We start from the raw sequence: 56,508 nt of genomic DNA, 5'->3' as shown, positions 1-56,508 counted from the left end.
GACGGTGGGTGCGGTCATGGAGCTCTATGACCTCGGCATCCTCACCAAGGAGCAAATCGGGATCGAGGCGCCCTTTGGCTCCGCTGCGGCGCTCGCATTTCTGGTCGAGGAAACGGCGCAGGGCCGTGGCTTTGGCAAAGAGGTTGGCCTGGGCTCGAAGCGCCTGACCGAAAAATACGGGCGGCCCGATCTGTCGATGAGCAGCAAAGGGCAGGAGTTCCCGGCCTACGACGGCCGCGGCATCCAGGGCATCGGCTTGGCTTACGCCACGAGCAACCGTGGCGGATGCCACCTCCGCGGTTACACCATCGCGTCCGAAGTGCTTGGCATTCCGGTCAAGACCGATCCGCTCAGCACCGAAGGTAAGCCCGAGCTGGTCAAAGCCTTCCAGGATGCAACGGCGGCCTTCGATTCCTCGGGGCTGTGCGTGTTCACCACCTTCGCCTGGGGGCTCACCGACCTCGCGCCCCAGTTGCAGGCGGCCATCGGTGAAGAGTTCACCACAGAGGAACTCGAAAAAATCGGCGAGCGCATCTGGAACCTTGAGCGCGAATTCAACAACGCCGCGGGCTTCACGGCCAAGGACGACAGCTTGCCGCCACGGTTGTTGACCGAGCCTTGCAAGACCGGGCCGACCCAGGGCAAGGTCAACGAGTTGGCCAAGATGCTGCCGCATTACTATGAGGTGCGTGGCTGGGACGCCGAGGGCCGTCCTACGGCGCAGACCCGCGCGCGCCTCGGCCTCTGACTCGCGCATCCGCACACGATGGCTTCACAGGGGGGGCGGGGCGCGAGTCTCGCCCCTTTTTTTCTTCCCTTCCAATCGAACCGGGACGGATTTCTCTATGACGCACCATCTCATCCTGGGTAGTGGTCCGGCCGGCGTGATTGCCGCCGAAACCCTGCGTCGCCACGCGCCGGCGCAGGATCGCATCACGCTCGTGGGCGACGAGCCCGAGCCGCCGTACTCGCGCATGGCGATTCCCTACCTCCTGATCGGTCAGATCGGCGAGGCGGGCACCTATCTGCGCAAGGACCCACGCCATTTCGAATCGCTGGGCATCGAGCTCCTGCGGGCACGTGCGGTGCGGGTCGACGCCGCAGCGCGAGCGGTGAACTTCGACAACGGGCAAGTCCTGAGCTTCGATACCTTGCTGATAGCCACCGGCTCCACGCCGGTGCAGCCGCCGGTACCTGGCATAGCCTCGGAAGGCGTGCTGCACTGCTGGACGCTGGCCGATGCGAGGGAGATCCTCAAGCGCGCGCAGCCGGGCGCGCGGGTACTGCAACTGGGGGCAGGCTTCATCGGTTGCATCATCATGGAGGCTCTGGCTGCGCGCGGCGTGGACCTGTCGGTCGTCGAGATGGGCGACCGCATGGTGCCGCGCATGATGGGGCCGACCGCAGGCGGCATGATCCGCGACTGGTGCGAATCCAAAGGCGTGCGTGTCTACACCAGCACCCGCATCGAGGCTGTGGAGCCCGGTGCGCCCTTGCGCGTGCGGCTCTCGAACGGGCAGACCCTGGAGGCGGATTTGCTCATCAGCGCCGCCGGCGTCAAGCCGACGATCGGTTTTTTGGCGGATTCGGGTATTACCTGTCTGCAAGGAGTGCTCACCGATGAGCACATGCAGACCAATGTGCCCGGCATCTATGCCGCAGGGGACTGCGCGGAGGCTTACGACAAGGTCAGCGGCCAGACCATCATCAGTGCGATCCAGCCCAATGCAGCCGAGCAGGCACGGGTGGCCGCTCTCAACATGGCCCGTCACCCGCAGCCGCCACAGGCCGAGCTCAAAGGCGTCACGCAGATCAACGTGCTCGATACCTTGGGCTTGATCTCAGCGAGTTTCGGCAATTGGCAGGGCGTCCCCGGGGGCGAGCATGTCGAGCTGACCGACGCGGCGGCGCACCGGCACCTCAGCTTGCAGTTCCAGGACGACGTGCTGGTCGGTTGCAACAGCGTCGGCTGGACCGAGCATGTGGGGGTGATGCGGGGTCTGGTCGAAGGGCAGGTGCCTCTGGGCGCGTGGAAGGACCAACTGTTGCGCAACCCCACCTTGCTTGCCGAGGCCTACCTGGCCGCTGCCCAGGGGCAAGGCCAATGGTCGGGCGCAGCCGACACCCGCCGGCGCTGAGCGGCCGCGCATGAACCGCCGACTGCCATGCGCATCACGCTCAAGCTGTTTGCCTCGCTGACCGACTACCTGCCCGCGCACGCCCGGCGGGACAACCAGGTGGAATTGGACGTGGCCCCGGACGCCACCATCGTCGATGTCATCGAGCCCCTGGGCCTGCCGCCGAAACTCGTGCACTTGGTTTTGGTCAACGGTGTGTACATTCCCCCGGAGGAGCGTGCGACGCGAACCCTCAGCGAAGGCGATGCGCTGGCGATCTGGCCGCCGATTGCGGGTGGATGACGACGCGGCCGCTGTTGCCACTCGAGCGTTTTTCGGATGGCCACGCCTGAGCGCTTTACCCGCGAAATGGCATGCACCGAAGCCGAGTGGCTGCGCTGGTTGCCCGCAGCCATCGGCGAGCATTCCTGGGTTTTGCACCCGGGCGCTGCCGACGTCAGCCTAGGCACAGGCCGGCTGTCCCTGCGCTGGCAGGAGGGGCCTGCGCGACGCATCGCCTTGCTGCATCTGCCGACTTTGCTGGTCGCGTTTGGCTTCGAGTCGGTCGATGAAGCCGAGCGCGCACGCTTCATGAAGCGCTTCGATCTCTACACCCACCGAGGGGGTGGCTAGTCTGGCCGAGCGAACGCGATGACATGGTCCACCGCCAGTCGGATGCCGATGCGTTCGCCGATGGCGTGGTTGTGGTGGGAGGGGACGAGGCACAGCACCTGTCGCCCGCTGTCGAGCCGGAGTGTGTAGAGGAATTCGGCGCCTCGGAAGGCGCGCCGCACGACTTCGGCTTGGATCGGGCTGGCGTCGTCGTGGGTGATGTCGTCGGGTCGCAGCAGCACGTCGACGGCGGCGCCTCGACCCAGCGCCAGGCAACTGCCGCCATCGCATTGGGCGACATCGACGCCGCGCAGCACGCCGAGTTCGATCTGCACGGCATCGGCGCTCAGCACCTCGCCCGGCAGGAACACGCCTTGGCCGATGAAGTCCGCGACAAAACGCGAGGCTGGGCGGTGGTACAGATCGTAGGCGCTGCCCCATTGCACCAAGCGGCCATCGTGCATCACGCCGATGCGGTCGGCCATGGCGAAGGCTTCATGCTGGTCGTGTGTCACCAGCAAGGCGGTGATGTTTTCATGCCGCAGCAGTTCCCGCACGTCGAGCGACAAGCGCTCGCGCAATTCCACGTCGAGGTTGGAGAAAGGCTCGTCGAGCAGCAGCAGCCTTGGGCGGGGCGCCAGCGCCCGCGCCAGCGCGACGCGCTGCTGTTGCCCGCCCGAGAGCTCCGTGGGCCGCTGACGCCGAACGGCATCGAGCCCGGTCAGCGCCAGCATTTCATCGACGCGCCGCTGGTGGTCCCCTTGAGCCCAGCGTCGCAGACCGAAGCCGACGTTGTCTTCGACGCTCAGGTGCGGAAAGAGAGCGTAGTCTTGAAACACGAGGCCGATGAATCGCTGTTCAGGCGGGACGAGGGTGGGCTCTTGCCCGGGTCGGGCATCGGCCACCGGGAGGCCGCCGATCCGTATGCGTCCGGCGCGCGGCGCCTCGAAGCCTGCAATCAGTCGCAAGGCCGTGGTTTTGCCGCAGCCCGAGGGGCCGAGCAGACAGCCGACCTCGCCCGCCGGGATGTGCAGGCTGAGGCCCCGCAGGACGGTGCTTGCGCCGTAGGCGTGTTCCAGGTTTTCAATGTCGAGCATCGGTCTGTCGGATCAGGAGGAAAACCGGGAGCAGGCCGACGAGGGCAATCGCGACGGCGGGCAGGGCCGCGCGCTCCCACTCCCCTTCGGAGGTCATTTCGAACACGCGCACCGCCAGTGTGTCCCAGCCAAATGGGCGTGTCATCAGCGTGATCGGCAGCTCTTTCATCAGGTCCACGAACGCCAGCGCCGCGGCCGTGGCCAGAGTTCCGCGCAGCAAAGGCAGATGCACACGCCGCAGGCGGCCGAGGGTGCCTTCGCCCAGGATGCGCGCGGCCTCGTCCATGCTGCGGGAAATGCCTTGCAGGCCGGCCTCGATCGGCCCGTAGCCGACCGCCAGGAAGCGCACCAGGTAGGCCAGCAGCAGCGCGGCGAGCGTGTTGCTCAACAGCAGACGGTTCAGGTCCAGCGCATCGGCGATCCGGTGGTCGAGCCAGGTCAGGCACCAGACCGTCCCGACCGCCAGCACGGCGCCCGGCAGCGCGTAGCCCATGGTGGCTAGTCTTTGCGCCACGATCAAAGCGGGGCTCGTCTGCAGGCGCGCTGCGTAGGCCAAGGCCAGCGCCGTGCCGACCACGAGCAGCGCCCCCGCGGCCGAGAGCGCGAGCGAGTGCAGCGCGAAGCCGACGTAGCGCGCATCCAGGTCTTGCGCCATGACCCGGATGGCCCAGATCAGCAATTGGGCCATCGGTGCGGCAAAGGCCAGCAACCACAGCAGGCCGCAGTAGATGCTTGCCATCGCGGCGCGCCAGCCGCGCAGCGCCACCAAGGCCCCCGGAGCCGTCATTCGCGTCGTACCCATGCGCGCCTGACGCCGAACCAGCGCAGCCTGGCCCAAGGCTGCGGCGAGCGCCAGAGCGATGAGGATGGCCGCCAGCTGAGCGGCGGCATTGATGGATTGCAGAGCAAACCAGGTTTTGTAAATCGCGGTGGTGAAGGTGTTGTAGTTGAAAGCGGCGACGGTGCCAAAGTCGGCGAGCGTCTCCATCCAAACCAGCAGCAAGCCCGCGGAGATGGCCGGCAGCGCCATGGGCAGGGCAACCCTTCCGAAACCTTGCAGTCGGCTGTGGCCCAGGGTTTGGGCGGCTTCCATCAGCCGTACGCCTTGTGCGCGCAGCGCCGCGTAGGCGCTGAGGTAGACATAGGGATAGAGCGCCAGGGTCAGCACCAGCACCGCACCGGCTGCGGAGCGGATCGGAGGGGCTGCGATGCCAAAGTGTGTGCGCAGCCAAGTGGGCAGTGGCGCCGAGAAATCGAGCCAGCCGATCCAGACGAAGGCGCCGACATAGGCTGGCAGGGACATGGGCAGCAGCAGCGCCCAAACGAAAAAGCGGCGCCCAGGGAACTGGCATAAGGCGGTGAGCGCCGCCGCAGGCACCCCGGCGGCGAGCACGCCCGCGCCGACGCCGAGGGCGAGCGCCGCCGTGTGCCCCCAGAGCTCGGGCAACACATGGCGCCCGAGGTGTGCCCAAATGTCGGGCGCCGGCCGGGCAAAAGCGCCCAGCAGGGCCAAGATGGGGGCGAGCGTCAGCAGGGTGATCGGAGTGACCCACACCCAGGTGGCCAGCCTGATGCGCTGGCCGGCGTGCCTGTCTCGGTGGAAGACGCTCACTTGTAGCCGGCTCGGTCCATCAGCATCACGGCGCGAGCCTGGAGCCGGCCGGCCTCAGCCACGTTGATGGTGTTTGGCTTGAACGTTCCCCACGCGGCGACGGCGGGGGCCGGGCGCACGGCGGGGTTGGCCGGGTATTCGAGGTTCTGGTCGGCGTAGAGGTTTTGTGCCTCAGGTGAAGCGAGCCACTCGATCAGCCGTTGGGCCTCTTGAGGATGGGGTGCGTGGCGGGTGACGCCGGCCCCAGAGACGTTGACATGCACGCCCTCGTAGGCGAGGCCGGGGGCTTGGTTGGGCCAGAAGATCGCGAGCGGCAGCTCGGGCTGCTTGGCCAAGAGCCGGCCGAAATAATAGGTATTGACGATGGTGACGTCACATTGCCCGGCCGCGACGGCTTCCATCGCCTTGGTGTCGTCGGCAAACGGCGGCGCGGCGAGGTTGGCGACCCAGCCGCGCACGATGGCCTCGGTCCGCTCCTCACCGTGCGCCTTGATCAGCGTGGCGACCAGCGACTGGTTGTAGACCTTTTTCGACGTGCGCAGGCACAGACGACCTTTCCACTTGGGGTCGGCGAGATCTTCATAGGTCGACAGGTCTTGGGGTTTGACGCGACGGGTGTTGTAGACGAGGGTTCGCGCGCGCACCGAAAGCCCGAACCATAGATCTTGCGGGTCGCGCAGATGGGCGGGGATCGCTGCGCGCAGCGCGGGGGAGGGTGTGGGACGCAGCACGCCTTCCGTGGCGGCCAGCCACAGATTGCCGGCGTCGACGGTCATCAGCACGTCGGCCGGGGTTTTATCGCCTTCGGCTTTGAGGCGGGCGAGCAGCGCCCCTTCGTTGTCGGTGATGAACTTCACCGTGGTGCCGCTCTTGCGGGTGTAGGCGTCGAACAGCGGCTTGATCAATTGCTCGTTTCGGGCGGAATAGACAACGACTTCGTTCGCCTGTGCCTGACCGGCGGCGGCTGCAAGCAGGAGGGCTGCGGTGGTGAACCATCGGCGCATGGGAAAGCTCCATTCAGTGGGAAGTTTCAATGGGCCCCACTTTAACAGAGATGCGAATGATTCGCAATAAAGACCCTTGAGTTCGACCCGTTTGCGCTGTGACAAGGCTGCGCGTGGGTCCCCAAGGGAGCAAGGCGCGGCTCAGAAAGGCGGATCGTCAGCCGTTGGAGCGGCGGTTCCGACGGCTGCCGCAGGGGCGTCGATGGGCGCTGGTGTTTGGCCAGGAGCCACCTCGCCGCCGAGTGCCTCGACCAAGCCCGCGATGGCGCGCTGCAACTCGGCGGTCGAGAGGGCGACGTCGGTGTCGAAGCGTTCGCTCGGGTCGATGTCGCCCGCGGCGTCAAAAACGCCCTCGAGAAATTGCACCCGACGCAGTTGCAGCGACTCGGTGAGCACGAAGGCCACGCGCCCATCCCACGAGAGGGCGAGCCGCGTCGGTCGCAGCCCCCGCGCGAGATGCTGGCGGACTTCGTCGTTGAGGAGGTCGAGGCGGACGAGCTTGACGACGGATTTCTGCTCGTCGTCGGAGCGCAATTCACACTCGCGCTCGACCGCCAGCGCGCCGGGCCAGTCGTCGGGTGAAGCCGCCGAGAGCCACTCGGTCATGCCGGCTTGCGGTGTGTGCGCGGTTTGCAGCAAGCGCGGCGCGAGGGCGGGCATGGCGTGCGAGAGGGCGGTGAGGACGTCGTCAAGCCGCGCTCCGCTGGTGCTGTCGATCGCAAGCAAGCCGGTCTCAGGGTCGATCCAGACCCAGACCGAGGACTGTTTCGTGAAGGCCATCGGCAGCAGTTCGAGCCGCACGTCATCGCGCAGGTCGCGCAATTCCTTGCGGCCAGGCTTGCGTCCGGTGGTCTGCTCGATGTGTTGGGCGCGCTCCTCGACGGTCCGCCGCAGCACGTCACCCGGGACGGCGCGGGTTTCGATCCGCAGCCGCAGCAGGCGCTGGCCCGCGACGGACTCGACCAGCGGCCCATGGGCCTGGCCGCGCGGCTCGATCCAGCCGACGGCCTTCTCCTGCGTGGGTGCGCAGGGCGCGAAGCGAGCCGGCTCGAGCGCGTCCTCGAGTGCGGCCAAAGGGGTGCGCGCGGCGTCGGCGTCGCAGCGGTAGAGGCTCAGGTTCTTGAACACGGGGGGTGAATGCAAAGAGATGTCGACGAGGCGTCACAGCCGCAGCACAGTGCGGCTGCGCGGAGCGAGCGGCGCATCATAGGCCAAGCCTGCGAGGAGCACCGGCCGGGGCGGCCTTCACCCCGCCATCATTTGCCGCGGCAGCCAGGTCACGAAGCCGGGAAACAGGTAGATGAGGGTCAGCCCGAGCGCCATGAGCGCGAACATCGGCAGGGTCACGCGCGCGATCCAGGTCAGCTCACGGCCGGTCATGCCCTGCAGCACGAAGAGATTGAAGCCGACCGGCGGCGTGATCTGCGCCATCTCGACGACCAACACCACGAAAATGCCGAACCAGATCGGGTCGATGCCAGCGGCCTGTACCGTCGGCATGAGCACGCCCATGGTGAGCACGACCATGGAGATGCCGTCGAGGAAGCAGCCCAGGACGATGTAGAACACAGCGAGCGCCGCGATCAACTGCGCCTGGCTCAGTCCAAGCGAGGCGATCCACGCGGCCAGATGCCGCGGAAGGCCGATATAGCCCATCGAAAGCGTCAGAAACGCGGCGCCCGCCAGAATGAGCGCGATCATGCAATAGAGGCGTGTCGCCCCCATCAGCGCATCGCGAAAGCTGCGCCAGTCGAGTGAACCCTGTAGCGCCGAGAGCAAGAGCGCCCCGACGACCCCGACCGCGGCGGCTTCGGTCGCGGTGGCGATGCCTACATAAATCGAGCCCAGCACGCCGGCGATCAGCAGCACCACGGGCAGCAGGCTGCGCGTCGCGGCGATTTTTTGCGCCAGGCTCAGGCGCTCGGTGCTGCGCGGAATTTGCTCCGGATGGCGCAGCGCCCAGACCATGATGTAGCCCGAAAACAGCACGGCGAGCAGCAGGCCCGGGAACACGCCCGCGATGAACAGGCGCGAGATCGACACCTCGGCCATGACGCCGTAGACGATCATGATGATGGACGGCGGAATCAAGAGGCCCAGCGTGCTGGCGCCAGCGAGGGTGCCCACCGTCATGGCCTCGGGATAGCCGCGGCGCTGCAGTTCCGGCAGCGTCATCTTGCCGATGGTGGCGCAAGTCGCGGCGCTCGAACCGGAGACGGCGGCAAAGATGGTGCAGCCAATCACGTTGGTGTGCAGCAGCCGCCCGGGTAGGCCCTGTACCCAGGGCGCGAGCCCCTTGAACATGTCCTGGCTCAGTCGGGTGCGAAAGAGAATTTCGCCCATCCAGATGAAGAGCGGGAGGGCGGTGAGCGTCCAACTCGAGGCCGCGCCCCAGATGGTCACCGCCATGGCGTCGCCCGCAGGACGGGCGCTGAAGAGCTGCATGCCTATCCACGCCACCCCCGACAGCGTGAGGCCGATCCAGACGCCACTGCCGAGGATCACGAACAGGGACAGCACCAGCAGTGCGGTGATGGCGAGGTCATTCATTGCGCAGCGCCTCCGCAGAAGCCTTTGGGCGCTGACGACCCAGGGCTTCCAGGCAAAGCTCGTCAAGCAAGGCGATGGCGAAGATCAGCGCGCCCACGGCCATACCGAGCTGCGGGATCCACAGCGGTGTGGCGTCGTTGCCGGTGGAGATGTCGTTGAACTGCCACGACTCCCAGGTCAGTTTCGCGGCATAGAACGCAAACAGCCAGGCCAGCAGCGTACTCACCGCCAGCGCCCAGAGTTCGAGCGCGCGCCGCCAGCGCCCCTGCAGCAAATTGAGGAGGAGCGTGACGCGGATGTGCTCGCCGCGTTTGAAGGTGTGCGCCAGCGCGAGAAAGCCGCTGGCGGCCATGAGGTAGCCAGCGTAGGCGTCGATGCCGGGCACCATGAAGTGCCATAGGCGGCTTACGATGGCGAGCAGCACCATCGTGAGCAGGCCGAGCAAAAACAGCGCCGCGAGCCCCGCAGCGCCGTCATAGAGCGTGTCGAGGACGCGCCGCATCGCAGCGTGATGGGCGTGCGCTTACTTCCGGTAGGCGTCGATCAGCGCCTTGCCCTCGGGGCCGGCTTTGTCGAGCCACTCCTTGAGCATGGTCTCGCCCACCTTGGCCAGGTCGGCCTTCAGCTGCGGGCTGGGCGGCAGGATCTGCATGCCGGCGGCCTTGAGCTTTTCGAGCGTCTCGGTGTTGGTCTTCTTGCTCATCGCCAGGCCGCGCGCCTCGGCCTCGGCCGCGGCCTTGAGCAGCGCATCCTGCGTGGGCTTGTCGAGCGCGTCGAACGCTTTTTTGTTCACGATCACGGCGTTTTTGGGTAACCAGGCCTGGGTGTCGTACCAATACTTCAGGTGCTCGTAGGTCTTGGTGTCGTAGCCGGTCGAGCCGCTCGACATGTAGGCTTCCACCACGCCGGTCGCCATGGCCTGCGAGAGCTCGGCGGCCTGTACCGTGACGGGCTGGGCACCGACGAGTTCGGCGATGCGCGCGGTGGCTGGGCTGTAGGCGCGCCACTTCACGCCTTTGAGGTCGGCGGCGCTGTTGATCGGCTTCTTCGAGTAGATGCCTTGCGGCGGCCACGGCACGGCGTAGAGCACCATCATGCCCTGCTCGGCCAGTTTCTTCTCGAGCATGGGGCGCTGGGCTTTCCAGAGTTTGACCGCCTCGTCGTAGCTGTCGGCGAGGAAGGGCAGGCCGTCTGCGCCATAAATCGGCCATTCGTTCTGGAAATTCACCAGCAGGATCTCGCCTGCCTGGGCTTGACCGCCTTGCACGGCGCGTTTGATTTCCGGCGCTTTGAACAGTGAGGCGTTGGGATGCACGGTGATCTTGAGCTTGCCGCCGCTGGCCTTGTCCACGTCGGCGGCGAATTGCGCCAGGTTTTCACTGTGGAAGTTGGTGGCCGGGTAGGCTGCGGGCAGGTCCCACTTGGTCTGGGCGCCGGCGTTGGCGGTGAAGCCGACCAGGGCGAGCGCGACGGCGCAGGCAAGGGTGCGACGGTTGAGCATCATGGCGTCTCCTCAGGGTTGGATGGTGAGACGGGAATGATCGCAGCGCGACTGCGTTTTCGGGACCTTCGCTCGAACACGCAGCCCCCGGATTTACCCTGATGCCCCACAGCGAGGCGCCGCTGCTGCGGAGCCGGTAATATGCCTCGAATGGTCCGGCGCCCGCGCGGGATGCACGATGTCTGGCGGTGACGGCCAGGCGGCCCTGGCGGCGAGCTCGCTCTAAGCATAGGGCGGCGACCAATCCTATTTTTGTAGCGGTCCCGCACCATTTCACGCCGGCAAGTGGCTCATTTCGTTTAAAAAATGCTGCAAAACGACGCTCTGCCCCCCGCCGCCGATTCCAACGTGCACCCGAACCCGCGTTGGCAGTTCTGGATCGACCGCGGAGGCACTTTTACCGACATCGTCGCCAAGCGGCCGGACGGCGCGCTGCTGACCCAAAAGCTGCTGTCCGAAAACCCCGAGCACTATCGCGACGCCGCGGTGGCCGGCATCCGGCAACTGCTCGGTGTGCGGCCTGATGAGCCGATCACGCCGCAGCAGGTGGCCTGCGTGAAGATGGGCACCACGGTGGCGACGAACGCGCTGCTCGAGCGCAAGGGCGAGCCGACGCTGTTGGTGACCACGCGCGGCTTTCGCGACGCGCTGCGCATTGGCTACCAGAACCGGCCGCGTTTGTTCGACCGCCGCATCGTGCTGCCCGAACTGCTGTATGCCGAGGTGGTGGAGGCGCAGGAGCGCATGGGCGCGCACGGCGAGGTGGTGCAGCCGCTCGACGAGGCGCAGCTGGCGCGTGATCTCGCCGACGCACACGCGCGGGGCCTGCGCAGCGTGGCCATCGTGTTCATGCACGCCTGGCGCTACCCCGCGCATGAGCAGGCGGCGGCGCGGCTGGCGCGCTTGGCCGGGTTCACCCAGGTCAGCACCAGCCATGAAGCGAGTCCGCTGATGAAATTCGTCAGCCGCGGCGACACCACCGTGGTCGACGCTTATCTCTCGCCCATCCTGCGGCGCTATGTGGAGCAGGTGGCTACCGAGATGCCCGGCGTGCGGCTGCTGTTCATGCAGTCCTCGGGCGGGCTGACCGACGCGCACGCCTTTGCCGGCAAGGACGCCATCCTCAGCGGCCCGGCCGGCGGCATCGTCGGCATGGCGCGCACGGCGGAGATCGCCGGGCTGGACCGGGTGATCGGCTTCGACATGGGCGGCACTTCGACCGACGTCTCGCACTACGCGGGTGCGTTCGAGCGCGAGTTCGAAACCCAGGTGGCTGGCGTGCGCATGCGCGCGCCAATGATGAGCATCCACACGGTGGCCGCCGGCGGCGGCTCCTTGCTGCAGTTCGACGGCGCGCGCTTTCGCGTCGGCCCCGAGAGCGCGGGCGCCAACCCCGGCCCGATGTGCTACCGCCGCGGTGGTCCGTTGGCGGTGACCGATGCCAACCTGATGCTCGGCAAGATCCAGCCGGCGTATTTCCCGCGGGTGTTCGGCCCGCGCGGCGACGAGCCGCTGGCGCTCGAGCCGGTGCAGCAGGCTTTTTCCGAGCTGGCCGCGCGCACCGGCCGTAGCCCGGAGGCGGTGGCCGAGGGTTTCATCGACATCGCCGTGCAGCAGATGGCCAACGCGATCAAGAAGATCTCGGTGGCGCGCGGCTATGACGTCACCCGTTACACGCTGCAGTGCTTTGGCGGCGCCGGCGGCCAACACGCCTGCCTGGTGGCCGACGCGCTGGGCATGACGCAGGTGCTGGTGCATCCGCTCGCGGGCGTGCTCTCGGCCTATGGCATGGGCCTGGCCGACCAGAACGTGATGCGCGAGCAGGCGCTCGAATGCGCTCTGCAGGCCGATCAACTGTCGCAACTGGCTGCCGCACTCGACGCCTTGGCTGCGCAGGCGCGCGCGGAGCTCGAGCGTCAGCAACGCGGCAGCGGCGCCGTGCGCGTGCACCGCCGCGTGCATGTGCGCTACGAAGGCAGCGACGCCGCGCTCGTCGTGCCCTGCGGGGAAGACCTCACCGCCGAGCCTGCCGCCGCGCTGGCCGCGATTCAAGCCGGCTTCGAGGCCGCCTACCGCCAGCGGTATGCCTTCCTGATGCAGGGCAAGCGGCTGATCGTCGAGGCGGTCTCTGTCGAGGCCGTGGCCGCGGGCGACGCGCCCGCCGAGCCGCAGCTGCCGCTGCACGCCGCGCGCGAGGTGCCTCGGCGCGAGACCGCGCGCATGTACTCCGGCGGCCAGTGGTGGGAGGCCGCGCTGGTGGTGCGCGAAGACCTGCGCGCCGGCGACGTGATCGCCGGCCCGGCCATCATCGCGGAGAAGAACGCCACCACCGTAGTCGAGCCCGGCTGGCAGGCCCAGCTCACCGCGCGCGACCACTTGCTGCTGCAGCGCGTGGCACCGCGGCCCGTGCGGGTGGCTGCCGGCACCACAGTGGACCCGGTTCTGCTCGAGGTGTTCAACAACCTGTTCATGAACATCGCCGAGCAGATGGGCCTGCAGCTGCAGAACACCGCCTACTCGGTCAACATCAAGGAGCGGCTGGATTTCTCCTGCGCACTCTTCGACGGCGAAGGTCATCTGATTGCCAACGCGCCGCACATGCCGGTGCATCTCGGCTCCATGGGCGAGAGCATTCAGACGGTGATCCGGGACAACGCGCAGACCATGCGGCCGGGCGACGTCTATGTGCTCAATGATCCCTACCACGGCGGCACCCATCTACCCGACGTAACCGTCATCACCCCGGTCTACGTCGACGGCCATGCGCGGCCGCTGTTCTACGTGGGCTCGCGTGGCCACCATGCCGACATTGGCGGCATCACGCCGGGTTCGATGCCACCGTTTTCCAAGACGATCGAAGAAGAGGGCGTGCGCATCGTCAATTTCAAGCTAGTCGAAGCCGGGCGGCTGCGCGAGGACGAGTTGCTCGCGCTGCTGCGCTCGGGCGCCTGGCCTTCGCGCAACCCGGCGCAAAACCTGGCCGATCTCCAGGCGCAAATCGCCGCCAACGAGAAAGGCGTGCAGGAATTGCGACGCATGGTCGAGCAGTTCGGGCTGGACGTGGTGCAAGCCTACATGCGTCACGTGCAGGACAATGCCGAGGAATCCGTGCGCCGCGCGATCGACCAGCTCGGGGCGCGGCTGCGCGACGGCAGCTTCACCCTGCCGCTGGACAACGGCGCGCAGATCCAGGTGGCGGTGCAGATCGACCGCGCGCGGCGCAGCGCCCGCGTCGACTTCAGCGGCACCAGCGCGCAGCAGTCCAACAATTTCAACGCCCCGAAGGCGGTCTGCATGGCTGCGGTGCTCTACGTGTTTCGTACCCTGGTCGAGGACGACATTCCGCTCAACGCGGGCTGTCTCAAGCCGCTGGAGGTCATCATCCCCGAGGGCTCGATGCTCAACCCGAGGCCGCCCGCGGCGGTGGTGGCCGGCAATGTCGAAACCTCGACCTGCATCACCAACGCCTTGTTCGGCGCGCTCGGGGTGATGGCGGGCAGCCAGCCGACGATGAACAACTTCACCTTTGGCGATGCCGAGCGCCAGTATTACGAAACCATCGCCGGCGGCAGCGGTGCGGGCGGCGTGTTCGACGATCAGGGAGCGCTCATCGGCGGGTTCGACGGCACGTCTGTGGTGCAGACCCACATGACGAACTCACGCCTCACCGACCCCGAGGTGCTGGAGTGGCGCTACCCGGTGCGGCTCGAGCGCTTCGAGATCCGCCGTGGCTCCGGCGGCCGGGGACGCTGGTCGGGCGGTGACGGCGCGGTGCGGGCCGTGCGCTTCCTCGCGCCCATGACGGCGAGCATCCTCAGCAACGGCCGCGTGTACCCGGCGTTCGGTCTCGCGGGTGGCGCCAGCGGCGCGCCCGGGCTCAACCGGGTGCTGCGCGCCGACGGCCGGGTCGAAGCCCTCGGCCACATCGCCAGCGTGCCGATGGCAAGCGGCGACGTGTTCGAGGTCCACACCCCAGGCGGCGGTGGATTTGCTCCTGAAACGTGAGCGTAGCTGCCCGATTTCACGCCGGCGTCCCAGCAGAAAAGGCAAAAAAACACCCGCCTGGGCGGGTGTTTCGGAGGCGAGCCGACGCGCGCGGGGCGCACAGGCTCTGGGGCGGTTGCATTATTTCTTGGTGGCGTTTGCCGCAGGGGCGGCGGCAGACGCCTTAGCTTGCTTGGCTTCGGCCTTGGCTTTCTTCTCTTCGGCCGCTGGGGCCTTGGCCTCTTCCTTGGCTTTCTTGTCGACTTTGGCTTTCTTGTCGTCGGCAGCGGCGGCCTTGGTATCGGTCTTCGCCGGCTTGGCCTCTGCCTTGGCCGGCGCGCCCGGGTAGGCCGCGCCGTTGACCGTCAGGCCGGCTTCGGAGAGCTTGGCGGCACTTGTCTCGCCGATGCCTTTGACACGAGAGACGAGGTCGTTCCAGTCCTTGAACGAGCCCTTCTTGCGCTCCTCGATGATCTTGGCCGACATCGCCGGCCCGATGCCTTTGACGCTATCGAGGTCGGCGGCACTGGCTTTGTTCACGTCCACGGCCGCGAAAGCCGACATCGCATACAACATGGCCAGGATGGCCAGGATTTTCTTCAACATGCTTGCTCCTTCGGGTTGGAACCCCGGCGACTCGCCGGGGCTCACGCAGCTTAACGGAACAGCGTGACCGCGCGTTGACCGCCTGCGCCCACGTGCGTTGTGTCAAAGTTCCTCAACCCGTCGCGGCGGATAGCTGTCCCAGGCCTGGCAGCCCGGGCAATGCCAGTGGTGCTCGCGGGCTTCGAAGCCGCATGCGGCGCAGCGGTAACGCTCCAGAGGTCGAACCGCCTGGTCGAGCGCGCGCTGCACCAGCGGGTGGCATTGCTCGTGCTCGAGCTTTTCCCCGGCGATCCAGCGGCTTGCCGCGATCAGCGAGGGCGTGCGTTCCAGGTGTTCGACGTAGGCTTGCCGCGCGCGTGCTTCGTCGCCCAGCACGTCCTGGTTCAGCGCCACGAGGGCCTCGAGCAAATCGATGGACGGATGCGCCTGATACAGCGCGCGCAAGCGCTCGGCGGCTTCCGGGACCTGGCCGCAGCCCCGGGCTGCGGCAACGGCTGCCTGAGCCGCCAGTGGGGCTGCGGAGGGGACACGCCGAAACAGATCGAGCAGCGCTTCCCAGGCTTCCGTGGGCCGCCCTTCGCGCAGCAGCAATTGGATTTGGTCGAGGCGGGGGCGCGCCGCCTGGGGCGCGATCCGTTGGGCTTCGCTCAGCAGGCGGTGGGCATCTGCAGTGCGGCCTTCGGCCAGCGCCTCGGCGGCCAATTCACACGTGTGGTGGGCCCGGCGCGTTTGAAAGCTCCCGAGCCCCGTGCCTTCGAGGGACTCGGCCATCGCCGCCGCGCGGGCCCATTCGCGCGTGCGCTCGTAAATCGCAAGCCGCCCGAGCCGCGCTTGCGCTTGCAAAGGGCTGCCGTCGAGTGCGGCAAAGGCTTCTTCGGCACGATCGAGCAGCCCGGCCTTCAGGAAGTCCAGTGCCAGCGCATGGCGCGCACGCTGGCGGTCGGCCTCGGACAGGTCGCCGCGTGCCAGCAGATGTTCGTGAACCCGAACCGCACGTTGGTATTCGCCGCGCCGCCGGAACAGGTTGCCCAAGGCGAAATGCAGCTCGGACGTGTCCGGGTCGTCACGGACCGCCTCGATGAAGGCATCGATGGCCTGGTCCTGCTGCTCGTTGAGCAGGTGGTTGAGTCCCTTGAAATAGGCTTTCGGTGCCCGCTGCCCCTCGAGCCGCAGCTGCTTGAGGTCCAGTCGCGACGCGAGCCAGCCCAGTGCGAAGACCAGCGGCGCCGCGATCAGCAGCAAGATGGGGTCAATGGTCATGAACGCGCTCGACGTCGGGCGGGGTGGGGGTCGGTGCAGAGGCCGGGGCCGACGCCGCACGGTGCCGCGCAGCCGCCCGTCGCTGGCGCCACCAACGCGGAACCATACCGACGGCACCGACGATCACGCCGACCGTGAAGGCGCTGAACACCACGAGCACCATCGGCGCCTGCCATTGATGACCAAAGAAGAAGTGGACGTTGACTTCCTGCGCATTGTTGAGCGCGAAGGCAAACAGCGTGAAGAACAGCGCCGCGTTGACCAGCCAGCGCAGGACTCGAAGCGCGGTTTTCATCGAGAAAGGCCGTCAGTCGGTGGTCGAGCCTGCACGCGCCGGAGAGGACTTGGCCAGCGTCGGATCCACCCCTTCGCGCAGCGCTTTACCGGGTCGGAAATGCGCCACGCGGCGCTCCGGAATCTGCACCTCGGCGCCCGAGCGCGGGTTGCGGCCGATGCGCGGCGCGCGGCGATGGACGCTAAAGCTGCCGAAACCGCGGACTTCGATGCGGTGTCCCCGCACCAGCGCATCCGTCATGGCATCGAGCAGGGTGCGCACGGCCGCTTCGGCGTCGCTTTGGGTCAAATGTTCGAAGCGGGCTGCGAGGTTTTCGACGAGATCGGAACGGGTCATGAGCAGCGCACCTGGAAGGATCGGTCCATAAAAAAAGAGACTTCCGCCGAGTTTAGGGCAACGCTGAACCAGTCCCTCGCGCGTCGCGCATCCCGGCTGCGGGCGGTCTGCGTCGTTGCAAATCCTCGCCATAGCTTCGGCTATGGCTGCGGTTTGCGCCTCGCATCTCATCCCGAAGCCGGGCGCGCGCCATCGCGGGAACTGATTCAGCGTCGCCCTAGGACAACATCTGTGTGCGTTGCCCGGGCGGAAGTCCGGTGAGTGCGCGGGATGGAGGGTGCTGCACCCGGCAGCAGGTCCATCCCGCGGTGGAGCCCGCGTTTAGGGCAACGCTGAACCAGTCCCTCGCGCGTCGCGCATCCCGGCTGGGGGCGGTCTGCTTCGAAAGCAAATCCTCGCCATAGCTGCGGCTATGGCTGCGGTTTGCGCCTCGCATCCCATCCCGCGGCCGCTCGCGCGCCATCGCGGGAACTGATTCAGCGTTGCCTTAGCGGGCGGCCCATCAGCTCTTGTCGCTGCCGGCGTTTTCCATCTTCGCGCGCAGCAAAGCGCCCAGGTTGGTCGTGCCGGCGCTCTCGCGCGACGACTGCTGACTGAGCGACTGCATGGCTTCTTGCTGCTCGGCCAAGTCCTTCGCCTTGATCGAGAGCTGGATGTTGCGCGTCTTGCGGTCGATGTTGGTGATGACGGCGGTGACTTCGTCGCCTTCCTTGAGCACGTTGCGCGCGTCCTCGACACGGTCGGCCGAGATTTCGCTGGCGCGCAGGTAGCCCACGACGTCCTGGCCCAGATCGATCTCGGCGCCGCGAGCGTCCACCGACTTCACCTTGCCCGTCACGACCGAGCCCTTGTCGTTGACCGACACGAAGGTCGTGAACGGATCGGAGTCGAGCTGTTTGATGCCCAGCGAAATGCGCTCACGCTCGACATCTACGCCGAGGACGATCGCTTCGACTTCCTGGCCCTTCTTGTAGTTGCGCACGGCCACTTCGCCCGGCTCGTTCCACGACAGGTCGGACAGATGCACCAGGCCGTCGATGCCAGCGGCCAGGCCGATGAAGATGCCGAAGTCGGTGATCGACTTGATCGGACCCTTGACACGGTCGCCGCGCTTGGTGTTTTGCGCGAATTCCTGCCACGGGTTGGCCTTGCACTGCTTCATGCCCAGGCTGATGCGGCGCTTGTCCTCGTCGATGTCGAGCACCATGACTTCGACCTCGTCGCCGAGCGACACCAGTTTGTTGGGCGCGACGTTCTTGTTGGTCCAGTCCATTTCCGAGACGTGCACCAGGCCTTCGATGCCGGGCTCGAGCTCGACGAACGCGCCGTAGTCGGCGATGTTCGTGACCTTGCCGAAGAGGCGGGTGCCGGCCGGATAGCGGCGGGCAACGCCATGCCAGGGGTCGTCGCCGAGCTGCTTGAGGCCCAGCGAGACCCGGTTCTTCTCGGTGTCGAACTTGAGGATCTTGGCCGTGATTTCCTGACCCGGCTGAACCACCTCGCTCGGGTGGCGCACGCGGCGCCAGGCCATGTCAGTGATGTGCAGCAGGCCGTCGATGCCGCCGAGATCCACGAAGGCACCGTATTCGGTGATGTTCTTGACCACGCCCTGAACGATGGCACCTTCCTTGAGGGTCTCCATCAGCTTGGCGCGCTCTTCGCCCATCGAAGCCTCGATCACCGCGCGACGCGACAGCACGACGTTGTTGCGCTTGCGGTCGAGCTTGATGACCTTGAACTCCATCGTTTTGTTCTCATACGGCGTGAGGTCCTTGACCGGACGCGTGTCGACGAGGGAGCCGGGCAGGAAGGCGCGGATGCCGTTGACCATCACGGTCAAGCCGCCCTTGACCTTGCTCGTGGTCGTGCCGGTGACGAATTCGCCGGTCTCGAGCGCTTTTTCGAGCGCCATCCACGAAGCGAGGCGCTTGGCGGTGTCACGGCTGAGGACGGTGTCGCCGTAGCCGTTTTCGGGGGCCACGATGGCCACCGAGACGAAGTCGCCGACCTGGACTTCGAGTTCGCCCTTGTCGTTCTTGAATTCCTCGATGGGCACATACGCCTCGGACTTCAGCCCGGCGTTGACGACGACGAAGTTGTGCTCGATGCGCACGACTTCGGCGGTGATGACTTCGCCCGGGCGCATTTCAGTGCGCTTGAGGGATTCTTCGAAAAGGGCGGCAAAAGATTCAGACATGGAGTTTCCTGATGCACGAGCAGGTTTTACGGAAGCAAAAGGCCCCGTTTGCAAGGCTGTTCGTGACTGTTGTTTGCGGAGGGTCCCGCGGTTGGGTTGAAGAAACCACGCCACCGGTGCGCATCGCGCGAGGAGAATGACGTGGACCGGAAAAAGAGCCAGCCCAGGAGGCCGGCTCAGGAAGCCGCGAGGCAATCGCCAAACGGCAACCGTTCTTGCCACCAGGCCAACACCCGTTCGACCGAAGCCTCGACCGTGAGGGTGGAGTTGTCCAGCAGCAATGCGTCGTCGGCGGGCTTCAAGGGCGCGGCGCTGCGAGACATGTCCCGCGCGTCCCGCGCCTGAAGGTCGGCCAAAACGGCATCTAGTGTAGTCGAAACGCCCTTGGAAATCAATTGTTTATAACGGCGCTCGGCCCTTTGTTCGGCGCTGGCCGTCAAAAAAACCTTCAGCGTTGCGTCGGGGAAAACGACCGTGCCCATGTCGCGTCCGTCGGCGACCAGACCGGGAAGGCGGCGAAAGTCGCGTTGCAGCTGCAGCAGCGCGGCGCGCACCGCCGGCCATGCGGCGACTTTGGACGCGTCCCGGCCGATGGCCTCGGTGCGCAGGTCTGCGCTCACATCCTCACCCCGAAGCAAGACACGCTCGCCTTGAAATTCGACGTCCAGTGCGCGTGCGAGCGCAGCGATCGCTTCCGTCTGGGCTTCTTCGACGGCCAGACCCGCACGCTGTGCGGCCAGAGCGGTGAGTCGGTACAGCGCGCCCGAGTCGAGCCAGTGGTAGCCCAGGCGCTCGGCCAGGGCGGCTGCGAGCGTGCCCTTGCCCGAGGCGGTCGGCCCGTCGATACACAGCACCGGGATGGCGCCGGGTTGGGCCTCGACGACTTGGAACAGCGTTTCGAAATAATCCGGAAAGGTCTTGGCGACGCACTTGGGATCGAGGATCCGCACGGGCTGGGCGGCCGGGTTGAACGCGGCGAGCGAAAAGCACATGGCCATGCGGTGGTCGTCGTAGGTCCGGATGCAGGCCGCGCGCCACGCCTCCTCAGCCAGGGGATGCACGCGCAGCAGGTCCGCGCCTTCTTCGACGCGCGCGCCCAGCCGGCGCAGTTCCTGAGCCATGGCCGCGATGCGGTCGGTCTCTTTCACGCGCCAGCTGCCGATGTTGCGCAACGTCGAGTGGCCGTCGGCAAAGAGCGCCAGCACGGCCAAAGTCATCGCGGCGTCGGGAATGGCGATGCAGTCGAGGTCGATCGAGCGCAGCGGCCACGCACCGCGCGACACCCGCAGATCATTGGGCCCGCTCTCGACCTGCGCGCCCATGAGGCGTGCCGCGTCGACGAAGCGGATGTCTCCCTGAATCGAGGCCGCACCGACGCCCTGGATATGGACCGGCCGCTCGGCCGTCGCAGCGATCGCGCCCAAGGCGATGAAGTACGAGGCCGACGACGCGTCGGCTTCGACGTGAATTTCGCCCGGCGTGCGGTAGGCGCTCGCCGCGGGCACGGTGAAGCGCGACCAGCCTTCGCGCCGTACCTGCACGCCGAAACGCTCGAGCAGGTTCAGAGTGATTTCGATGTAGGGGCGTGAAATCAGCGTGCCGGTGACCTCGAACACCACGTCGCCCTCGGTGCTCAGCAGGGGGGCTGCGAGGAGCAGCGCGGTCAGGAACTGGCTCGAGACGTCCCCGCGCACGCGGATGGGTTGCTGCACCTGGCGCGCGCGTGGCCGGCCGATCCGCAAGGGGGGGTAGCCCTCCTGGCCGAGATATTCGACGCTGCAGCCGATCTGGCGCAACGCGTCGACGAGGTCGGCGATCGGGCGCTCGTGCATGCGCGGCACACCGCTGAGTTCGAAGTCGCCCCCCAGGACAGCCAGCGCGGCGGTGAGCGGGCGCATCGCCGTTCCGGCGTTGCCGAGGAAGAGCTTGGCCGGGCTGCGGGGCGCCTGCCCGCCGAGGCCAGTCACCCGGACGGTGTGTGCGTCTTCGGCTTCGACGCCGCAGCCGAGCGTGCGCAGCGCGTCGAGCATGACCCGGGTGTCGTCCGAGTCGAGCAGGTCGCGGATGCGGGTGGTACCCGCGCTGAGTGCAGCCAGCAGCAAGACGCGGTTCGAGATGCTCTTCGAGCCGGGCAGTTGGACCGTGCCCCCGGCCGAGCGCAGGGGCGGAAGATCGAGAAATTCGGTGGTGTACATGCGCGTGGAATCCGGGTGGGGCCGGCGACGGTTCGCGGCCCGCTCCGTCAGAAATGCGGCTTGCCCGAGCTAATGCGCCAGTGGGCGCGGGCTTGGCTGGCCGTGCCGATGAGCTTTTCGAGGGTTTCTCCGTCACCGGCGGCGATGGCTTGCTCGAATGCTTCGAGGGCGCCGCGGAAGGCCTGCGCTTGGCGCAGCAACTCGCTCCGGTTGGTCAGCAGAATGTCGCGCCAGACTTTGGGGTCGCTGGCGGCAATGCGGGTGAAATCCCGAAACCCCGGCCCGCCGAGCGACAGCAATTGCGCGGCCTGGGCCTGGCCCAAGATGCCGTTCATCAAGGCAAAGGCCAGCACATGCGGCAGGTGGCTCACAGCGGCAAAAGCGGCATCGTGGGCGTCGGGTGACATCTCACTGACGTGCGAGCCTATGGCCTTCCAGACGGCATGGGCGCGCTGAAGCTGATGGGTACGGGTGCGTTCGATCGGCGTGAGGATGACCTGACGATCGCGGTAGAGGTCCGGGTCGGCGTTTTCGATGCCGCCGCGCTCGAGGCCGGCAATCGGATGCGCAGGCACGAAGCTGCCGACTTGCTCGCGCAGCACCTCGCGCGCGGCCTGCACGACACCGGCCTTGGTCGAGCCCACGTCCATGATCAGCATCTCGGGCGTGAGGATGTGCCGGATGGCCTTCAGGGTGGCCTCGGTGGCCGCCACGGGGACGGCAATCAGCACCAAATCTGCGCCCGAGACGGCCAGCAGCGCGGAGGGGGCTTCGACGTCGATGACGCCCAACTGGCGCGCGCGCTCGGTCGTCGAGGGCGACTTGCTGTAGCCGACCACACGCCGCACCAGCCCGGCGCGCTTGAGCGCCAGCGCAAAAGACCCGCCCATGAGGCCGCAGCCGATGAGGCCCAACTGTTCGAACATGGTGGTCTGGCTCATGGCGTTCAGGTTTCGCTGACAGGGTAAGCACCCAGCATTTTGTAGAAGGCGCAGAGGCTTTGGAGTTCCTCCAAGGCTCGGGCGACATGCGGCTCGCTCGGATGGCCGGCGAGGTCGATGTAGAAGTAATACTCCCACTGCCCGGACTTGGCCGGACGCGACTCGAAGCGCGTCATCGAGACGCCGTGCTTCTTGAGGGGCACGAGCAGGTCGTGCACCGCGCCGGGGCGGTTCGGGACCGAGACGATCAGGCTTGTGCAGTCCTTGCCGCTCGCGGGCGGCATGGCCATGGTTTGCGGCAGGCAGATGATGGCAAAGCGGGTGCGGTTGTAGGCCTCGTCCTGAATCGCGTGCGCGACGATGTGCAGCGCGAACTGGCCTGCGGCGCGTTCGCTGGCCAGGGCGGCGTAGGCCGGGTTTTCGGCTGCCAGTCGTGCGCCCTCGGCGTTGCTCGAGACGGCGCGGCGCTCGGCATGCGGCAGATGCTGGCTGAGCCAGTTCTGGCACTGAGCCAAGGCCTGTGGATGCGCCAGCACGACCTCGATGCCGTCGAGCGAATTGACTTGGCGCAGCAGGTTGTGCCGCACCAAGAGACTGATTTCCCCAACGATGTGTACGGGCGAGCGCAGGAACAGGTCGAGCGAGCGCGCCACCACGCCTTCGGTCGAGTTCTCCATGCCCACGACGCCGAACTGTGCGGTGCCCGCAGCGGTGGCGTGGAACACCTCGTCGAAGCTCGAGCAGTAAATCAGGTTGGCCGCGCTGCCGAAATACTCGATGGCGGCCTGTTCGGTGAAGGTGCCCTCGGGGCCCAGCACGGCGACGCGCTGCGGCGTCTCGAGCGCCAGGCAGGCCGACATGATTTCGCGCCAGATCGCAGCCACATGCTGATTGAGCAGCGGCCCGGGGTTGGCCGCCTGGACCTTGGCGATCACCTGGGCGACCCGGTCGGGCCGGAAGAACGGCGAGCCTTCGGCACGCTTGATTTCACCGACTTGTTCGGCGACCCGGGCGCGCTGGTTGAGCAGGTCGAGCAGCTGCTGGTCGATCGCGTCGATCTGCTGCCGCAGGGCCGCGAGCGCTTCGGACTGGATGGGGGTTTGAGCCATGGAGAGGGGTCTTGTGGCGACGTTCAGGCTTGAGTGCGCTCGAATTCGCGCATCCAGTCCACCAAGGCCTGCACACCGGCCAGCGGCATGGCGTTGTAAAGGCTGGCGCGCAGCCCGCCGACCGATTTGTGGCCCTTGAGCTGCAACAGCCCCCGGGCCTCGGCCCCGGCCAGGAAACGCGCGTAGGCGGCGCCATCGGGACCGGGCTCGCGCAAGAAGAAGGGCACGTTCATGCGCGAGCGATGCGCGCGATCGACGGGGTTGTAGAACACCTCGGAGCGGTCGATCGCGTCGTAGAGCAACTGCGAGCGGGCGATGGCGCGCTGCTCCATGGCGGCGACGCCACGCGCATCACCCTCGCGCTGGCGCTGGATCCACTGGAAGGTCAGGCCCGCGACGTAGATGGCGTAGGTCGGCGGCGTGTTGAACATCGAGCCATTGTCGGCTACGGTGCGATAGTCGAAGGCGCTCGGGCAGATCGCCAAAGCATGTCCCAGCAGGTCTTCGCGCACGATGACGAGCGTGAGCCCGGCCGGGCCGATGTTCTTCTGCGCGCCGCCAAAGGCCAATCCCACCCGCTGCCAGTCGATCGGCCGCGAGAGCACATGCGAGGAAAAGTCGATCACCAGCGGCGCGTCGCTGCCAAGGGCGCGCAGGTCAGGCAGCTCGTGGAATTCGACACCGTGGATGGTTTCGTTGCTGCACAGGTGTAGGTAGCTCGCGCCGCGGCTCAGGCGCCAGCTGGCGGGGTCGGGCAGGGTGGTGAAGCCGCTGTCGGCGCTGCTGGCCGCGAGCTGGGCGTGGCAGTATTTCTGCGCTTCCTGGTGCGACTTCTGGCTCCAGGCGCCGGTGACGACGAAATCGACCGTGCCGCCGCGCGAGAGGTTCATCGGCACGATGGCGTTTTCCGCCAAGCCACCGCCCTGCATGAACAGGATGCGAAAGTGCTCTGGCACCGCGAGCAGCTCGCGCAGGTCAGCTTCGGCCTGCGCGCAAATGCTCATGAACGCCTTGCCGCGATGGCTCATCTCCATCACGCTCATACCGCTGCCGTGCCAGTCGAGCATTTCGGCCGCGGCCTGCGCCAACACCTCCTCGGGCATGGTGGCGGGGCCGGCGGAGAAGTTGTAAGGGCGACTCATGAGCAATTTAGCTTCAATTCCGGGCTTTGCCGGCGTGAAATATACGTTCTTTGCTATAAAAAAAGGAGTCTCAGGCGCGGAGTGCCGCCTTTACCCATTTTCCGGTGCCGGCTCGTCGGCCGATGCGAGGGGCGCGGCATCGTTTTCCACGATGCGCTGCAGGCCGATCAGCTTCGCGCCCGGATCGAGCGCGATCAGGGTGACCCCCTGCGTGGCCCGACCCATCTCGCGGATTTCGGACACCCGCGTGCGCACGACCACGCCGCGGTCGGTCACGAGCATGATTTCGTCGTCAGAACGCACCAGCGTGGCCGCCACCACTTTGCCGTTGCGCTCGGATTGCTGGATGGCGATCATGCCCTTGGTGCCACGGCCGTGGCGGGTGTACTCGCTGATGGGCGTGCGCTTGCCGTAGCCGTTTTCGGTCGCAGTCAACACGCTTTGCGTCTCGTCTTCGGCCACCAGCATCGCGATGACGCTTTGGCCTTCTTCGAGCATCATGCCGCGCACACCGCGGGCGTTGCGGCCCATCGGGCGCACGTCGTTTTCGTCGAAGCGCACGGCCTTGCCGCCGTCGGAGAACAACATCACATCGTGATGTCCATCGGTGAGCGCGGCACCGATGAGGTAATCCCCCTCATCGAGGTCGATCGCAATGATGCCGGCCTTGCGCGGGTTCGAGAACTCGTCGAGCGGCGTCTTCTTCACCGTGCCCATGCGCGTGGCCATGAACACATAGTGGTCTGCCGGAAAGCTGCGGAACTCGCCGGTGAGCGGCAGCACCACGGTGATTTTTTCGCCTTCGGCCAGCGGGAACATGTTGACGATGGGCCGGCCGCGCGAGCCGCGTGAGCCCGAGGGCACCTCCCACACCTTGAGCCAGTACAGCCGCCCGCGGTTGGAGAAGCACAGGATGTAGTCGTGCGTGTTGGCGATGAAGAGCTGCTCGATCCAGTCGTCTTCCTTCGTCGCCGTGGCCAGCTTGCCGCGCCCACCGCGCTTCTGGGCGCGGTATTCCGATAGCGGCTGGCTCTTGATGTAGCCGGTGTGGCTGAGCGTGACCACCATGTCGGTCGGGGTGATCAGGTCCTCGGTGGAGAGGTCTTGCGCGCTGTGCTCGATCTCGCTGCGGCGCGCGCCGAGCTTGGTCTGGCCGAATTCCTGCTTGAGCGCGGTGAGTTCGTCGCCAATGATCGCGGAGACGCGCTCGGGCCGCGCCAGGATGTCGAGCAGGTCGTCGATCTGCGCCATCACCTCTTTGTATTCGGCGACGATCTTGTCCTGCTCCAGCCCGGTGAGGCGCTGCAGCCGCATCTGCAGGATTTCCTGCGCCTGCGTTTCCGAGAGGCGGTACAGGCCGTCGGCCTGCATGCCGTAGGCGCGATCCAGGCCGTCGGGGCGGTAGTCGTCGGCGTTGACCGTGCCGCCGTCGGCCTTGGCGCGGGTGAGCATCTCCCGCACCAGGGCGCTGTCCCAGGCGCGCTGCATCAGCTCGGCTTTGGCCACCGGCGGGGTGGGCGACTCGCGGATGATGCGGATGAACTCGTCGATGTTGGCCAGTGCCACCGCCAGGCCCTCGAGCACATGGCCGCGCTCGCGCGCCTTGCGCAGCTCGAACACTGTGCGCCGGGTGACGACCTCGCGCCGGTGCTCGAGGAACACGACGATCAGGTCCTTGAGGTTGCACAGCCGCGGCTGGCCGTCCACCAACGCCACCATATTGATGCCGAAGGTGTCCTGCAGTTGGGTGTGCTTGTAGAGGTTGTTGAGCACCACCTCGGGCACTTCGCCGCGCTTGAGCTCGATCACCAGCCGCATGCCGGACTTGTCGGACTCGTCCTGGATGTGGCTGATGCCTTCGATCTTCTTCTCGTGCACCAACTCGGCCATGCGCTCTTGCAGCGTCTTCTTGTTGACCTGGTAGGGCAGCTCATCGACGATGATGGCCTGGCGCTGGCCCTTATCGATGTCTTCGAAATGGCACTTCGCGCGCATCACCACCCGGCCGCGGCCGGTGCGGTAGCCGTCCTTGACGCCGTTGATGCCGTAGATGATGCCCGCGGTGGGAAAGTCCGGCGCTGGAATGATCTCCATCAACTCGTCGATGGTCGCCTCGGGGTGGCGCAGCAGGTGCAGGCAGGCGTCCACCACTTCGTTGAGGTTGTGCGGCGGAATGTTGGTCGCCATCCCCACCGCAATGCCCGCCGAGCCGTTGACCAGCAGATTGGGCAGCTTGCTCGGCAGCACCAGCGGCTCGCGCTCGCTGCCGTCGTAGTTGGGGCCGAAATCGACGGTTTCCTTGTCGATGTCGGCGAGCATCTCGTGCGCGATCTTCGAAAGCCGAATCTCCGTGTAGCGCATTGCCGCGGCGTTGTCGCCGTCGACCGAACCGAAGTTGCCCTGGCCGTCCACCAGCATGTGGCGCAGAGAAAAGTCCTGCGCCATGCGCACGATGGTGTCGTACACCGCGGAATCGCCGTGCGGGTGGTACTTACCGATGACGTCACCGACGATACGCGCTGATTTTTTATACGGCCGGTTCCAGTCGTTGTTGAGCTCGTGCATCGCGTAGAGCACACGCCGGTGCACGGGTTTGAGGCCATCGCGCGCATCGGGCAGGGCGCGACCCACGATCACGCTCATCGCGTAATCGAGGTAGCTGCGGCGCATCTCCTCTTCGAGGCTGACGGGCAGGGTTTCTTTGGCGAAGGAGGTCATGGGCGGGCAAGAGAGAGTTCGTTCCATTTTAGGGGACGGCCGGTGAGCGCCCGGCTGCTGGCACCGCGCTTGCACTCGGTGTCGCTCGGGATCGCAATGCGGACAGCCGCCCGCAAAGAAGGCGACTCGGCATACAGAGGTCGGTCGTCAGAGTCCGCCCGGCGTTGCTTTGTGGCAACGGATTTGTGCATTTCCACGGCGCCGCAAAGCCGCCTTGCTCTGCAATGGCTGGCATGCGATGAATGGGCTGTGGCAGAATCAGAGCAACGGTGGGCGTGGATCTGGTGCTTGCCGTCCGCCTCGAATTGCAGCGACGCTGCCCAACTTTTCTCTGAGGAGAACCATGAAAAATTTGAACAAAGTGGCAATGCTTTTTGCCTCCATCGCTGTGGCTTCTGCGGCTGGCGCACAGTCGATCGACAACTGGCGCAACGGCAGCTCTGAGCTGGTTTGGAAGAACGGAAGCAACGAACTCTGCTGGCGCAACAACTTCTGGACGCCCGCAACAGCGGCTGCCGACTGCGACGGCGCGATCAAGCCCGCTCCGGCGCCCGCTCCGGCACCGGCACCGGCGGCGGCTCCGGCGCCTGCTCCGGCTCCGGCCCCGGCCCCGGCCCCGGCGCCCGCTCCGGCTCCGGTCGTGGCTTCGAAGGTCACGTACGCTGCGGACGTATTCTTTGATTTCGACAAAGCCGTCCTGAAGCCGGAAGGCAAAGCCAAGCTCAACGACCTCGTCGACAAGATCAAAGGTATCAACCTGGAAGTCGTGATCGCCGTTGGTCACACCGACTCCATCGGTTCCGACGCGTACAACCAGAAGCTGTCGGTGCGCCGTGCGGAAGCCGTCAAGGCCTACCTCGTGTCCAAGGGCATCGAGAAGAACCGTATCTACACCGAAGGCAAGGGTGAAAAACAGCCCATCGCCAGCAACAAGACCAAGGAAGGTCGCGCGAAGAACCGTCGCGTCGAGATCGAAGTCGTGGGCACCCGCTCCGGCAAGTGATGAACAGCGTCTGCCCTCGGGCAGCGCTGCACCCAGCCCCGCAGGCCTTAAGCCGCGGGGCTTTTTTGCGTCTGATCAGCGGTCCTGCCGCTGGCTCATGGACAATTTGCTTATGACCACAACCGAAACCAACATCGACCCCGCGGAGCTGGCAAAGTTTGGGGATCTCGCCCACCAGTGGTGGGACCCGTTGGGGCCGTTCCGGACGCTGCACGAGATCAACCCGACACGTCTGGCCTGGATCGAACGCTACACGGGCCCGTTGTCCCAGCAGCGCGTGCTCGATGTCGGCTGTGGCGGGGGCCTGCTTGCGGAGGCTATGGCACGGAAGGGCGCGCAGGTACTGGGCATCGACATGGCCGAGCGTTCGCTGCGCGTCGCCCGGCTCCATGCCTTGGAAGCCGGCCTGGCCAATGTGGCCTACCGACAGGTGGCCGTCGAAGCGCTTGCGGCCGAGCAGCCGGGGCTGTATGACGCGGTCAGCTGCCTTGAAATGCTCGAGCACGTTCCGGACCCTGCGTCCGTCGTGCGTGCCTGTGCGGCTTTGACGCGTCCGGGCGGTTGGGTGTTTTTTTCGACGATCAACCGCAGCGCGAAGGCTTTCGCGCTGGCTATCGTCGCGGCGGAGTATGTGCTGGATCTGGTGCCGCGCGGCACGCACGAGTATGCGCGCTTGCTGCGGCCGGCCGAGCTTGCGGAGTGGGTGCGGCAGTCCGGGCTGGAACTGGTGTCCATCGACGGCCTGCAATACAACCCGTGGACCCGGCGCGCGAAATTGAGCTCGGACCCGAGCGTGAACTATTTGCTCGCGGCGCGTCGCCCCACGCAGGCGGAAACCCGCGCATGACGCCCGTCCTTTCTGCCAGCGGCTTTCGCGCCGTTTTATTCGATCTGGACGGCACACTGATCGACAGTGCGCCGGATCTCGCTGCCGCCGCTGATGCGCTGCGCACCGCGCGCGGCCTGCCCAGCTTGCCGTTCGATCGCTACCGTGCCGTGGCAGGCGCCGGTGCGCGGGGCTTGATCGGAGTCGCGCTGGGGGTTCAATCCGAGGACCCGGAGTTTCCCGCGTTGCGCGAGGCGTTCTTCCGTCTGTACGAAGACCGGATGACGCGGGCGACCCGAGCCTTCGACGGTGTGGCTGCCTTGCTCCAGGAACTCCGGCGGCGGGACATCCCTTGGGGCATCGTGACGAACAAGATCGCTCGCTTCAGCCAGCCACTGCTGGAGCGGATCCCCGAGCTTACGGGTGCGTCGGTGCTCGTCTCGGGCGATACCACGCCCTACACCAAGCCCCACCCGGAGCCATTGCTCGAGGCCGCCCGGCGCCTCCGACTCGAGCCCGGCGCCTGCGTTTACGTTGGCGACGACGAGCGCGACATCCTGGCGGGGCGTGCAGCGGGCATGAGGACCGTTGCCGCTTGCTATGGGTACCTGGGCGACGGTGGGGATCCAGCGGGCTGGGCGGCCGACGCCGTCATCGATTCTCCGACCCAGTTCTTGAAAATTTTGCAATTGGCGTAATATCGGGCGCTGGGGCTGCATTGGTTTCGACGCGGGTTGGAATCGTCGCGGTGCATGTCGAGCTCAGTTTGCTCGTAAAACCGACTGAAACAAAGTAACTGCAAACGACGAACGTTTCGCACTCGCCGCTTAAACACCGGTGAGCCTCGCAACAGTCTGCCGACGGGCTGGGCAAGGGCAGCGCAAGCTGTCCAGGCTGCGAGGGAATGCACATCGGCTGGCTTGACTCCGGGCACCTTGGAGGCAAGCGAGATTCAAGGGTGCTGGCGGTTCCGGTAGCGTGCGCCTGCGCGACCGGAACAGCGAGATCCAAATCAGAGCGCTAAACATGTAGATCTGCACGAGGAAGGTTCGCGGACGCGGGTTCAAATCCCGCCAGCTCCACCAAACACAAGGGCCCGGAAGAATCTCCGGGCCTTTTTTCTTGCTTGAAATCCGCGCCTGGCGCTAGGGCAACGCTGAACAAGTCCCTCGCGCGCCGCGCATCCCGGCTGCGGGCGGTCTGCTTCGTTGACCATCCTCGCCATAGCTGCGGCTATGGCTGCGGTTTGCGCCTCGCATTCCATCCCGCGGCCGGGCGTGCGCCATCACGGGAACCGATTCAGCGTGGCCAAAGGGCGAGGCTCCCGGTGCTGCGAGGGACGAACCGGGGCGACTGTGCGTCGGGTCAGGGGCTGGCGGCGGCAGACCGCATGCGCAAAGGGATGGTTCGATGTCGGTTTCCGGTCCCCATCTTGCAAGCTTGGCCGTGTCGCAGCAGATTCAAGGGTATGGCATGGGTTTGGGTCTGTTGCAGGCCGCTCGGCCGCTCGGACGCTCGGCCGCTCGGACGCTGATGGCCGTGGTGGCTTCGTTCCCGGGAAAACACTTGTTCCGGCCGAGGTGGGTTCGCCGATAATTCCGAGTCGACGCCCTGCCTCTCCAAGAGTCGCTCGGTGCATCGGCCGAGGCGCCGGCGCTGTGCCGCTGTTCGCTTGATGCCCTAGCCCTTTGGTTTGATAGACCACCCCTCGCATGCCGCATCTGTCCCCCGTTCGTCCAGCTCTGTCGTGGCGTGAGTTGCTCACCGTTGCGCGGGAGGACTACACCGTGGCCGTGCTGCTGCTCGGGACGCTGATTGCGGCCGTATGGCTCATGCCGTTTGCGATTTACCGTGCGCTGCAGGGGAATTGGTGGGCGATGTCGAACGATGTGGCCTTGTCGGCGCTGTTCGTTTGGGCCGGGCATCGGGCTTGGCGGACAGGCGATACGCGCCTGTCGGGCTGGGTGGTGGCTTGCGCGACGGTCGGTGGAATTTGGGCCATCGGCTGGGCGGCGCGATTTGCGGCGCTGTTTTGGGTTTATCCCGGTGTGCTGATGCTGTTTTTCCTCGTGCCCCCACGGGCCGCTTTTGTGCTGGCGGCTCTGGCCATCGGTGGATCGGCTTACCTGTCGCATGCCGACCTGGGTGGCGGTGAAGGCTTGCCGTTTTTCTTGTTTACGGCATTGCTCACGGCGCTTCTGGGGTACATGACCTCACAGCAGGCACAGCACCGCATCGCTCGCTGGCAATCCTTGAGTCTGATCGATGCCTTGACGGGGGTGGCGAACCGCCGCTTGATGGAGATCGAGCTGGACCGGGCAAGCTCGGGCGGCGGATCGATCGGGTTGTTGGCCGTACTCGATTTGGATCATTTCAAGTCGATCAATGACCGCTTTGGGCATGAGGCGGGTGACTTGGTGCTGCGGGACTTTGCGGCCACGGTGCAGTCGCGCTTGCGTCGAGGCGATCGGTTTTATCGCCTGGGGGGCGAAGAGTTTGTGCTCTGGCTGCCCGACATGGGTCGCGCACAGGCCGAGGCGGTGCTCGAGCGCTTGCGCGAGCAGATCCGCGAGCATGTGCGCGCCGGCGAGGGCGAAGCGGTGACCGTGTCCATGGGTGTGGCAGCGCATCACGCGGGAGAGCACTGGCGCGACTGTCTGGCGCGTGCCGATCAGGCACTCTACCGAGCCAAAAGCGCGGGGCGCAATCGTGTCGAATGGGCGGTGGACGATGCGATCGAGCGCAGCATCCCCCTGGTCGAGCGGCGGGCATAGAGAGAGGATCCATCGGGCGGTCCTGTCCCTGGCTGCGGCGAAGTAGGCGAGTCGTTGCGCATCGGCCGTGGCACCTGGGCGAGTGGATGGTGCCCGCGGGGGTCGGACGTGGCGAGGGCCTTTGCGCGGGCGCGGCGTCGATATACTGGCCCCGATGCTTGGCCGGGGGTGGTTCTCCGGCTTTCACTTTCGATTCCTCCAGCCCATATGCCCAGAAAGAAACCCGCAACGTTCGAAGTGTGGCGCGAGCAATGGTCCATGCTCGGTTTTTATGAGCGCTTCGAGCAGATCGTCGCGATCATTTTGTCGGCGGTGATCGCGGTCATCGTCGTGACCTCCCTCGTTCAGTTGATCCGCGTGGTGTTCACGCTGCTCGTGCTCGACGCGTTCAATCCGCTCGACCATGCCGTGTTCGAACAGGTGTTCGGCATGGTCATGACGCTGCTGATCGCGATGGAGTTCAAACACTCCATCATCCGCGTGGCGATGCGCGAGGACAGCATCATCCAAGTCAAGACGGTGGTGTTGATCGCGCTGATTGCGCTCTCGCGCAAGTTCGTGATCCTGGACCCGGACACGTCGCCGTCCAAGGTTGCGGCGCTGTCGGGGGCGGTGTTGGCCCTGGGCGCGGTGTATTGGATGATGCGCGAGCGTGACCAGAAGGCGCTCGACGCCGAGCGTGCGTTTGGTCTTGCAACGAAGAAAGATCATGGAGAGGAAGCATGAAAGCCAGCGATTTCGAACCCGTGCCGAGTCGGGACACTTTCTCGCGGCGTGTGGCGGTGTTGGCGTTTTGGGCCGCACTGCTGATGGTGCTGTGGCACTTTCTGCCGGTGGTCGAGGCGTGGCTTGCCCCGTCCGGCAGCGGCGAGCGCACGGTCACGGCGCGCGGCGACCTGGCCGAAGATGAAAAAGCGACGATCGAACTGTTTGAAAAATCGCGGGATTCCGTCGTCTACATCTCGACGGCGCAGCTGGTTCAAGATGTTTGGACACGCAACATCTTTGCGGTGCCACGCGGCACGGGCTCGGGCTTCATCTGGGACGACGCAGGCCATGTCGTCACGAACTTTCATGTCATCGAAGGGGCGTCCGAAGCCACGGTGAAGCTGGCCGACGGGCGCGACTACAAGGCCGCATTGGTCGGCGCGTCGCCCGCGCACGACATTGCCGTGCTGCGCATTGGTGTGGGCTTCAAGCGACCGCCGCCCGTGCCGATCGGCACCAGCCACGATTTGAAGGTGGGGCAGAAGGTGTTTGCGATCGGCAATCCGTTCGGGCTGGACTGGAGCTTGACGACGGGCATCGTCTCCGCCCTCGACCGTTCGCTGCCCAACGAGCGCGGCGGGCCACCGATCGAGCATCTCATCCAGACCGACGCCGCCATCAACCCCGGCAACTCCGGCGGGCCGCTGCTCGACTCGGCGGGGCGGCTCATCGGCATCAACACCGCCATCTACAGCCCGAGCGGCGCGTCGGCGGGTATCGGTTTCGCGGTGCCGGTGGATACGGTGCGCCGGGTCGTGCCCCAACTGATCAAAACCGGCAAATACATCCGCCCGGCGCTGGGCATCGAGGCCGACGAGCTGCTCAATCAGCGGCTGGCGGCGCTGACCGGCGTCAAAGGCGTTTATGTGCTGCGCGTGCAGCCTGGATCCGCCGCTGAAAAAGCCGGCATCGTGGGCGCGGCCCGCGGACCGGAGGGGCTCGTCCCCGGCGACGTCATCACGGCCTTGGACGGAACGCCCGTCGACGGGCTGCCGAAGCTTTTGTCACTGCTCGACGAGCACCAGGTCGGAGACGTGGTGCGCCTGACGCTGCGCCGCGGCGAAGCCACGCGCGAGGTCCAGGTGGCCCTGCAGCCCGGCACCTGAGGCGGCCGCTGGCTCAGGGGAGCATCGGCAGCCCAGTTTTGAAATAAAACGGGCGGATGCCAGCGTCATTCGGGCGTTTTTTGCTCTCAAAAAGAGACCGTTTTGTTGGCGCTGCGCAACCCTCAGCATGCACAGCCCGCTGCTCGATCGCGGCAAGGCAATGACGCTGCGCGGCGGCAAAGGGGGGAGTCCCCGGTGGGAGCGCGGGCCGACGCCGGGAAAGGGCCTGCCGTGGGCAAAGACGAGCGCGTTGACGCAGTGTCGGCTTTATGGCGACGCTGAACAAGTTCCTCGCGCGCCGCGCATCCCGGCGACGGGCGGTCTCGTCGAAAGCAAATCCTCGCCATAGCTGCGGCTATGGCTGCGGTTTGCGCCTCGCATCCCATCCCGCGGCCGGGCGCGCGCCATCGCAGGGACTTATTCAGCGCCGCCTTATTTCGCCCACGAATCCTTCAACCCCGTCACCCGGTTGAAGACCAGCTTCCCATCCACGCCATGATCCGCGCGGTCGGCCACGAAGTAGCCGTGGCGTTCAAACTGAAACTTCTCGTCCGGCTTGGCGGCGGCCAGTGACGGTTCCACGTAGGCGGTCACGACCTTCAGGCTGTCGGGGTTCAGCGCGTCGAGGAAGTTTTTGCCGCCCGCGTCGGGGTGCGGGTCGGTGAACAGGCGGTCGTAGAGGCGCACTTCGGCGCGCACCCCGTCGGCCACGCCCACCCAGGTAATGGCGGCCTTGGCCTTGACGCTGTCGGCGCCGGGGGTGCCGCTCTTGGTGCCGGGGATGACTTTGGCGTGCACTTCGGTGACTTGGCCCGTCGCATCCTTGACGCAGCCGGTGCATTCGATGACGTAGCCGCCTTTGAGGCGCACGACATTGCCGGGCTGCATTTGGCCATCCGCCCCTGGCCGGGGCGGATAGAGCCGCTTGTAGCCCTTGGGCGGCACTGCTTCGAAGTCTTCGCGTTCGATCCAGACTTCTCTGCCGATCTTGAACACGCGCTCGGGCGGGGGCGTCTGGCCTTCGGCGATGGCCGCGTGGGGCAGGGCGGGCTGGGTGCAGTCTTCGAGGTAGTCGTCGGAGCCGAACACCTCGGCCCAGTTGGTGAGCACGAGCTTGACCGGGTCGAGTACCGCCATGCCGCGGTGCGCCTTGTGTTCCAGGTCCTCGCGCAGGCAGGCTTCGAGGGTGGCGTAGTCGATCCAGCTGTCGGACTTGCTCACCCCGATCCGCTCGGCAAAGAGCTGGATGGCTTCGGGCGTGTAGCCGCGGCGGCGCAGGCCGACGATGGTGGGCATGCGCGGGTCGTCCCAGCCGCTCACGCGCGCCTCGTTGACGAGTTGCGCGAGCTTGCGCTTGCTGGTGACGACGTAGGTGAGGTTGAGCCGCGCGAACTCATGCTGGCGCGGCAGCAGGAAGGGGTTGGGTCGCTCGATGTCGAGCGCGTGCGCCAGCAGCGGGGTGAACTGCTCGGGTTGGGTCTTGAGCAGCGCGAAGAATTCCGGCAGGTCGCGCAGGACGGCTTCGCGGTCGTGTTCCCAGCGGGCGAACAGCGCGCGCATGCGGCCTTCGGCTTCGCTGGCCCACAGGCGGTCGGCGTGGTTGTGGCAGTGCAGCGCAAACTCCTTGCCCGCTTCGAGGCCTTGGGCTTCGATTTTCTCGATCCACGCCCGCGCGGCCTCGAACTGGGGCGCGCGCAGGATGGGCACGATGCGCTCGAGTGTCCATTCATAAAACGGCCGCTGGTCTTCGAATTCGAGCGTGCAGATGCTGTGGGTGATGTTTTCGAGCGCATCCTCGATCGGGTGCGCGAAGCTGTACATCGGGTAGACGCACCAGGCGTCACCGGTGCGGTGGTGGGTGGCGTGGCGGATGCGGTAGATGGCGGGGTCGCGTAGGTTGATGTTGGGGTGCGCCATGTCGATCTTGGCGCGCAGAACCATGGCGCCGTCCGGGTGCAGGCCCGCACGCATTTCGCGCAGGCGCGCGAGGTTCTCGGCCGGGCTGCGGTGGCGGTACGGGCTTTCGGTGCCGGGGGTGTTGAAGTCGCCGCGTGCGGCGCGCATTTGCTCGGGCGTTTGCTCGTCCACGTACGCATGGCCGGTTTCGACCAGGTACTCGGCCGCGCGGTACATGAAGTCGAAATAGTCGCTGGCGTGGTAGAGGTGGCTCACGGGTTTGCCGCCCAGCGTGCCTTCCCAGCTAAAACCCAGCCACTGCACCGCGTCCAGGATGGAGCGGACGTATTCCTCGTCTTCCTTCTCGGGGTTGGTGTCGTCGAAGCGCATGTGGCAGACGCCGCCATAGTCGCGCGCGAGGCCGAAGTTCAGGCAGATGCTCTTGGCATGGCCCACGTGCAGGTAGCCGTTGGGCTCGGGCGGGAAGCGGGTGCGGATGCGTGCGGGGTCGGGGCCGCCGGCGGCCTGCACGCTGCCCTCTCCGGGGTGGCCGACCCAGCGGCGCGCGGTGTCGGTGCCGCGGGCGAGGTCGTGCTCGATGATCTGGCGCAGGAAGTTGCTCGGCCGCGGTGCGTCAGTGGGGTTCGCGGCCATCGATGAGGTTTGGACGGTTTTGGCGTTCATGATCGTTTCATTGTAGGACGCGGCTTTACGGATGGGCGCGCCTTCGGGCACGCCCGTCAGCCGGGCGATTCGCGGCCCAGTTGTTACATGCAGCAACCGCTGTCACGGCTCGGCAGTGGTCTGTATCGCGGGTTCTCGCGTTGAATCAGGGCAGGGCATCGAGGGCGTCGCCCGAGGTGCCGATGTGCATCGATTCACAGGAGAATTTCCATGCAAACCAGCGTTTTGAAGCTCATGTCCCACAGCGCTCGGGTGCGTCTGATGGCCCTCGGGTTCATCGGCGCGGCGGGGCTTGCGGCCTCGGGCGGCGCCCATGCGCGCGACAACGTGTTCTGGTCGATCGGCATCGCCTCGCCTGGGGTGTCCATCGGTGTGGCGAATGCCGCCCCGGTCTATGTGCAGCCGGCACCGGTTTACGTACAACCCGCGCCGGTGGTGGTGCAGCGCCCCGTCGCCGTCTACGCGCCGCCGCCGGTCGTTTATCGGCCCGCTCCGGTGGTCGTCGAGCCCATCGGCTGGGTGCCGCCGGGCTACGTGGTGCGGGAGCGCAAGCACAAGCATCACCACCATCACGACCGGCCGGAGTGGTACGAAGGCCCGGGGTATCGCTACTGACTTCTACGCCTCAGGCGGTCGGGCGACGCTGAGTCGGCCGCAGTGAAGGCGTGCAGGCCGCATACGCCACAGTGGCGGGCCTGGGCGCAGCGATAATCCACGCTCGTTTCAAGGAGCGTGTGTGGACGTTGTGTTGCTGGCCAAGGCCGCGGTGATGGGGGTGGTCGAGGGGCTGACGGAGTTCTTGCCCATTTCATCGACGGGGCACCTGATACTGGCGGGTTCGCTGCTGGGTTTCGACGACGAGCGCGCCAAGGTGTTCGACATCGCCATCCAGACCGGTGCGATCTTCGCAGTCATCCTCGTCTACTGGCAGCGGCTGTGGTCCACCCTGCGGGCCTTGCCGACGCAGGCGCAGGCGCAGCGTTTTGCGGTCAATGTGCTGATTGCGTTCTTCCCGGCGGTGATCCTGGGCCTGCTGTTCGGCAAGGCGATCAAGGCGCATCTGTTCACGCCCACGGTGGTCGCCAGCACCTTCATCCTCGGTGGTCTGGTGATTCTTTGGGCCGAGCGGCGGCCGCGCTCGGCGGTGCGCATCGACCATGTCGAGTCCATGCAGCCGCTCGATGCGCTCAAGGTTGGCCTGGCGCAGTGCCTGGCCATGGTGCCAGGCACGAGCCGCAGCGGCGCGACCATCATCGGCGGCATGTTGTTCGGCCTGTCGCGCCAGGCGGCGACGGATTTCTCTTTCTTTCTTGCGATTCCGACACTCATCGGCGCTGGCGCTTACAGCCTCTACAAGGAGCGCGCGATGTTGTCCGTGGCCGACGCGCCGCTGTTTGCCGTGGGTCTGTTGTTCTCGTTCCTGAGCGCGTGGGTGTGCGTGCGCTGGCTGCTGCGTTACATCGCCACCCACAGTTTCGTGCCCTTCGCCTGGTACCGCATTGGCTTTGGCGTGCTGGTGTTTGCCACCGCCTGGAGCGGGCTGGTCACCTGGGCGCAGTGACCCCCATCACCGTTGGTGCAGCCCGTTTCGACGCCCTCTCAGGCCCCCATGTCGCGCAGCGCGGCCTCGATGGCCGCGGCGGTGGCCAGCGGCTTTTCCATCGGCACGAGGTGGCTGCCTTCGAGCATCAGGATGCGGCCTTGGGTGAGCTTTTCCGTCATGGCCATGCCCACTTGGCGCATCTCCTGCGAATGGGTGCCACCGATGAAACCCACCGGGCATTTGAGCGGATGGCGGTGCAGCAGGCGGTCGAGGTTGTCGGGCAGCGTGTTGTAGATGGCGGTTTCCACATCGCGGTCGAAGCGCAGCACGCGACGGCCGTGCGCGTCGGTTTCGGTGGCGCAGTCGATGTAGTCGGCCAGCACCTGCGGATCCCAGTGGGCAAACGCGCGCTTGTGGCGGAAGTGCTCGAGCGCGGCGTCGCGGCTCTCCCAACGGGTGCGGCGCTGGCGGCTCACTCGCCCGGGGGAGAGCGAGCCGATCAAGGGTGTGCGCTTGATCGCGCCGAGCGTGGTGGCGCGCCAGCCGCCGAGGATGGGCGAGTCGATCAGCAGCACGCCGCGCGCCAGCGCCGGCTGCCGGGCGGCTGCCATGACGCTCAAGAAACCGCCGAGCGAATGCCCCACGAGGAAGGCGGGTCGACCGGCGCGTGCGACCTGCGGCTGCGCGAAGTCCACCAGTTGCTGCACCAGATGCGGCCAGTTGTTGGTGACCGGATAGGCCGGGTCGTGGCCATAGCGATCCACCGCCTCCACCTCGAAGCCGCGCGCGCGCAGGCTTTCGAACAGCACCCGGTAGGTGCACGCCGGAAAGCTGTTGGCATGGGAGAAGATGATGAGAGGCTGGGTAGGCATAGTTCAAACGAGGCGTTTGAGCTGGTAGAGCAGGTCGAGCGCTTCGCGGGGCGTGAGGGCGTCGGGGTCGATCTCAGCCAGACGCAGCTCGACTTCACTCGGGATGGGGGCGGTGGGGACGCTCGGTTCGGCGGTCGCGAATAGGTCGGGCTGGGTGCGGTCGGCGGCGCCGGATTCGAGCGCGGCGAGCGTTTGCCGCGCGTGCTGCAGCACCGGGGCGGGCAGGCCCGCGAGCCGCGCGACCTGGATGCCGTAGCTCTTGCTCGCCGGGCCGGGCTCGAGCGCGTGGAGGAAGACGATGTCGTGCCCCGACTCGGCTGCGCTCACATGCATGTTCACCGCCGCGTGATGCTCGGCGGGGAAGGCGGTGAGTTCGAAATAGTGGGTGGCAAACAGCGTGTAGCACTGCGCGCGGTCGTGTAAGTGTTTGGCAATCGCTGCGGCCAGCGCCAGGCCGTCGTAGGTGCTGGTGCCGCGGCCGATTTCATCCATGAGCACCAGGCTTTGCGGCGTGGCCGCGCGCAGGATTTGCGCGGCCTCGGTCATCTCGACCATGAAGGTCGATTGCGCATTGGCCAGATCATCGGCCGCGCCGATGCGCGTGTGGATGGCGTCGATCGGCCCGAGCCGACAGGCCGTCGCGGGCACATAAGAGCCGATGCTGGCCAGCAGCACGATCAAGGCCACCTGCCGCATGTAGGTCGATTTACCGCCCATGTTCGGGCCGGTGATGATTTGCATGCGCGTCTTGGCGCCAAGCACCGTGTCATTGGCGATGAAGGCCGCGCCGCGCGTCTCGGCCAATCGCGCCTCGACGACCGGATGGCGGCCCGCGCGGATTTCGATGCAGGGCTCGCGCACGAACTGTGGGGCGCACCAGTTGAGGGTCAGCGATCGCTCGGCAAGCGCACACAAAGCGTCGAGCGTCGCAAGCGCGCGCGCGAGCCGCGTGAGGGCGGGCACGAAGGGCTGCAGTGCGTCGAGCAGCTGCTCGTAGAGCCATTTCTCGCGCGCCAGGCCGCGCTCCTGCGCGGAGAGCGCCTTGTCTTCGAAAGCCTTGAGTTCGGGCGTGATGAAGCGCTCGGCGTTCTTGAGCGTTTGGCGGCGGCGGTAGTCGGCGGGCACCTTGTCCAGCTGCCCTTGTGTGACCTCGATGTAGAAGCCGTGCACCTTGTTGAACTGCACGCGCAGATTGGCAATGCCAGTGCGCTCGCGCTCGCGCGCCTCGAGCGCGAGCAGAAAGTCGTCGCAGTTGTTTTGGATCGCGCGCAGCTCGTCGAGTTCAGCGTCGAAGCCGTCGCGGATCACGCCGCCGTCGCGCAGCAGCGCGGCGGGCTCATCGAGCAAGGCGCGGCCGAGCAGCGCCGCGCAGCCCTCGGGTGGGCTCAGTTGCGCTGAAATTTCAGCCAAAAGGCCGGAACCCCGGCGTGAAATGGACTGGATATGCTCTGAATTTTGTAGTGATTGCCGCAGCGCCACGAGCTCGCGCGGGCGCACCTGACGCAGCGCCACGCGCGCGGCGATGCGCTCGACGTCGGCCTGGCCCTTGAGTGCCGCGCGCAGCGCACCCAAGCTCGGCGCGTCGCTCGGGTCCTCACCCCGCAGCACCCCGATGGCGTCGATGCGGGCCTGCGCGGCGCTGCGATCGCGTGCCGGCTCGAGCAACCAACGGCGCAGCAGGCGGCTGCCCATGCCGGTTTGGCAGGTGTCGAGCAGAGAAAACAGCGTGGGCGCTTCTTCGCCGCGCAGCGTGCGCACGAGTTCGAGGTTGCGTCGCGTGGCCGGCGGCAGGTCGATGAGCGCATCGGCGCGCTGCACGCGCAGCTCGCGCACATGGCTCAGGCTGCGGCCCTGGGTGTGCTCGGCCCAGGCCAGCAGCGCTGAGGCGGCCGCGTGCGCCGCGCTCAGTTCGCTCGCACCCCAGGCATCGAGGCTCGCCGCCTGCAGCTGTTCGAGCAGCTTGCGCTGGCCCAGGCCCGCATCAAACTGCCAGGCCGGCCGCGCCGTGAGGCTGGCGCGCCGCTCGGCCGACGCCGCCCAGGCCGCGAGGCGTTGCTCCAGCGTGGTGGGTGCGCCCGCGCTGTAGAGCAGCTCGCTTGGGCCCACGCGTGCCAGCGTGGATTCGAGTGCAGCCGCCTCGCACTCGGCCAGTTGCAGTTCCCCTTGGGTGACGCTGAGCCAGGCGAGCCCATAGCGGCCGCGTTCGCCCGCGTGCAGCGCGAGCAGCACCGGGTCACGCTTGTCGGAAAGCAGCGCTGCGTCGGTCAGCGTCCCCGGTGTGACCACGCGCACCACCTTGCGCTCGACCGGTCCCTTGGCGGTGGCGACATCGCCCACCTGCTCGCAAATCGCCACCGATTCGCCCAGCTCCACCAGCCGCGCGAGATAGGTCTCGACAGAGTGCGCGGGCACGCCCGCCATCACCACCGGCTGCCCGGCCGACTGACCGCGGCGGGTGAGGGTGATGTCGAGCAGGCGCGCGGCTTTCTCGGCGTCGGCCCAGAACAGCTCGTAGAAGTCGCCCATGCGGTAGAACACCAGCGTGTCCGGGTACTCCGCCTTGACGGCGAGGTACTGCTGCATCACGGGCGTATGGGCCTGTGGCGCGGCGGCTTCGGATCCGGTCATGGGCAGCGGGCGCAAGAAATCGGGGCGGGGTGCGACGGGCACCCCAAGCGATCAGAAGGGTGCGTCGTCCGCGCGCGGCGGCTCGGTCGGCGCGGTGGCGGCTTCGGCCCCTTGCTCGGCGTTTTGCGCCAACTCGCCCGAGGCGGCTGGGGTGGCGGCAGCCCGTTCGGCTTCTCGCACGGCGGCCTTTTCGCCAGCGCTGGCGAACTTGCTGTATTTGCCGAGCAAAGTCACGAGTTGTCCGTAGACGCGCGGCGTTCCGGCCAGGCATTCTTGCTGGTGCAGGAAGTCCGCTTCACCCGTGAAATTGCCGATGAGACCGCCCGCTTCGGTCACGAGCAGCGAGCCCGCCGCGACGTCCCAGGGCTGCAGGCCGGTCTCGAAGAAGCCATCGGTGAAGCCGGCGGCGACATAGGCCAGATCGAGCGCGGCCGACCCAGGCCGGCGCAGGCCCGCCGTGCGCTGCATCACCTCGCCCATCATCTGCAGGTAGCGCTGGAAGTTGTCGCCCTTGCGGAAGGGAAAGCCGGTGGAGATCAGGCACTCCTGCAGCCGGGTGCGCTTGCTCACGCGAATGCGCCGGTCGTTGAGGAAGGCGCCGCGACCGCGGCTGGCGGTGAACAGGTCGTTGCGCGTGGGGTCGTAGACGACGGCTTGCTCGATGCGGCCCCGCACCGACAAAGCAATGCTCACGCAATAGACCGGAAAGCCGTGGATGAAGTTGGTCGTGCCATCGAGCGGGTCGATGATCCAAATGTGGTCGGAGTTTTTGTCGCCATGAAGCTGCCCCGACTCCTCGGCCAGAAAACCGTGGCTCGGGTAAGCGTCGAGCAGCGTCTCGATGATCGCTCGCTCGCTCGCATGGTCCACCTCGGTGACGAAATCGTTGACCTGCTTCTGCGACACCCGAACTGCCTCCACGTCGAGCGCGGCGCGGTTGATGATGGTGCCGGCGGCGCGGGCGGCCTTGACGGCCATATTGAGCATGGGGTGCAGATGCGGGGACGACATGGATGGTGGAAAGGTGCAGTGCGGGAGCCAAGACGGCGGGCCGCGCGGCGATGCGCTGCGGCGACAATCGGCAGATTTTACCCGTGAGGCCACCGCCCCATCCGCTTCCATGACGACGCGCTTCATCCTCATCGAGACCAGTCACCCCGGCAACGTCGGCGCCGCGGCGCGCGCCCTGAAGGTCATGGGTTTTGATGATCTGGTGCTGGTCGCGCCGCGTTGGCCCAACGTGCTGCGCCGCAAGGAGACCATCGAGCGTGCCAGTGGCGCCACCGATGTGCTCGAGCGCGCGCGCATCGTCGCCACGCTCGACGAGGCGCTCGACGGCGTGCAGCATCTCTGTGCCACCGTGATGGTCGGGCGCGATTTCGGGCCGCCCACGCAGGCACCGCGCCCGCATCTGGAGGCGCTGGCGGCCCAAGCGCGTGCGCGGGGCGAGCCGCCGCCGTCGGTCGCCTTTTTGTTCGGCTCCGAGCGCTACGGCATGAAAAACGAGGACGTCTACCGCTGCCATGTGGGCTTGAGCATTCCGACCAATCCCGGCTTCGGCTCGCTCAACCTCGCCGCAGCCGTGCAGCTCATCGCCTACGAATGGCGGCTCGCACTCGGCGGCTATGGCCCTTGGTTGCCGGCCGTGCCAACGCAAGCCTCGGAACATGCCGACGCACAGGCCGTCGCCGGCGTGTTGGCGCACTGGGAGCAAGCCCTCGCTGACATCGGGTTCCTCGACCCGTCCGCGCCCAAGAAGCTCATGCCGCGCCTCAACCAACTGTTCAACCGTGCGCGCCTGACCCCTGAGGAGGTGCACATCCTGCGGGGGATCGCCCGCAGCATGCAACGCACGGCCGCCGCCGCGTCGGCAGCGCCCAAAGCCACTGGCGCGGCAGCGGACTTGCCGCCGCAATAGACTCGGGATCATGTTCGCCCGACTCCGATCCGACATTCAGTGCATTCTCGAACGCGATCCTGCCGCGCGCAGTGCCTGGGAGGTGCTCACCTGTTATCCGGGCCTGCATGCGCTGGTGCTGCACCGGCTGGCGCACGCCTGCTGGACTCATGGGCTGTTGTGGCTGGGGCGCTTCATCTCGCATGTCTCGCGCTTTCTCACCGGCATCGAAATTCACCCCGGCGCCAAAATCGGCGAGCGCGTCTTCTTCGACCATGGCATGGGCATCGTCATCGGTGAAACCGCTGAAGTCGGCGACGGCTGCACGATCTACCACGGCGTCACGCTGGGCGGCACCTCGCTCTACAAGGGCACCAAGCGCCATCCCACGCTCGGCCGCGACGTGGTCGTGGGGGCGGGCGCCAAGGTGCTGGGAGGCTTCACGGTCGGTGACGGCGCCAAGATCGGATCCAACGCGGTCGTGACCAAGCCCGTGCCCGCCGGGGCCACCGCCGTAGGCAACCCGGCACGCATCATCGAGGCCGAGGCCGATGCCCGGCGTGAGGAAGCGGCATCGCGCATGGGCTTTTCGGCCTATGGCGTCACGCAGAGCGACGACCCGCTCTCACAAGCCCTGCGCGGGCTCATCGACCATGCGGCCGCACAGGAGCATCAGATTGCCCTGCTTTGGCAGACCATCGAGAAACTCTCGGCGGCGCAGGGCTTGCCGGTCGATGCGGCCGTGCAAGAGCACTTCGACGCCGCCGGAATCAGCCGCTTGCTGGGCAAATGAGCGTGCCGCCCGGAGGCATGGGGTGACTGCCAGCAGGGGTGGCTTGGGCAACGCTGAACAAGTCCCCCGCGCGTCGCGCATCCCGGCTGCGGGCGGTCTCGTCGAAAGCAAATCCTCGCCATAGCTACGGCTATGGCTGCGGTTTGCGCCTCGCATCCCATCCCGCGGCCGGGCGCGCGCCAACGCAGGAACTGATTCAGCGTTGCCCTTGCGCTGCCCTCGAGTCGCTGATCTTCAGCGGATTGGTCGGATGGCGTTTTTGGGCCGGAAGGCCTTGCAGACCTCATCGTTGGTCTCGAGGTAGGGGCCGCCGATCAGGTCGATGCAGTAAGGCACGGCGGCGAAGATGCCCGGCACGATGGGGGTGCCGTCTGCGGCCTTGAGGCCTTCGAGCGTTTCCTGGATGGACTTGGGCTGCCCGGGCAGGTTGATGATGAGGCTTTGGCCCCGGATCACCGCCACCTGGCGCGACAAGATGGCCGTGGGGACGAAGCGCAGGCTGATCTGCCGCATCTGCTCGCCAAAGCCCGGCATCTCTTTGTCGGCCACGTCCAGTGTGGCTTCAGGCGTCACATCGCGCGGGGCCGGGCCGGTGCCGCCGGTGGTCAGCACCAATGCGCAGCCAGCATCGACGAGTTCCATCAGGGTTTCACTGATGCGCGCGCGCTCGTCGGGGATCAAGCGCTCTTCGAATTGCAGCGGGTTTTTGAGCGCGCGCGTGAGCCACTCCCGCAAGGCGGGCAGGCCCTTGTCTTCATAGACACCCGAGGAAGCGCGGTCGCTGATGGAGACGATGCCGATGCGGACCGGATCGTGCGGCGTCGTGGGGGTCGAGGTTTCAGACATCGATGGGCTCCGGATCGTTGGGGTGTGGGGTCATTCGGCGCCGTCCGGCGGGCCTTCGCGCGTGTCGCGTACCCAGCGGAACAGTTCGCGGTAGGCCCGGCCGTGGCGCGGCGCGAGGCCCTGTGAGACGGCGGCACGGCTTTCGGGCGGCGCGTCTTTGCGCGCCTGGCGCACGAGGGCGCGCAACTGCTGCGTGTCGCAGCCGGGGTGCGCGGCAATCCAGTCGGCGACCGCCTCGTCGCTTTCGATCAGGCGGTCGCGCCAGCGCTCGGCTTCGTGCAGAGCCTGCGTGCGTGCCGCAGACCCCTGATGCTGTTCGGCCAGCGCCGCGCGGGCCGCGGCTATGGTTTCGGCGTCGAGTCCGCGCATGAGCTTGCCGACGAACTGCATCTGCCGCCGCTTGCCCTCGAAATCGGTGATGCGGCGGGCTTCGGCCAGGGCTTCGAGCAGTTTTTCGGGGAGCTGGAGGGCTTCGAGCAGGTCCGCTCGCAGCGTCAGCAACTCGGTGCCGAGTGCCTGCAGCGCTTCGCTCTCTCGTTTGAGCTCGGTTCGGCTGGCGCCGTCGGTGCCTTTGAGTTCACGCTTGAGCTCGAGATCTTCCGGGCTGCCCTCGGCGATGAACTGGCCACGGACGAAGTAACCTCGTTTCGGTTTGCGGGACATGGATGGGGCACTCGGGCGTTGGGAAAGCGGGCCGGTATCATAGCCGCCACGATGAAAAACAACCCCGTCTCAGACGTCAGCGCGGGCACCGCTGCCGCGCACGACCCCGAGTCCGGCTTCAGTTACAGCCGGGCCTTTTTTGAAGAACTGGTGGATGCCGCCATCCAGCACGCGCGCAAGCTCGGCGCGTCGGACGCGGCGGCCGAGGCTTCCGAAGCCTTTGGTCTGAGCGTCGGCGTGCGCTGCGGCGCCCTCGAGAGCGTGGAGCGCAACCGGGACAAGGGCCTGGGGGTAACGGTCTATGTCGGACAGCGCAGCGGCCACGCGAGCACCTCGGATTTCTCGCCGCGAGCGATCCACGAAACCGTGCAGGCGGCCTATGACATCGCGCGCTTCACCGCCGAAGATCCGGCCGCTGGCCTGCCCGATCCGGACGAGGTCGAGCACGCCCCGCGCGAGCTCGACCTGTTCCATCACTGGGACATCGGCAGCGAGGCGGCCGCTGAGCTTGCCTTGCGCTGCGAGGCAGCCGCGTTTGCCACCAGCCGGCGCATCACCAACAGCGAAGGCGCGGGCGTCTCGGCGCAGCACAGCCATTTCTTCTCGGCGCACACCCACGGGTTTCGAGGCGGCTACGCGAGTTCACGGCACTCGATTTCGGTGGCGCCGATCGCCGGCCGCGGCCGCTCGATGCAGCGCGACTATTGGTACAGCTCGATGCGGCACCCGGAGGATTTGGCGCAGCCCGAGGCCGTGGGCCGTTACGCGGCCGAACGGGCTTTGAGCCGGCTGGGCGCGCGCAAGATCGCCACCCGCGAGTGCCCGGTGCTGTTCGAGGCGCCGCTGGCCGCGGGCCTGCTCGGGGCATTCGTGCAGGCGACCAGTGGCGGGGCGCTCTATCGAAAGAGCAGTTTCTTGCTCGACTCGCTCGGCAAAAAAGTCTTCCCCGAGCATGTCGAGATTTTGGAAGACCCGTTCATTCCGCGCGGCAAGGGCAGTTCACCGTTCGACCGCGAAGGCGTCCAGGTGCGGGCGCGCCGCGTGGTCGACGCCGGTCGGGTCGAGGGTTATTTCCTGAGCACCTATTCGGCTCGCAAGCTCGGGATGCGCACGACCGGCCATGCCGGCGGCTCGCACAACCTCATCATGCGTTCGCGCTTGGCGCGGCCCGAGGACGACCTGGATGCCATGCTCGAGCGGCTGGGCACCGGGCTGTTCGTGATCGAGCTGCTCGGCCAGGGAGTGAATTACGTCACGGGCGACTACTCGCGCGGCGCCAGCGGTTTCTGGGTGGAGAACGGCCGCATCGCGTACCCAGTTCATGAGGTCACCATTGCGGGCAACCTCAAGACCATGTTCGCGGGCATCCGTGCCATCGGAGCCGACGCGTACACGCAGGGCGCCAAGACGGTCGGCTCGGTCCTCATCGACCGCATGACCGTCGCCGGAGCCTGAGGCACGGCCGCACAGCCCCGCTGAAGGCGCGCCGCGTATTCCATCCCGCGGCCGGGATGCGTGGCGCGCGAGGGACTGGTTCAGCGTTGCTCTAAGGCGGCCTTGACGGCGGCCGAGACGGCGGCCATGTCGGCTTTGCCTGCCAGGCGGGCTTTTGCCGCGGCCATGATTTTTCCCATGTCGCTGGCCGCGGGCTTGCGGCCGAGCTCGGCGCTCGCCTCGGCGACGATCGCGGCCACTTCTTGGGCCACGGCTTCGGGCGTCAGGCGCTCGGGCAGGTAGACCTGCAAAACCTGCAGCTCGGCTTGTTCCGCGTCCGCGAGATCCTGGCGGCCGGCCTGGGTGTAGGCGGCGATGCTGTCCTTGCGCTGTTTGATGAGCTTGTCGATGACGGCGATGATGGCTGCATCGTCGAGCGTGACGCGCTCGTCCACCTCTTTTTGTTTGATGGCGGCAAGCAGCAGGCGGATGGCGCCCAGCCGGGCGCTGTCCTTGGCCCGCATTGCGGTTTTCATGTCTTCGGTGATTCGGTCTTTGAGGCTCATGGTGAACTCCTGAAAAAACAAACCCGCGGCAGGCGTCCCTGGCGCGGGTTGCGAACGAACGGTGGCACAGACCGGTTCCCCACTGGGGCCACGGGTGCGCCGCGGCGGCGTTCAGTACAGCTTCTTGGGCAGCTGCATCGAGCGGATGCGCTTGTAGTTGCGCTTGATGGCCGCAGCCTTCTTGCGCTTGCGCTCTTCGGTCGGCTTTTCGTAGAACTCGCGGGCGCGCAGTTCTGTCAGCAGGCCGAGCTTTTCGATCGTGCGCTTGAAACGGCGCAGGGCAACCTCGAAGGGTTCGTTGTCTTTTACGCGTATCGTCGTCATTACGTTTGGATTTCCATGGGTGCAGACAGAGGGTGGCCGGGAAGATCGGGCCCGGTCGCCGTAACTGCGTTTTTGCCCCGCCTTTAACTAGTATCGGCCGGCGGGGCGATGCCGGCAAAACACGGAATTATATCGGCTCGAGCGCGCTTGCACAGGCATGCGCGCTGGCCCAGGCCCATTGCAAGTTGTAACCCCCGAGCCAGCCGGCGATGTCCACTGCCTCGCCGATGAAATACAGCCCCGGCTGGCGGGATTCGAGGGTTTGCTGCGAGAGGTCGCGGGTGTCCACGCCGCCCAGTGTGACTTCGGCTTTGCGCCAGCCCTCGGTGCCCGTGGGGGTGAGCTCCCAATGCTTGAGCGCCTCGCCGAGCGAGCGCAGCGCACGATCGCTGGCTTCGGCGATCGGCCGCTGCCAGGCGGGGTCGCGCGCGACCCAGGTGTCGGCCAGGCGCGCGGGTACAGAGGCGGCGAGTTCGTTGGCGATGCGCTTTTTCGAGCGGGTCTTGGCCTCGAGCAGCAGGCGCGGCAGGTCGACGCCGGGCGCGAGGTCGATCGAAATGGGCGTGCCGGGCTGCCAATAGCTCGAGATCTGCAGCACGGCCGGTCCCGAGAGGCCCCGGTGGGTGAACAGCAGGTCTTCCTCGAAGCGCTGGCGGGCGCGTCCCTGACCCGTGGAAATTTCGACCGGCAAGGACAAGCCCGCCAGTTCGGCCCAAGGCGCCCAGGCCTCGGGGTCGAAGCTCAGCGGCACGAGGCCGGGCCGGGGCTCGACGGTACGCAGGCCAAACTGCTGGGCCACGCGCCAGCCGAAGTCGCTCGCGCCGATCTTGGGCACCGACAAGCCACCGGTCGCGACGACGACCGAGTGGGTTTGAATCGACCCCCGGGTGCTCTGTAATTGATAGCGATACTCGCCCATTTCACGCCGGCGTTCGGCCAAAAACTCGATATTTTTGACGCTGCAGGGCTGCCATCGGGCAACGCCCCCGGCGGCGCATTCCGCGAGCAGCATGGCGATGATGTCCTCGGCCGAGCGGTCGCAGAAGAGCTGCCCTTTGTGCTTCTCGTGGTAGGCGATTCCATGGCGCTCGACGAGCGCGATGAAGTGCTGTGGCGTGTAGCGCGCCAGGGCCGAGCGCGCAAAAGCCGGGTTGGCACCCACGAAATGCTGCTGGGGAGAGCGCGGGTCGAGCAAGCGGTTGGTGAAGTTGCAGCGTCCGCCGCCGGAGATGCGGATCTTCTCGGCGACCCGCTCGCTGTGGTCGAGCAGCAGCACGCGCAGCCCGCGCTGCCCGGCCACTGCGGCGCAGAACAGACCCGCTGCACCCGCGCCGATGACGACGGCGTCGAAGGCTGCCACAGACTCACGCGCTGGCGTCATGGCGCGCGCGTTCCAAGCACCGCTTCGCCACCAAGCGCCTTGTAGAGGGCCACGTGGCTTTGCCGCCAGGCGCCGCGGGTCTGCTCGAGCTGCTGTTGCGCCGCGAGCAGCGCGCGCTGCGCGTCGAGCGCCTCGAGCTGGCTGGCCACGCCGGCCTGGAAGCGCGCCTGCACCAGGCGGGCGAGCGCGGTTTGCGCCTGCAACTGGGCCTCGGCCGCGCGCAACTGGTCGGCGAGTGTTTGGCGCGCGGTCAGGGCGTCGGCAACCTCGCGAAACGCGGTCTGAATGGCTTTTTCATACTGCGCGAGAGCAACGCCGCGCGCGGCCTCGGCGGCTTCGAGGTTGGCCTCGTTGCGTCCCGCATCGAAGATCGGCAACAAGGCCTGAGGTGCGAGGCTCCAGCCCCAGCTGCCCGCCTGAAACAGATTGGCCAGCGCGTTGCTGACCGTGCCCGCGCTGGCGGTGAGGGTGATGCGCGGAAAAAAAGCGGCTCGGGCGGCGTCGAGGTTCGCGTGCGCGGCGCGCAGCTGCTGCTCCGCGGCCAGGATGTCGGGCCGGCGCAGCAGCAGGTCCGACGACAGATGCGCGGGCAGCGGCAGCGCGGCATCGCCCGCGTCGCTGCGTTCGCTCAAGCCCAGCGGCGCGTCCCCGAGCGGCTCGCCGATCAGCAGCTCGAGCGCGTGGCGGTCGAGCGCGAGCGCGCGCTCTTGCTGCGCGAGGTTGACCCGCGCCGCTTCGACCAATGTCTGGGCGCTGCGCCAGTCGATTTCGGAGGCGGCGCCGTGCTCGAAGCGCAGTCGCACCAGTTCGAGCGTCGAGAGCCGCGCCCCGAGCGTCTCGCGGGCGACGGCCAGCAAGGCGTCATCGGTCTGCAGCGCAAGCCAGCTGCTCGTCACCGCAGCCACCAGGCTCAGCTGGGCCGCACGTTGCGCCTCGACGCTGGCTTGGTACTGGGCATAGGCGGCGTCCGACAGCGCGGCAACGCGGCCGAAGAAGTCGAGTTCCCAGCTGGCAAGCGCCAACCCTGCGGTGTAGACGCTGTTGATCGCCCCGCTGCCGTTGCTCGAGGGTTGTCGCTGGCCGGTCGCCGCCAGGTTGATCGTGGGCAAGCGGTCCGCGCGGCGCAGGCCGTAGGCGGCCCGAACCTGCTCGACGTTGAGCGCCGCCACGCGCAGGTCGCGGTTGTGCGCCAGCGCGCGCGTGATCAAGTGCTGCAGCGCCGGCTCGTGCGCGTAAGGGCGCCCCACTTCGAGCGTGGGCACGTGCGGGCGGTTGCCCTCGGCGGTCTGAGCCTCAGGCGCAGCACCGGCGGCCCACGACGCGGCAACTGGCGCGGGCGGGCGCGTGTATGGGGTGGTCGGCGCACAAGCACCCAGCGTGAGCGTGAGCGCGAGCGCGAGCAGTGGGTAGGCGGCGGGAGCGCAGCGCAGCTTCATGCCATCCCTCCAGGGCGGGCGGTTTCGTCCGCGACAGGCACGCCGACGGCGGCGGCTTGGGCGGCATGGATGGCCTGCTGCCGGGCACTGTCCTGGAAGCGTCGTCGGACGACGACGAAGAAGATCGGCACGAAAAACACCGCGAGCACCGTGCCCGTCACGATGCCGCCGAGAACGCCGGTTCCGATGGCGCGCTGGCTCGCCGAGCCCGCCCCGGAAGCCACGGCCAGCGGCAGCACGCCCAGCGTGAAGGCCAGCGAGGTCATCAAAATTGGCCGAAAGCGCAGGTGGGCAGCTGCCAGCGCGGCGCTGGCCACATCGCGGCCTTGCGCCTGCAGGTCTTTGGCGAATTCGATGATCAAAATCGCGTTCTTTGCCGCCAGGCCGATGATGGTCACGAGGCCGATCTGGAAATACACATCGTTGGCGTAGCCGCGGGCCAGCGTCGCGGCCAGCACCCCGAGCACGCCGAGGGGCACGACGAGGATGACCGCCAGCGGAATGCTCCAACTCTCGTAGAGCGCCGCCAGACAGAGAAACACCGCCAGGATCGAGAACGCGTAGAGCACGAGCGCCTGGGAACCGGCCAGCTTTTCCTCCCGCGAGGTTCCGGTCCATTCCAGGCCGATGCCGGGCGGCAGCTGAGCCACGAGCCGCTCGACTTCGGCCAGGGCATCGCCGCTGCTGTAGCCCGCTGCGGCGCTGCCGCTGATGCCCATGGCCGGGTAGCCGTTGTAGCGCGTGGTTTGCACCGGGCCTTGGATCCAGCGGGTGCTCGCAAAGCTCGAAAACGGCACGCTCTGGCCACGGGCGTTGGTCACGGTCAGCCGCAGGATGTCCTCAGCCTGCATCCGCGCGGGCGCGTCGGCTTGCACCACGACCCGCTGCACCCGGCCTGCGTTGGGGAAATCGTTCACGTAGGCCGAGCCGAGCGCCGCCGAGATCGCGGTGTTGATCGCGTCGAACCCGATCCCCATCGCCGCCGCCCGCTCGCGGTCGATCTCCACCTGCAGCTGCGGCGCATCCTCGAGACCATCGGGGCGGACCTGGGCCAGCAAGGGGCTGCGGGCGGCGAGGCCCAGAAACTGGTTGCGCGCCGCCAGCAGCGCCTCGTGGCCGAGCCCCGCTCGGTCCTGCAGCCGCAGGCTAAAGCCCGAGGAGTTGCCCAGTTCCCGGATGGGCGGTGGACTCAGCGCAAAGATGCTGGCGTCGCGAATGGGCGCCAAACCGCCGAATGCCCGTTGCGCCACCGCCTGGGCGGAGTGCTCCGCGCCCTTGCGCTCGGCCCAGTCTTTGAGCGTCACGAAGGCCAGTGCCGCGTTCTGGCCCGAGCCCGAAAAGCTAAACCCCAGCACCCCGACCATGCCCGCCACCTCGGGCTGCTGCAGCATGTAGCGTTCGACCTGCTCCAGCACCCCCTGGGTGCGCTCGCGGGTCGCCCCCGGCGGCAGTTGGATGTTGACGATCAGGTTGCCCTGGTCTTCGGCGGGCAGGAAGGACTTGGGCAGCCGCTGGTAGAGCAGGGCGGCCGCGATGCCGATGGCCAGATAGACCCACAGGAACCGTCCGGCTCGCGGCAGGATGCGCGCCACGGTCGCTTCGTAGCGTTGGGCCGTCTGGGCAAAGCCGCGATTGAACCGGCCAAACAGGCCGCCGCGTGCCAGGTGGTGGCCCCGTTCGACGGGTTTGAGCAGGCTTGCGCACAAGGCGGGCGTGAGCGAGAGCGCAAAAAACGCCGAAAAGCCGATGGCCACGCCCATGACGACTGCGAACTGCCGGTAAATGTTGCCGATCGAGCCACTGAAAAACGCGAGCGGCACGAACACCGAGATCAGCACCACCGTCACACCCACGATCGCGCCCGAAATCTGTCCCATTGCCTTGCGCGTGGCTTCGAGCGGCGCGAGACCTTCCTCGCTCATGATGCGCTCGACGTTCTCGACCACCACGATCGCATCGTCGACCACGATGCCGATCACCAACACCATGCCGAACATGGTCAGCACATTGATTGAATAGCCCATCGCCAGCAGCACCGCAAACGTGCCGAGCAGGGCAGCGGGAACGACGATGGTCGGGATCAGGGTGTAGCGCCAGTTTTGCAGGAACAGATACATCACGAAAAAGACCAACACCACCGCCTCGACCAGTGTTTCGGCCACCTGCAGGATGGAGGTGCGCACGAACACCGAGGTGTCGTAGGGAATCGCCCAGCGCATGCCGCGCGGAAAGTAAGGCTCGAGCTCGGTCAGCCGGGTGCGGATCGCTTGGGCGGTGGCCAGCGCGTTACCCGTGGGCGAGAGCTGAACCCCGATGCCGGTCGAAGGCTTGCCATTGAGCCGTGCCGCCGTGCCGTAGTTTTGCGCGCCCAGTTCGATGCGGGCCACGTCGCGCAGCCGCACCGTCGAGCCGTCGGTGTTGGCGCGCAGCACGATCGCGCCGAATTCCTCGACGGTCTTGAGTTGGCCGTCGACGATGACGGTGGCGGTCAAGCCCTGGCCCGCCAAATGGGGCAGACCGCCCACTTCGCCGCCCGAAACCTGCGCGTTCTGGGCGCGGATGGCGGCCACCACGTCGGACGCGGACAGGTTGTAGCCCTGCAGCTTCGCCGGGTCGAACCAGATGCGCATGGCGCGCTCGGTCCCAAACAAACGGGCCTGTCCGACTCCCGGCACCCGCTGGATCTCGGGCAGCACCGAGCGCGAGGCATAGTCGCCCAAGGCAATCGGATCCCACGCGGGGTCATCCGAGGTCAGAATGGTGAACAGCAAAAAGTTGCTGCGGGCCTTGTCCACGCGCACGCCTTGCTGGGTCACGGCGGCGGGCAGCCGCGGCGTGGCGCGCGCGAGCCGGTTCTGCACATCCACCTGGGCGAGGTCGGCGTTGGTGCCGGGTTCGAAGCTCAGCGTGATGCTGCCCGAGCCGTCGGCCTGCGCGTTGGATTCCATGTAGATCAGCCCGGGCGAGCCATTCATTTCGCGCTCGATCGCCGAGAGCACGCTGTCTTCCAGCGTCTGCGCGGACGCGCCCGGATAGCTGACCGCCACGATGATCGAGGGCGGCGCCACCGGCGGGTACTGCGCAATCGGCAGCCGCAGCAACGCGAGCACACCAAAGCCCATCACGAAGAGGGCGATCACCCAGGCAAAAATCGGCCGGTCGATGAAAAAACGCGCCATCGCTGTCCCCTGCCGTCAGTGGGTCTTGCCCACGGCAGCGGATGCAGCGGGCGAAGCTGCGCTCGCGCCAGATGCTGCTGCCGCAGCCGCTCCCGGCGCTTGCGGCGCCCAGGGCACGGCTTTGACGGGCGTGCCCGGCGGCAGCATGGCGAGTTTTTGCAGCCCTTCGACCACGACGCGGTCCCCGGCTGCCAGCCCATCGACCACGATCCATCGCCCCTCCCGCTGGCCGTCGATCCGCAGCCGCCGCGGTTGCGGCACCCCCTGGGCATCCAGCACGACCGCGGTGTCTCCCTGCGCGGAGCGCGTGACGGCCTGCTGGGGCACGAGGACCGCATTCGGCGCCAAGGCCTGCTCGATGCGCACCCGCACATAGAGGCCGGGCGGAAGTTCGCCCTTGGGGTTGGGAACTTCGGCGCGCAAGCCGATCTGCCCGGTTGCGGGGTCCACGGTGAGGTCGGAAAACAGCAAGCGCCCAGGCTTCGCGTAAACGCTGCCGTCTTCGAGCACCAGCGCCACGCGCGCGGCCCCACCGGGCGCCGGCTGGAGCTGCCCGGCGTCGAAGGCCCGGCGCAGCTTCATCACCTCGGCGGCCGATTGCGTGAAGTTCACATAAATCGGGTCGGTTTGCTGGATGGTCACCAGCGGCGTCGCGTCGCCCTGGCCGACCAGCGCGCCTTCGGTCACCTGCGCGCGACCGGTGCGCCCAGCGATCGGCGCCGTCACCCGCGTGTAGCCGAGGTTGATGCGCGCGCTCTGCACCGCGGCCCGTGCAGCGGCGATGTCCGCCGCCGCTTGCTTTTGCGCGGCTTGTGCGGCTGTCCATTCTTGCTGACTGATGGCCTGGGCTGCTGCCAGCGGCCGGTAGCGCTCCACCAGCGCGTCGGCTTGCATGGCGTTGGCCGCGGCGCGCGCGAGCGTCGCTTCGGCACTGGCGAGCGCCGCCGTGTAGGGTGCGGGGTCGATTTCGAACAAGACTTGCCCCGCTTGAACCAACGAGCCCTCGGCGAAACGCCGCTTGAGCACGATGCCGGCGACCCGCGCACGTACCTGCGCCACACGCGTGGCCTCGAGCCGCCCGGGCAGTTCATTCACGAGCGTGACGGGACCAGGCTGAACCGTCAGCACGCCCACCGTGGGCGGGGGCTTGCCGCCCGGACCTTGGGCTGCAGGCCCATGGCCCGGTTTTTCGGCACCGCCACACCCGGACAAGAGCGCCGCAGCGCCGAGCGTCAGCAGGGCACCCAGCCGGGCCAAGCGCGAGGGGAGGGAAGGGCTCGAAAACATGGAGAACACGGGTGGATTTGGGGCGGCGCAGCCGCCGATACCGGGCGCGGCTTCGTGCGGTGCAGAAGGCCGAAAGTATGCCCGTAACGGGGGCGACGCGTTAGGGCAACGCTGAACAAGTCCCTCGCGCGTCGCGCATCCCAGCGGCGGGCGGTCTGCGTCGAAAGCAAATCCTCGCCATAGCTGCGGCTATTGCCTCGGTTTGCGCCTCGCATCCCATCCCGCGGCCGCTCGCGCGCCATCACGGGAACTTGTTCAGCGTTGCTTTACAGTGCAGCTTGCGGCCGCGCTTCCCTCGGCCGAGTTGTCACGCCGAGAAGATTCCATGGGTTCTTTATCTGAGGTCGGCCACGCCGCATGGCGCGGTGCGGCGGAGATTCTGCAGCAGCGCTTGGGCTGCGGTGGCCCGGGTGAGCCCGCGCTGCTGGCCTGCTTCTGCGCCGCCTGGTGTTATGTCTGTGCGGACTGGCGGCCGGTGTTCGAGACGCAGGCCTCGGCGCATCCCGAACTGCGCTTCGTTTGGGTCGACATCGAAGATGAAGCCGACTGGTGCGACGCGCTCGACATCGAGAATTTCCCGACGCTGTTGCTGATGCGCGAGGGAGCCGTCGTCCACGCCGGCCCCGTGCTCGCCCGCGCGGCGACGCTCGAGGCTTTGCTGGCCCGCGTCGGCTGATCCCGCCGCTCAGGCGCTCAGCAGGTCCCGCAGTCCGGCGGCCGGGGGCTGCTGTGCGGCGGCTGCGATGCCGCGCAGCACGTCGCCGACGACGATCACCGCCGGGCTGGCGAGGCGTTCCCGCGCGAGCGTCTCGGTCAGCGCTTGCAAGGTGCAGATGGCATGGCGTTGAGTGGGCAGGCTTGCGTCTTGGATGATGGCCACGGGCGTTCGAGCGGGAAGGCCGCTGAGCAGATCGGCCTGAATGCGCTCGGCACTCGCCACGCCCATGTAGATGACCAGGGTGAGCCGGGCGTCGCGGGCGGTCGCGGCGAGCTGTCGCCAGTCGGGGCCTGTGTCGCCCGGCTTGGCGTGGCCGGTGATCAGGACGACGCCATGGGCATGGTCGCGGTGCGTGAGCGGGGCACCGAGCGAACTGAGGCCGGCGAGGCCCGAGGTGATGCCATTGACCACATGCACCTCGATGCCCGCGGCGCGCAGGTGTTCGAGCTCTTCGCCGCCCCGACCGAAGATGAACGGGTCGCCACCTTTGAGGCGCACGACGGTTTCGCCCTCTCGCGCGGCCATGATCATCAGGCGTTCGATGAAGGCTTGCGGCGTGCTGCGGCAGCCGCCGCGCTTGCCCACGTACACGATGCGCGCGGCGGGCG

General features: G+C 66.9%; 47 protein-coding genes and 1 other RNA gene (2 of these 48 only partly in view). 18 read left to right on the top strand and 30 right to left on the bottom strand.

Annotated features, from left to right (window positions below):
- The 4 genes from EDC62_RS03155 to EDC62_RS03140 all read left to right on the top strand — a co-directional run.
- A protein-coding gene (locus EDC62_RS03155) for an aldehyde ferredoxin oxidoreductase family protein (protein WP_124220352.1) crosses the window boundary here: on the top strand, nt 1–748 show its final stretch. Its footprint begins 1,100 nt before the window's first position; 748 of the gene's 1,848 nt are visible here — the last part of the coding sequence; its start codon lies off the left edge, out of view; its stop codon occupies nt 746–748.
- 97 nt (nt 749–845) lie between these two features.
- Nucleotides 846–2,138 carry an NAD(P)/FAD-dependent oxidoreductase gene (locus EDC62_RS03150; protein ID WP_124220350.1) on the top strand — a complete coding sequence of 431 codons (1,293 nt, stop codon included), beginning with the start codon at nt 846–848 and terminating at the stop codon, nt 2,136–2,138.
- 27 nt (nt 2,139–2,165) lie between these two features.
- Nucleotides 2,166–2,420, top strand: a complete 255-nt coding sequence (thiS, locus tag EDC62_RS03145) for a sulfur carrier protein ThiS (protein ID WP_124220348.1) — start codon at nt 2,166–2,168, stop codon at nt 2,418–2,420.
- A 36-nt stretch (nt 2,421–2,456) separates the two neighbouring features.
- Entirely contained in the window at nt 2,457–2,750 is a 294-nt protein-coding gene (locus EDC62_RS03140) for a hypothetical protein (RefSeq protein ID WP_124220346.1), read from the top strand.
- Here EDC62_RS03140 and EDC62_RS03135 read toward each other — a convergent pair.
- The 7 genes from EDC62_RS03135 to EDC62_RS03105 form a co-directional block, all read right to left on the bottom strand.
- Nucleotides 2,747–3,826, bottom strand: a complete 1,080-nt coding sequence (locus EDC62_RS03135) for an ABC transporter ATP-binding protein (RefSeq protein ID WP_124220344.1) — start codon at nt 3,824–3,826, stop codon at nt 2,747–2,749. The genes EDC62_RS03140 and EDC62_RS03135 overlap by 4 nt on opposite strands.
- Entirely contained in the window at nt 3,813–5,438 is a 1,626-nt protein-coding gene (locus tag EDC62_RS03130) for an ABC transporter permease (protein WP_211330902.1), read from the bottom strand. The genes EDC62_RS03135 and EDC62_RS03130 overlap by 14 nt, the downstream gene beginning before the upstream one ends.
- Nucleotides 5,435–6,442, bottom strand: a complete 1,008-nt coding sequence (locus EDC62_RS03125) for an extracellular solute-binding protein (protein ID WP_124220342.1) — start codon at nt 6,440–6,442, stop codon at nt 5,435–5,437. The genes EDC62_RS03130 and EDC62_RS03125 overlap by 4 nt, the downstream gene beginning before the upstream one ends.
- 141 nt (nt 6,443–6,583) lie before the next feature.
- Entirely contained in the window at nt 6,584–7,585 is a 1,002-nt protein-coding gene (locus EDC62_RS03120; RefSeq protein ID WP_245968725.1) for a recombination-associated protein RdgC, read from the bottom strand.
- A gap of 102 nt (nt 7,586–7,687) precedes the next feature.
- A complete protein-coding gene (locus tag EDC62_RS03115) occupies nt 7,688–8,992 on the bottom strand; it encodes a TRAP transporter large permease (protein ID WP_124220340.1) in 1,305 nt (434 codons plus the stop codon).
- Entirely contained in the window at nt 8,985–9,494 is a 510-nt protein-coding gene (locus tag EDC62_RS03110; RefSeq protein WP_124220338.1) for a TRAP transporter small permease, read from the bottom strand. The genes EDC62_RS03115 and EDC62_RS03110 overlap by 8 nt, the downstream gene beginning before the upstream one ends.
- A 21-nt stretch (nt 9,495–9,515) precedes the next feature.
- Nucleotides 9,516–10,496, bottom strand: a complete 981-nt coding sequence (locus EDC62_RS03105) for a TRAP transporter substrate-binding protein (RefSeq protein WP_425469939.1) — start codon at nt 10,494–10,496, stop codon at nt 9,516–9,518.
- 303 nt (nt 10,497–10,799) lie between these two features.
- Between EDC62_RS03105 and EDC62_RS03100 the strand changes: the two genes are divergently transcribed.
- Nucleotides 10,800–14,498, top strand: coding sequence for a hydantoinase B/oxoprolinase family protein (locus EDC62_RS03100; RefSeq protein WP_124220336.1), 3,699 nt, complete (start codon nt 10,800–10,802; stop codon nt 14,496–14,498).
- A 120-nt stretch (nt 14,499–14,618) separates the two neighbouring features.
- Here the strand turns inward: EDC62_RS03100 and EDC62_RS03095 are convergent, their stop codons facing one another.
- From EDC62_RS03095 to gyrA, 10 genes are all read right to left on the bottom strand, one after another.
- Nucleotides 14,619–15,083: a ComEA family DNA-binding protein gene (locus EDC62_RS03095; protein WP_124220334.1), complete on the bottom strand. Its 465-nt coding sequence runs from the start codon at nt 15,081–15,083 to the stop codon at nt 14,619–14,621.
- Nucleotides 15,084–15,185: 102 nt separating this feature from the next.
- The gene (gene lapB, locus EDC62_RS03090) at nt 15,186–16,343 is read right to left on the bottom strand and encodes a lipopolysaccharide assembly protein LapB (RefSeq protein ID WP_124220332.1); all 1,158 of its coding nucleotides are present in this window, start codon (nt 16,341–16,343) and stop codon (nt 15,186–15,188) included.
- Nucleotides 16,333–16,638, bottom strand: a complete 306-nt coding sequence (locus EDC62_RS03085; RefSeq protein WP_124220330.1) for a lipopolysaccharide assembly protein LapA domain-containing protein — start codon at nt 16,636–16,638, stop codon at nt 16,333–16,335. The genes lapB and EDC62_RS03085 overlap by 11 nt, the downstream gene beginning before the upstream one ends.
- Nucleotides 16,639–16,650: 12 nt before the next feature.
- Complete coding sequence (locus tag EDC62_RS03080) at nt 16,651–16,974, bottom strand: integration host factor subunit beta (protein WP_124220328.1); 324 nt, start codon at nt 16,972–16,974, stop codon at nt 16,651–16,653.
- Nucleotides 16,975–17,476: 502 nt separating this feature from the next.
- Nucleotides 17,477–19,225 (bottom strand): 30S ribosomal protein S1, encoded by a 1,749-nt coding sequence (gene rpsA / locus EDC62_RS03075; protein WP_281273817.1) that lies wholly within the window; start codon nt 19,223–19,225, stop codon nt 17,477–17,479.
- Nucleotides 19,226–19,347: 122 nt separating this feature from the next.
- A complete protein-coding gene (locus EDC62_RS03070; protein WP_124220324.1) occupies nt 19,348–21,366 on the bottom strand; it encodes a bifunctional 3-phosphoshikimate 1-carboxyvinyltransferase/cytidylate kinase in 2,019 nt (672 codons plus the stop codon).
- Between the two features lie 47 nt (nt 21,367–21,413).
- Nucleotides 21,414–22,292 carry a prephenate dehydrogenase gene (locus EDC62_RS03065; protein ID WP_124221124.1) on the bottom strand — a complete coding sequence of 293 codons (879 nt, stop codon included), beginning with the start codon at nt 22,290–22,292 and terminating at the stop codon, nt 21,414–21,416.
- A gap of 20 nt (nt 22,293–22,312) precedes the next feature.
- Nucleotides 22,313–23,416: a prephenate dehydratase gene (gene pheA, locus EDC62_RS03060; RefSeq protein WP_124220323.1), complete on the bottom strand. Its 1,104-nt coding sequence runs from the start codon at nt 23,414–23,416 to the stop codon at nt 22,313–22,315.
- A 23-nt stretch (nt 23,417–23,439) separates the two neighbouring features.
- Complete coding sequence (gene serC / locus EDC62_RS03055) at nt 23,440–24,558, bottom strand: 3-phosphoserine/phosphohydroxythreonine transaminase (RefSeq protein ID WP_124220321.1); 1,119 nt, start codon at nt 24,556–24,558, stop codon at nt 23,440–23,442.
- Between the two features lie 90 nt (nt 24,559–24,648).
- Nucleotides 24,649–27,276 (bottom strand): DNA gyrase subunit A, encoded by a 2,628-nt coding sequence (gene gyrA / locus EDC62_RS03050; protein WP_124220319.1) that lies wholly within the window; start codon nt 27,274–27,276, stop codon nt 24,649–24,651.
- A 343-nt stretch (nt 27,277–27,619) separates the two neighbouring features.
- Between gyrA and ompA the strand changes: the two genes are divergently transcribed.
- The 7 genes from ompA (at nt 27,620) to EDC62_RS03015 (ending at nt 33,753) form a co-directional block, all read left to right on the top strand.
- Nucleotides 27,620–28,279, top strand: a complete 660-nt coding sequence (gene ompA / locus EDC62_RS03045; protein ID WP_124221122.1) for an outer membrane protein OmpA — start codon at nt 27,620–27,622, stop codon at nt 28,277–28,279.
- A 112-nt stretch (nt 28,280–28,391) separates the two neighbouring features.
- Nucleotides 28,392–29,126 (top strand): bifunctional 2-polyprenyl-6-hydroxyphenol methylase/3-demethylubiquinol 3-O-methyltransferase UbiG, encoded by a 735-nt coding sequence (gene ubiG, locus EDC62_RS03040; RefSeq protein WP_124220317.1) that lies wholly within the window; start codon nt 28,392–28,394, stop codon nt 29,124–29,126.
- Nucleotides 29,123–29,803 carry a phosphoglycolate phosphatase gene (gene gph, locus EDC62_RS03035; RefSeq protein WP_124220315.1) on the top strand — a complete coding sequence of 227 codons (681 nt, stop codon included), beginning with the start codon at nt 29,123–29,125 and terminating at the stop codon, nt 29,801–29,803. The genes ubiG and gph overlap by 4 nt, the downstream gene beginning before the upstream one ends.
- A gap of 11 nt (nt 29,804–29,814) precedes the next feature.
- Nucleotides 29,815–30,190: a transfer-messenger RNA gene (gene ssrA, locus EDC62_RS03030) on the top strand.
- A gap of 627 nt (nt 30,191–30,817) precedes the next feature.
- A complete protein-coding gene (locus tag EDC62_RS03025) occupies nt 30,818–31,879 on the top strand; it encodes a GGDEF domain-containing protein (RefSeq protein ID WP_124220313.1) in 1,062 nt (353 codons plus the stop codon).
- A 207-nt stretch (nt 31,880–32,086) separates the two neighbouring features.
- Nucleotides 32,087–32,605 (top strand): phosphate-starvation-inducible PsiE family protein, encoded by a 519-nt coding sequence (locus tag EDC62_RS03020; protein WP_124220311.1) that lies wholly within the window; start codon nt 32,087–32,089, stop codon nt 32,603–32,605.
- Nucleotides 32,606–32,688: 83 nt separating this feature from the next.
- A complete protein-coding gene (locus EDC62_RS03015) occupies nt 32,689–33,753 on the top strand; it encodes a S1C family serine protease (protein WP_211330926.1) in 1,065 nt (354 codons plus the stop codon).
- Nucleotides 33,754–34,185: 432 nt separating this feature from the next.
- Here the strand turns inward: EDC62_RS03015 and EDC62_RS03010 are convergent, their stop codons facing one another.
- On the bottom strand, nt 34,186–36,333 hold the full coding sequence (locus tag EDC62_RS03010) for a glutamine--tRNA ligase (RefSeq protein ID WP_124220307.1): 2,148 nt from the start codon (nt 36,331–36,333) through the stop codon (nt 34,186–34,188).
- Between the two features lie 210 nt (nt 36,334–36,543).
- Here EDC62_RS03010 and EDC62_RS03005 point away from each other — a divergent pair, with 210 nt between their 5' ends.
- Nucleotides 36,544–36,948 (top strand): hypothetical protein, encoded by a 405-nt coding sequence (locus EDC62_RS03005; RefSeq protein ID WP_245968724.1) that lies wholly within the window; start codon nt 36,544–36,546, stop codon nt 36,946–36,948.
- A 121-nt stretch (nt 36,949–37,069) separates the two neighbouring features.
- The gene (locus tag EDC62_RS03000; protein ID WP_124220305.1) at nt 37,070–37,894 is read left to right on the top strand and encodes an undecaprenyl-diphosphate phosphatase; all 825 of its coding nucleotides are present in this window, start codon (nt 37,070–37,072) and stop codon (nt 37,892–37,894) included.
- A 38-nt stretch (nt 37,895–37,932) separates the two neighbouring features.
- Here EDC62_RS03000 and EDC62_RS02995 read toward each other — a convergent pair whose 3' ends face one another.
- Genes EDC62_RS02995 through EDC62_RS02985 form a run of 3 tightly spaced genes read right to left on the bottom strand, consistent with a single transcriptional unit; the run spans nt 37,933 to nt 42,363 of the window.
- Nucleotides 37,933–38,748, bottom strand: coding sequence for an alpha/beta fold hydrolase (locus tag EDC62_RS02995; protein ID WP_124220303.1), 816 nt, complete (start codon nt 38,746–38,748; stop codon nt 37,933–37,935).
- Nucleotides 38,749–38,751: 3 nt separating this feature from the next.
- Entirely contained in the window at nt 38,752–41,376 is a 2,625-nt protein-coding gene (gene mutS / locus EDC62_RS02990; RefSeq protein ID WP_124220301.1) for a DNA mismatch repair protein MutS, read from the bottom strand.
- A gap of 51 nt (nt 41,377–41,427) precedes the next feature.
- Entirely contained in the window at nt 41,428–42,363 is a 936-nt protein-coding gene (locus tag EDC62_RS02985; RefSeq protein ID WP_124221116.1) for an inositol monophosphatase family protein, read from the bottom strand.
- A gap of 133 nt (nt 42,364–42,496) precedes the next feature.
- Here EDC62_RS02985 and EDC62_RS02980 point away from each other — a divergent pair, with 133 nt between their 5' ends.
- Nucleotides 42,497–43,294, top strand: a complete 798-nt coding sequence (locus EDC62_RS02980) for an RNA methyltransferase (protein ID WP_124220299.1) — start codon at nt 42,497–42,499, stop codon at nt 43,292–43,294.
- 10 nt (nt 43,295–43,304) lie between these two features.
- Nucleotides 43,305–44,066 carry a serine O-acetyltransferase gene (cysE, locus tag EDC62_RS02975; RefSeq protein WP_124220297.1) on the top strand — a complete coding sequence of 254 codons (762 nt, stop codon included), beginning with the start codon at nt 43,305–43,307 and terminating at the stop codon, nt 44,064–44,066.
- Nucleotides 44,067–44,300: 234 nt separating this feature from the next.
- On the opposite strand, the gene mog is transcribed toward cysE, so the two are convergent.
- Together mog and yjgA are read right to left on the bottom strand one after the other, a co-directional pair.
- Complete coding sequence (gene mog, locus EDC62_RS02970; RefSeq protein WP_124220295.1) at nt 44,301–44,912, bottom strand: molybdopterin adenylyltransferase; 612 nt, start codon at nt 44,910–44,912, stop codon at nt 44,301–44,303.
- Nucleotides 44,913–44,942: 30 nt separating this feature from the next.
- Entirely contained in the window at nt 44,943–45,575 is a 633-nt protein-coding gene (gene yjgA, locus EDC62_RS02965; RefSeq protein WP_124220293.1) for a ribosome biogenesis factor YjgA, read from the bottom strand.
- Between the two features lie 51 nt (nt 45,576–45,626).
- On the opposite strand from yjgA, the gene pmbA reads away from it, so the two are divergent.
- The gene (pmbA, locus tag EDC62_RS02960; protein WP_124220291.1) at nt 45,627–47,030 is read left to right on the top strand and encodes a metalloprotease PmbA; all 1,404 of its coding nucleotides are present in this window, start codon (nt 45,627–45,629) and stop codon (nt 47,028–47,030) included.
- Nucleotides 47,031–47,110: 80 nt separating this feature from the next.
- Here pmbA and EDC62_RS02955 read toward each other — a convergent pair whose 3' ends face one another.
- The 6 genes from EDC62_RS02955 to EDC62_RS02930 all read right to left on the bottom strand — a co-directional run bounded on the left by EDC62_RS02955 (nt 47,111) and on the right by EDC62_RS02930 (nt 55,182).
- Nucleotides 47,111–47,575 carry a GatB/YqeY domain-containing protein gene (locus EDC62_RS02955; protein WP_124220289.1) on the bottom strand — a complete coding sequence of 155 codons (465 nt, stop codon included), beginning with the start codon at nt 47,573–47,575 and terminating at the stop codon, nt 47,111–47,113.
- A 111-nt stretch (nt 47,576–47,686) separates the two neighbouring features.
- Nucleotides 47,687–47,899 (bottom strand): 30S ribosomal protein S21, encoded by a 213-nt coding sequence (gene rpsU, locus EDC62_RS02950; protein WP_124220287.1) that lies wholly within the window; start codon nt 47,897–47,899, stop codon nt 47,687–47,689.
- 127 nt (nt 47,900–48,026) lie between these two features.
- Nucleotides 48,027–49,280, bottom strand: a complete 1,254-nt coding sequence (locus tag EDC62_RS02945; RefSeq protein WP_124220285.1) for a BaiN/RdsA family NAD(P)/FAD-dependent oxidoreductase — start codon at nt 49,278–49,280, stop codon at nt 48,027–48,029.
- Nucleotides 49,277–50,716, bottom strand: coding sequence for an efflux transporter outer membrane subunit (locus EDC62_RS02940; RefSeq protein WP_124220283.1), 1,440 nt, complete (start codon nt 50,714–50,716; stop codon nt 49,277–49,279). The genes EDC62_RS02945 and EDC62_RS02940 overlap by 4 nt, the downstream gene beginning before the upstream one ends.
- A complete protein-coding gene (locus tag EDC62_RS02935) occupies nt 50,713–53,895 on the bottom strand; it encodes an efflux RND transporter permease subunit (protein ID WP_124220281.1) in 3,183 nt (1,060 codons plus the stop codon). Before EDC62_RS02935 ends, EDC62_RS02940 begins: the two co-directional genes overlap by 4 nt.
- A 15-nt stretch (nt 53,896–53,910) precedes the next feature.
- Nucleotides 53,911–55,182 carry an efflux RND transporter periplasmic adaptor subunit gene (locus EDC62_RS02930; protein WP_124220279.1) on the bottom strand — a complete coding sequence of 424 codons (1,272 nt, stop codon included), beginning with the start codon at nt 55,180–55,182 and terminating at the stop codon, nt 53,911–53,913.
- 325 nt (nt 55,183–55,507) lie between these two features.
- Here EDC62_RS02930 and EDC62_RS02925 point away from each other — a divergent pair, with 325 nt between their 5' ends.
- Nucleotides 55,508–55,858 carry a thioredoxin family protein gene (locus tag EDC62_RS02925; RefSeq protein WP_124220277.1) on the top strand — a complete coding sequence of 117 codons (351 nt, stop codon included), beginning with the start codon at nt 55,508–55,510 and terminating at the stop codon, nt 55,856–55,858.
- 9 nt (nt 55,859–55,867) lie between these two features.
- Here the strand turns inward: EDC62_RS02925 and cobA are convergent, their stop codons facing one another.
- A protein-coding gene (cobA, locus tag EDC62_RS02920) for a uroporphyrinogen-III C-methyltransferase (protein WP_124220275.1) crosses the window boundary here: on the bottom strand, nt 55,868–56,508 show its 3' portion. Its footprint extends 181 nt past the window's final position; the window shows 641 of its 822 coding nt (coding positions 182–822); the start codon falls outside the window, past its right edge; its stop codon occupies nt 55,868–55,870.

This window comes from Tibeticola sediminis (assembly GCF_003843835.1).
GTDB classification, from domain to species: domain Bacteria; phylum Pseudomonadota; class Gammaproteobacteria; order Burkholderiales; family Burkholderiaceae_C; genus Tibeticola; species Tibeticola sediminis.
The sequence above is the reverse complement of the archived record's forward strand: the minus strand, read 5'-3'. Positions and strand labels throughout refer to the sequence as shown.

What these genes read in the sequence shown, in the direction of transcription:
- EDC62_RS03150 (WP_124220350.1), top strand. Translation starts at nt 846, where the DNA reads ATGACGCACCATCTCATCCTGGGTAGTGGTCCGGCCGGCGTGATTGCC.
- thiS (WP_124220348.1), top strand. Translation starts at nt 2,166, where the DNA reads ATGCGCATCACGCTCAAGCTGTTTGCCTCGCTGACCGACTACCTGCCC.
- EDC62_RS03140 (WP_124220346.1), top strand. Translation starts at nt 2,457, where the DNA reads ATGGCCACGCCTGAGCGCTTTACCCGCGAAATGGCATGCACCGAAGCC.
- EDC62_RS03135 (WP_124220344.1), bottom strand. Translation starts at nt 3,826, where the DNA reads ATGCTCGACATTGAAAACCTGGAACACGCCTACGGCGCAAGCACCGTC.
- EDC62_RS03125 (WP_124220342.1), bottom strand. Translation starts at nt 6,442, where the DNA reads ATGCGCCGATGGTTCACCACCGCAGCCCTCCTGCTTGCAGCCGCCGCC.
- EDC62_RS03115 (WP_124220340.1), bottom strand. Translation starts at nt 8,992, where the DNA reads ATGAATGACCTCGCCATCACCGCACTGCTGGTGCTGTCCCTGTTCGTG.
- EDC62_RS03110 (WP_124220338.1), bottom strand. Translation starts at nt 9,494, where the DNA reads ATGCGGCGCGTCCTCGACACGCTCTATGACGGCGCTGCGGGGCTCGCG.
- EDC62_RS03105 (WP_425469939.1), bottom strand. Translation starts at nt 10,496, where the DNA reads ATGATGCTCAACCGTCGCACCCTTGCCTGCGCCGTCGCGCTCGCCCTG.
- EDC62_RS03100 (WP_124220336.1), top strand. Translation starts at nt 10,800, where the DNA reads ATGCTGCAAAACGACGCTCTGCCCCCCGCCGCCGATTCCAACGTGCAC.
- EDC62_RS03095 (WP_124220334.1), bottom strand. Translation starts at nt 15,083, where the DNA reads ATGTTGAAGAAAATCCTGGCCATCCTGGCCATGTTGTATGCGATGTCG.
- lapB (WP_124220332.1), bottom strand. Translation starts at nt 16,343, where the DNA reads ATGACCATTGACCCCATCTTGCTGCTGATCGCGGCGCCGCTGGTCTTC.
- EDC62_RS03085 (WP_124220330.1), bottom strand. Translation starts at nt 16,638, where the DNA reads ATGAAAACCGCGCTTCGAGTCCTGCGCTGGCTGGTCAACGCGGCGCTG.
- EDC62_RS03080 (WP_124220328.1), bottom strand. Translation starts at nt 16,974, where the DNA reads ATGACCCGTTCCGATCTCGTCGAAAACCTCGCAGCCCGCTTCGAACAT.
- EDC62_RS03070 (WP_124220324.1), bottom strand. Translation starts at nt 21,366, where the DNA reads ATGTACACCACCGAATTTCTCGATCTTCCGCCCCTGCGCTCGGCCGGG.
- EDC62_RS03065 (WP_124221124.1), bottom strand. Translation starts at nt 22,292, where the DNA reads ATGTTCGAACAGTTGGGCCTCATCGGCTGCGGCCTCATGGGCGGGTCT.
- pheA (WP_124220323.1), bottom strand. Translation starts at nt 23,416, where the DNA reads ATGGCTCAAACCCCCATCCAGTCCGAAGCGCTCGCGGCCCTGCGGCAG.
- serC (WP_124220321.1), bottom strand. Translation starts at nt 24,558, where the DNA reads ATGAGTCGCCCTTACAACTTCTCCGCCGGCCCCGCCACCATGCCCGAG.
- gyrA (WP_124220319.1), bottom strand. Translation starts at nt 27,276, where the DNA reads ATGACCTCCTTCGCCAAAGAAACCCTGCCCGTCAGCCTCGAAGAGGAG.
- ompA (WP_124221122.1), top strand. Translation starts at nt 27,620, where the DNA reads ATGAAAAATTTGAACAAAGTGGCAATGCTTTTTGCCTCCATCGCTGTG.
- ubiG (WP_124220317.1), top strand. Translation starts at nt 28,392, where the DNA reads ATGACCACAACCGAAACCAACATCGACCCCGCGGAGCTGGCAAAGTTT.
- gph (WP_124220315.1), top strand. Translation starts at nt 29,123, where the DNA reads ATGACGCCCGTCCTTTCTGCCAGCGGCTTTCGCGCCGTTTTATTCGAT.
- EDC62_RS03025 (WP_124220313.1), top strand. Translation starts at nt 30,818, where the DNA reads ATGCCGCATCTGTCCCCCGTTCGTCCAGCTCTGTCGTGGCGTGAGTTG.
- EDC62_RS03020 (WP_124220311.1), top strand. Translation starts at nt 32,087, where the DNA reads ATGCCCAGAAAGAAACCCGCAACGTTCGAAGTGTGGCGCGAGCAATGG.
- EDC62_RS03015 (WP_211330926.1), top strand. Translation starts at nt 32,689, where the DNA reads ATGGTGCTGTGGCACTTTCTGCCGGTGGTCGAGGCGTGGCTTGCCCCG.
- EDC62_RS03010 (WP_124220307.1), bottom strand. Translation starts at nt 36,333, where the DNA reads ATGAACGCCAAAACCGTCCAAACCTCATCGATGGCCGCGAACCCCACT.
- EDC62_RS03005 (WP_245968724.1), top strand. Translation starts at nt 36,544, where the DNA reads ATGCAAACCAGCGTTTTGAAGCTCATGTCCCACAGCGCTCGGGTGCGT.
- EDC62_RS02995 (WP_124220303.1), bottom strand. Translation starts at nt 38,748, where the DNA reads ATGCCTACCCAGCCTCTCATCATCTTCTCCCATGCCAACAGCTTTCCG.
- mutS (WP_124220301.1), bottom strand. Translation starts at nt 41,376, where the DNA reads ATGACCGGATCCGAAGCCGCCGCGCCACAGGCCCATACGCCCGTGATG.
- EDC62_RS02985 (WP_124221116.1), bottom strand. Translation starts at nt 42,363, where the DNA reads ATGCTCAATATGGCCGTCAAGGCCGCCCGCGCCGCCGGCACCATCATC.
- EDC62_RS02980 (WP_124220299.1), top strand. Translation starts at nt 42,497, where the DNA reads ATGACGACGCGCTTCATCCTCATCGAGACCAGTCACCCCGGCAACGTC.
- cysE (WP_124220297.1), top strand. Translation starts at nt 43,305, where the DNA reads ATGTTCGCCCGACTCCGATCCGACATTCAGTGCATTCTCGAACGCGAT.
- mog (WP_124220295.1), bottom strand. Translation starts at nt 44,912, where the DNA reads ATGTCTGAAACCTCGACCCCCACGACGCCGCACGATCCGGTCCGCATC.
- yjgA (WP_124220293.1), bottom strand. Translation starts at nt 45,575, where the DNA reads ATGTCCCGCAAACCGAAACGAGGTTACTTCGTCCGTGGCCAGTTCATC.
- pmbA (WP_124220291.1), top strand. Translation starts at nt 45,627, where the DNA reads ATGAAAAACAACCCCGTCTCAGACGTCAGCGCGGGCACCGCTGCCGCG.
- EDC62_RS02955 (WP_124220289.1), bottom strand. Translation starts at nt 47,575, where the DNA reads ATGAGCCTCAAAGACCGAATCACCGAAGACATGAAAACCGCAATGCGG.
- rpsU (WP_124220287.1), bottom strand. Translation starts at nt 47,899, where the DNA reads ATGACGACGATACGCGTAAAAGACAACGAACCCTTCGAGGTTGCCCTG.
- EDC62_RS02945 (WP_124220285.1), bottom strand. Translation starts at nt 49,280, where the DNA reads ATGACGCCAGCGCGTGAGTCTGTGGCAGCCTTCGACGCCGTCGTCATC.
- EDC62_RS02940 (WP_124220283.1), bottom strand. Translation starts at nt 50,716, where the DNA reads ATGAAGCTGCGCTGCGCTCCCGCCGCCTACCCACTGCTCGCGCTCGCG.
- EDC62_RS02935 (WP_124220281.1), bottom strand. Translation starts at nt 53,895, where the DNA reads ATGGCGCGTTTTTTCATCGACCGGCCGATTTTTGCCTGGGTGATCGCC.
- EDC62_RS02930 (WP_124220279.1), bottom strand. Translation starts at nt 55,182, where the DNA reads ATGTTTTCGAGCCCTTCCCTCCCCTCGCGCTTGGCCCGGCTGGGTGCC.
- EDC62_RS02925 (WP_124220277.1), top strand. Translation starts at nt 55,508, where the DNA reads ATGGGTTCTTTATCTGAGGTCGGCCACGCCGCATGGCGCGGTGCGGCG.